Annotated in this window: 59 protein-coding genes and 1 pseudogene; 25 read left to right on the top strand and 35 right to left on the bottom strand. The window is 71.3% G+C overall.

All coding sequences use genetic code 11. The features are described from left to right. Positions 1–112 precede the first annotated feature (112 nt). The 4 genes from ACFWP3_RS17040 to ACFWP3_RS17025 are packed head-to-tail and all read left to right on the top strand — an operon-like array spanning position 113 to position 2,712. On the top strand, positions 113–598 hold the full coding sequence (locus ACFWP3_RS17040) for a helix-turn-helix domain-containing protein (protein WP_384221367.1): 486 nt from the start codon (positions 113–115) through the stop codon (positions 596–598). Next, a complete protein-coding gene (locus ACFWP3_RS17035) occupies positions 595–885 on the top strand; it encodes a hypothetical protein (RefSeq protein ID WP_384221365.1) in 291 nt (96 codons plus the stop codon). Before ACFWP3_RS17040 ends, ACFWP3_RS17035 begins: the two co-directional genes overlap by 4 nt. Then, the gene (locus tag ACFWP3_RS17030) at positions 885–1,418 is read left to right on the top strand and encodes a hypothetical protein (protein WP_384221362.1); all 534 of its coding nucleotides are present in this window, start codon (positions 885–887) and stop codon (positions 1,416–1,418) included. Before ACFWP3_RS17035 ends, ACFWP3_RS17030 begins: the two co-directional genes overlap by 1 nt. Before the next feature lie 34 nt (positions 1,419–1,452). Continuing rightward, the gene (locus ACFWP3_RS17025) at positions 1,453–2,712 is read left to right on the top strand and encodes a fibronectin type III domain-containing protein (protein WP_384221359.1); all 1,260 of its coding nucleotides are present in this window, start codon (positions 1,453–1,455) and stop codon (positions 2,710–2,712) included. 59 nt (positions 2,713–2,771) lie between these two features. Here ACFWP3_RS17025 and ACFWP3_RS17020 read toward each other — a convergent pair whose 3' ends face one another. From ACFWP3_RS17020 to ACFWP3_RS16985, 8 genes are all read right to left on the bottom strand, one after another. Continuing rightward, the gene (locus ACFWP3_RS17020) at positions 2,772–3,998 is read right to left on the bottom strand and encodes a tetratricopeptide repeat protein (protein WP_384221357.1); all 1,227 of its coding nucleotides are present in this window, start codon (positions 3,996–3,998) and stop codon (positions 2,772–2,774) included. Positions 3,999–4,032: 34 nt separating this feature from the next. Next, positions 4,033–4,959: a hypothetical protein gene (locus ACFWP3_RS17015; RefSeq protein ID WP_384221355.1), complete on the bottom strand. Its 927-nt coding sequence runs from the start codon at positions 4,957–4,959 to the stop codon at positions 4,033–4,035. Positions 4,960–5,077: 118 nt separating this feature from the next. Next, positions 5,078–5,239 carry a hypothetical protein gene (locus tag ACFWP3_RS17010; protein ID WP_384221352.1) on the bottom strand — a complete coding sequence of 54 codons (162 nt, stop codon included), beginning with the start codon at positions 5,237–5,239 and terminating at the stop codon, positions 5,078–5,080. A gap of 99 nt (positions 5,240–5,338) precedes the next feature. Further along, positions 5,339–5,545, bottom strand: a complete 207-nt coding sequence (locus ACFWP3_RS17005) for a hypothetical protein (RefSeq protein ID WP_384221350.1) — start codon at positions 5,543–5,545, stop codon at positions 5,339–5,341. Next, positions 5,542–5,712, bottom strand: a complete 171-nt coding sequence (locus ACFWP3_RS17000) for a hypothetical protein (RefSeq protein ID WP_384221347.1) — start codon at positions 5,710–5,712, stop codon at positions 5,542–5,544. The genes ACFWP3_RS17005 and ACFWP3_RS17000 overlap by 4 nt, the downstream gene beginning before the upstream one ends. A 147-nt stretch (positions 5,713–5,859) precedes the next feature. After that, positions 5,860–6,708 (bottom strand): helix-turn-helix domain-containing protein, encoded by an 849-nt coding sequence (locus tag ACFWP3_RS16995; protein ID WP_384221344.1) that lies wholly within the window; start codon positions 6,706–6,708, stop codon positions 5,860–5,862. A gap of 16 nt (positions 6,709–6,724) precedes the next feature. Beyond that, a complete protein-coding gene (locus tag ACFWP3_RS16990) occupies positions 6,725–7,246 on the bottom strand; it encodes a DUF6879 family protein (RefSeq protein WP_384221342.1) in 522 nt (173 codons plus the stop codon). After that, a complete protein-coding gene (locus ACFWP3_RS16985; protein WP_384221339.1) occupies positions 7,221–7,484 on the bottom strand; it encodes a hypothetical protein in 264 nt (87 codons plus the stop codon). The genes ACFWP3_RS16990 and ACFWP3_RS16985 overlap by 26 nt, the downstream gene beginning before the upstream one ends. A 269-nt stretch (positions 7,485–7,753) precedes the next feature. On the opposite strand from ACFWP3_RS16985, the gene ACFWP3_RS16980 reads away from it, so the two are divergent. Then, positions 7,754–8,710 (top strand): Fic family protein, encoded by a 957-nt coding sequence (locus ACFWP3_RS16980; protein WP_384221337.1) that lies wholly within the window; start codon positions 7,754–7,756, stop codon positions 8,708–8,710. A gap of 122 nt (positions 8,711–8,832) precedes the next feature. On the opposite strand, the gene ACFWP3_RS16975 is transcribed toward ACFWP3_RS16980, so the two are convergent. The 12 genes from ACFWP3_RS16975 to ACFWP3_RS16920 form a co-directional block, all read right to left on the bottom strand. Next, positions 8,833–9,087, bottom strand: coding sequence for a hypothetical protein (locus ACFWP3_RS16975; protein WP_384221334.1), 255 nt, complete (start codon positions 9,085–9,087; stop codon positions 8,833–8,835). A gap of 71 nt (positions 9,088–9,158) precedes the next feature. Next, positions 9,159–9,416, bottom strand: a complete 258-nt coding sequence (locus ACFWP3_RS16970; RefSeq protein WP_384221331.1) for a type II toxin-antitoxin system RelE/ParE family toxin — start codon at positions 9,414–9,416, stop codon at positions 9,159–9,161. A gap of 87 nt (positions 9,417–9,503) precedes the next feature. Further along, positions 9,504–9,665, bottom strand: a complete 162-nt coding sequence (locus ACFWP3_RS16965; protein WP_384221328.1) for a hypothetical protein — start codon at positions 9,663–9,665, stop codon at positions 9,504–9,506. Positions 9,666–9,776: 111 nt separating this feature from the next. Next, a complete protein-coding gene (locus ACFWP3_RS16960) occupies positions 9,777–10,016 on the bottom strand; it encodes a hypothetical protein (RefSeq protein WP_384221326.1) in 240 nt (79 codons plus the stop codon). 132 nt (positions 10,017–10,148) lie between these two features. Further along, on the bottom strand, positions 10,149–11,120 hold the full coding sequence (locus ACFWP3_RS16955; RefSeq protein ID WP_384221323.1) for a hypothetical protein: 972 nt from the start codon (positions 11,118–11,120) through the stop codon (positions 10,149–10,151). Beyond that, positions 11,120–11,644 (bottom strand): hypothetical protein, encoded by a 525-nt coding sequence (locus ACFWP3_RS16950; RefSeq protein ID WP_384221321.1) that lies wholly within the window; start codon positions 11,642–11,644, stop codon positions 11,120–11,122. The genes ACFWP3_RS16955 and ACFWP3_RS16950 overlap by 1 nt, the downstream gene beginning before the upstream one ends. 2 nt (positions 11,645–11,646) lie before the next feature. Then, positions 11,647–12,063, bottom strand: a complete 417-nt coding sequence (locus ACFWP3_RS16945) for a hypothetical protein (RefSeq protein WP_384221318.1) — start codon at positions 12,061–12,063, stop codon at positions 11,647–11,649. Then, positions 12,060–12,251, bottom strand: a complete 192-nt coding sequence (locus ACFWP3_RS16940; RefSeq protein ID WP_384221316.1) for a hypothetical protein — start codon at positions 12,249–12,251, stop codon at positions 12,060–12,062. The genes ACFWP3_RS16945 and ACFWP3_RS16940 overlap by 4 nt, the downstream gene beginning before the upstream one ends. Positions 12,252–12,423: 172 nt before the next feature. Then, positions 12,424–13,632 (bottom strand): DUF2637 domain-containing protein, encoded by a 1,209-nt coding sequence (locus ACFWP3_RS16935; RefSeq protein WP_384221314.1) that lies wholly within the window; start codon positions 13,630–13,632, stop codon positions 12,424–12,426. Then, on the bottom strand, positions 13,629–13,766 hold the full coding sequence (locus tag ACFWP3_RS16930; protein ID WP_384221311.1) for a hypothetical protein: 138 nt from the start codon (positions 13,764–13,766) through the stop codon (positions 13,629–13,631). The genes ACFWP3_RS16935 and ACFWP3_RS16930 overlap by 4 nt, the downstream gene beginning before the upstream one ends. Positions 13,767–13,860: 94 nt before the next feature. Next, the gene (locus ACFWP3_RS16925; protein ID WP_384221308.1) at positions 13,861–14,055 is read right to left on the bottom strand and encodes a hypothetical protein; all 195 of its coding nucleotides are present in this window, start codon (positions 14,053–14,055) and stop codon (positions 13,861–13,863) included. Then, a complete protein-coding gene (locus ACFWP3_RS16920; RefSeq protein ID WP_384221306.1) occupies positions 14,052–14,222 on the bottom strand; it encodes a hypothetical protein in 171 nt (56 codons plus the stop codon). Before ACFWP3_RS16920 ends, ACFWP3_RS16925 begins: the two co-directional genes overlap by 4 nt. Before the next feature lie 494 nt (positions 14,223–14,716). Between ACFWP3_RS16920 and ACFWP3_RS16915 the strand changes: the two genes are divergently transcribed. Next, positions 14,717–15,049 (top strand): type II toxin-antitoxin system prevent-host-death family antitoxin, encoded by a 333-nt coding sequence (locus tag ACFWP3_RS16915; RefSeq protein WP_384221303.1) that lies wholly within the window; start codon positions 14,717–14,719, stop codon positions 15,047–15,049. 189 nt (positions 15,050–15,238) lie between these two features. On the opposite strand, the gene ACFWP3_RS16910 is transcribed toward ACFWP3_RS16915, so the two are convergent. Further along, on the bottom strand, positions 15,239–16,453 hold the full coding sequence (locus tag ACFWP3_RS16910) for a hypothetical protein (protein WP_384221301.1): 1,215 nt from the start codon (positions 16,451–16,453) through the stop codon (positions 15,239–15,241). Positions 16,454–17,023: 570 nt separating this feature from the next. Here ACFWP3_RS16910 and ACFWP3_RS16905 point away from each other — a divergent pair. Beyond that, positions 17,024–18,289 (top strand): ATP-binding protein, encoded by a 1,266-nt coding sequence (locus ACFWP3_RS16905; RefSeq protein ID WP_384221299.1) that lies wholly within the window; start codon positions 17,024–17,026, stop codon positions 18,287–18,289. Positions 18,290–18,389: 100 nt separating this feature from the next. On the opposite strand, the gene ACFWP3_RS16900 is transcribed toward ACFWP3_RS16905, so the two are convergent. Next, complete coding sequence (locus tag ACFWP3_RS16900; RefSeq protein WP_384221297.1) at positions 18,390–18,932, bottom strand: GtrA family protein; 543 nt, start codon at positions 18,930–18,932, stop codon at positions 18,390–18,392. 190 nt (positions 18,933–19,122) lie between these two features. On the opposite strand from ACFWP3_RS16900, the gene ACFWP3_RS16895 reads away from it, so the two are divergent. From ACFWP3_RS16895 to ACFWP3_RS16880, 4 genes are all read left to right on the top strand, one after another. Beyond that, positions 19,123–20,262: a 5-(carboxyamino)imidazole ribonucleotide synthase gene (locus tag ACFWP3_RS16895; RefSeq protein WP_384221295.1), complete on the top strand. Its 1,140-nt coding sequence runs from the start codon at positions 19,123–19,125 to the stop codon at positions 20,260–20,262. After that, complete coding sequence (gene purE, locus ACFWP3_RS16890) at positions 20,259–20,795, top strand: 5-(carboxyamino)imidazole ribonucleotide mutase (RefSeq protein ID WP_384221292.1); 537 nt, start codon at positions 20,259–20,261, stop codon at positions 20,793–20,795. Before ACFWP3_RS16895 ends, purE begins: the two co-directional genes overlap by 4 nt. Next, positions 20,792–21,973: a dipeptidase gene (locus ACFWP3_RS16885; protein ID WP_384221290.1), complete on the top strand. Its 1,182-nt coding sequence runs from the start codon at positions 20,792–20,794 to the stop codon at positions 21,971–21,973. The genes purE and ACFWP3_RS16885 overlap by 4 nt, the downstream gene beginning before the upstream one ends. A 142-nt stretch (positions 21,974–22,115) precedes the next feature. Then, positions 22,116–23,183 (top strand): membrane dipeptidase, encoded by a 1,068-nt coding sequence (locus ACFWP3_RS16880; protein ID WP_384221288.1) that lies wholly within the window; start codon positions 22,116–22,118, stop codon positions 23,181–23,183. A gap of 151 nt (positions 23,184–23,334) precedes the next feature. Here the strand turns inward: ACFWP3_RS16880 and ACFWP3_RS16875 are convergent, their stop codons facing one another. Next, positions 23,335–24,678, bottom strand: coding sequence for a UDP-glucose dehydrogenase family protein (locus ACFWP3_RS16875; protein WP_384221285.1), 1,344 nt, complete (start codon positions 24,676–24,678; stop codon positions 23,335–23,337). A 208-nt stretch (positions 24,679–24,886) separates the two neighbouring features. Between ACFWP3_RS16875 and ACFWP3_RS16870 the strand changes: the two genes are divergently transcribed. Beyond that, entirely contained in the window at positions 24,887–26,059 is a 1,173-nt protein-coding gene (locus ACFWP3_RS16870) for an acyl-CoA dehydrogenase family protein (RefSeq protein ID WP_384221282.1), read from the top strand. Positions 26,060–26,312: 253 nt separating this feature from the next. After that, positions 26,313–27,395 (top strand): sugar phosphate nucleotidyltransferase, encoded by a 1,083-nt coding sequence (locus tag ACFWP3_RS16865; protein WP_384221279.1) that lies wholly within the window; start codon positions 26,313–26,315, stop codon positions 27,393–27,395. Positions 27,396–27,470: 75 nt separating this feature from the next. Here the strand turns inward: ACFWP3_RS16865 and ACFWP3_RS16860 are convergent, their stop codons facing one another. After that, positions 27,471–28,772, bottom strand: a complete 1,302-nt coding sequence (locus tag ACFWP3_RS16860; protein ID WP_384221276.1) for an LCP family protein — start codon at positions 28,770–28,772, stop codon at positions 27,471–27,473. A gap of 106 nt (positions 28,773–28,878) precedes the next feature. Between ACFWP3_RS16860 and ACFWP3_RS16855 the strand changes: the two genes are divergently transcribed. Continuing rightward, entirely contained in the window at positions 28,879–29,415 is a 537-nt protein-coding gene (locus ACFWP3_RS16855) for an acyl-CoA thioesterase (protein WP_361752045.1), read from the top strand. Between the two features lie 31 nt (positions 29,416–29,446). On the opposite strand, the gene ACFWP3_RS16850 is transcribed toward ACFWP3_RS16855, so the two are convergent. Continuing rightward, a complete protein-coding gene (locus ACFWP3_RS16850) occupies positions 29,447–30,829 on the bottom strand; it encodes an LCP family protein (protein ID WP_384221430.1) in 1,383 nt (460 codons plus the stop codon). Between the two features lie 282 nt (positions 30,830–31,111). Between ACFWP3_RS16850 and ACFWP3_RS16845 the strand changes: the two genes are divergently transcribed. After that, a complete protein-coding gene (locus tag ACFWP3_RS16845; RefSeq protein WP_384221273.1) occupies positions 31,112–32,137 on the top strand; it encodes a glycosyltransferase family 2 protein in 1,026 nt (341 codons plus the stop codon). Positions 32,138–32,240: 103 nt separating this feature from the next. On the opposite strand, the gene ACFWP3_RS16840 is transcribed toward ACFWP3_RS16845, so the two are convergent. The 4 genes from ACFWP3_RS16840 to ACFWP3_RS16825 form a co-directional block, all read right to left on the bottom strand. Continuing rightward, entirely contained in the window at positions 32,241–33,941 is a 1,701-nt protein-coding gene (locus ACFWP3_RS16840; protein WP_384221270.1) for an LCP family protein, read from the bottom strand. 62 nt (positions 33,942–34,003) lie between these two features. After that, entirely contained in the window at positions 34,004–35,740 is a 1,737-nt protein-coding gene (locus tag ACFWP3_RS16835; protein WP_384221267.1) for an LCP family protein, read from the bottom strand. Between the two features lie 223 nt (positions 35,741–35,963). Continuing rightward, positions 35,964–37,217, bottom strand: a complete 1,254-nt coding sequence (locus ACFWP3_RS16830) for an LCP family protein (protein WP_384221265.1) — start codon at positions 37,215–37,217, stop codon at positions 35,964–35,966. Between the two features lie 175 nt (positions 37,218–37,392). Next, positions 37,393–38,142 carry a TIGR03089 family protein gene (locus ACFWP3_RS16825; protein ID WP_384221262.1) on the bottom strand — a complete coding sequence of 250 codons (750 nt, stop codon included), beginning with the start codon at positions 38,140–38,142 and terminating at the stop codon, positions 37,393–37,395. A 140-nt stretch (positions 38,143–38,282) separates the two neighbouring features. Here ACFWP3_RS16825 and ACFWP3_RS16820 point away from each other — a divergent pair, with 140 nt between their 5' ends. Then, complete coding sequence (locus tag ACFWP3_RS16820) at positions 38,283–39,674, top strand: peptidoglycan recognition protein (RefSeq protein ID WP_384221259.1); 1,392 nt, start codon at positions 38,283–38,285, stop codon at positions 39,672–39,674. A gap of 58 nt (positions 39,675–39,732) precedes the next feature. Here ACFWP3_RS16820 and ACFWP3_RS16815 read toward each other — a convergent pair whose 3' ends face one another. Continuing rightward, a complete protein-coding gene (locus tag ACFWP3_RS16815; protein WP_384221257.1) occupies positions 39,733–40,203 on the bottom strand; it encodes an NUDIX domain-containing protein in 471 nt (156 codons plus the stop codon). After that, complete coding sequence (locus ACFWP3_RS16810) at positions 40,200–40,946, bottom strand: XRE family transcriptional regulator (RefSeq protein WP_384221255.1); 747 nt, start codon at positions 40,944–40,946, stop codon at positions 40,200–40,202. The genes ACFWP3_RS16815 and ACFWP3_RS16810 overlap by 4 nt, the downstream gene beginning before the upstream one ends. Before the next feature lie 205 nt (positions 40,947–41,151). On the opposite strand from ACFWP3_RS16810, the gene ACFWP3_RS16805 reads away from it, so the two are divergent. The 4 genes from ACFWP3_RS16805 to ACFWP3_RS16790 all read left to right on the top strand — a co-directional run bounded on the left by ACFWP3_RS16805 (position 41,152) and on the right by ACFWP3_RS16790 (position 43,106). Next, the gene (locus tag ACFWP3_RS16805; protein ID WP_384221253.1) at positions 41,152–41,433 is read left to right on the top strand and encodes a hypothetical protein; all 282 of its coding nucleotides are present in this window, start codon (positions 41,152–41,154) and stop codon (positions 41,431–41,433) included. Next, positions 41,430–41,681 (top strand): hypothetical protein, encoded by a 252-nt coding sequence (locus ACFWP3_RS16800; RefSeq protein WP_384221251.1) that lies wholly within the window; start codon positions 41,430–41,432, stop codon positions 41,679–41,681. Before ACFWP3_RS16805 ends, ACFWP3_RS16800 begins: the two co-directional genes overlap by 4 nt. Then, positions 41,674–41,877 (top strand): hypothetical protein, encoded by a 204-nt coding sequence (locus ACFWP3_RS16795; RefSeq protein WP_384221248.1) that lies wholly within the window; start codon positions 41,674–41,676, stop codon positions 41,875–41,877. Before ACFWP3_RS16800 ends, ACFWP3_RS16795 begins: the two co-directional genes overlap by 8 nt. A gap of 227 nt (positions 41,878–42,104) precedes the next feature. Continuing rightward, on the top strand, positions 42,105–43,106 hold the full coding sequence (locus ACFWP3_RS16790) for a DNA-3-methyladenine glycosylase family protein (protein ID WP_384221246.1): 1,002 nt from the start codon (positions 42,105–42,107) through the stop codon (positions 43,104–43,106). A 40-nt stretch (positions 43,107–43,146) separates the two neighbouring features. On the opposite strand, the gene ACFWP3_RS16785 is transcribed toward ACFWP3_RS16790, so the two are convergent. Genes ACFWP3_RS16785 through ACFWP3_RS16775 form a run of 3 tightly spaced genes read right to left on the bottom strand, consistent with a single transcriptional unit; the run spans position 43,147 to position 46,012 of the window. Beyond that, on the bottom strand, positions 43,147–44,466 hold the full coding sequence (locus ACFWP3_RS16785) for a coenzyme F420-0:L-glutamate ligase (RefSeq protein ID WP_384221244.1): 1,320 nt from the start codon (positions 44,464–44,466) through the stop codon (positions 43,147–43,149). Next, on the bottom strand, positions 44,463–45,422 hold the full coding sequence (gene cofD, locus ACFWP3_RS16780) for a 2-phospho-L-lactate transferase (protein WP_384221241.1): 960 nt from the start codon (positions 45,420–45,422) through the stop codon (positions 44,463–44,465). Before cofD ends, ACFWP3_RS16785 begins: the two co-directional genes overlap by 4 nt. 56 nt (positions 45,423–45,478) lie before the next feature. Continuing rightward, positions 45,479–46,012, bottom strand: a complete 534-nt coding sequence (locus ACFWP3_RS16775; protein ID WP_384221428.1) for a cysteine dioxygenase — start codon at positions 46,010–46,012, stop codon at positions 45,479–45,481. A gap of 642 nt (positions 46,013–46,654) precedes the next feature. On the opposite strand from ACFWP3_RS16775, the gene ACFWP3_RS16770 reads away from it, so the two are divergent. The 3 genes from ACFWP3_RS16770 (at position 46,655) to ACFWP3_RS16760 (ending at position 52,305) form a co-directional block, all read left to right on the top strand. Beyond that, on the top strand, positions 46,655–46,918 hold the full coding sequence (locus ACFWP3_RS16770) for a WhiB family transcriptional regulator (protein WP_003983763.1): 264 nt from the start codon (positions 46,655–46,657) through the stop codon (positions 46,916–46,918). Between the two features lie 291 nt (positions 46,919–47,209). Then, positions 47,210–50,821, top strand: a complete 3,612-nt coding sequence (locus ACFWP3_RS16765; protein WP_384221238.1) for a glycosyltransferase family 2 protein — start codon at positions 47,210–47,212, stop codon at positions 50,819–50,821. After that, on the top strand, positions 50,818–52,305 hold the full coding sequence (locus tag ACFWP3_RS16760; RefSeq protein WP_384221235.1) for a DUF5719 family protein: 1,488 nt from the start codon (positions 50,818–50,820) through the stop codon (positions 52,303–52,305). The genes ACFWP3_RS16765 and ACFWP3_RS16760 overlap by 4 nt, the downstream gene beginning before the upstream one ends. Positions 52,306–52,367: 62 nt before the next feature. On the opposite strand, the gene ACFWP3_RS16755 is transcribed toward ACFWP3_RS16760, so the two are convergent. After that, on the bottom strand, positions 52,368–52,847 hold the full coding sequence (locus ACFWP3_RS16755) for a metallopeptidase family protein (RefSeq protein ID WP_079154186.1): 480 nt from the start codon (positions 52,845–52,847) through the stop codon (positions 52,368–52,370). A 90-nt stretch (positions 52,848–52,937) separates the two neighbouring features. Between ACFWP3_RS16755 and ACFWP3_RS16750 the strand changes: the two genes are divergently transcribed. Both ACFWP3_RS16750 and manB read left to right on the top strand, forming a co-directional pair. Then, positions 52,938–53,312 carry a DUF3499 domain-containing protein gene (locus ACFWP3_RS16750; protein ID WP_384221232.1) on the top strand — a complete coding sequence of 125 codons (375 nt, stop codon included), beginning with the start codon at positions 52,938–52,940 and terminating at the stop codon, positions 53,310–53,312. A 78-nt stretch (positions 53,313–53,390) separates the two neighbouring features. After that, positions 53,391–53,842, top strand: a pseudogene (gene manB / locus ACFWP3_RS16745) (phosphomannomutase/phosphoglucomutase); the annotation flags it as partial.

Raw genomic sequence — 53,842 nt, 5'->3', positions numbered from 1 at the left:
GTGATAACAGTTCGCAACCCCCGTTAACGCGCGTTGCTCCCTGTGAACAAATCCGCAAACTGAGTTTGTTATCAGTTATCACTCTGAATCTCGGGGCGCGCAGAATTACCCTATGGCTAAACGGCAAATCAACCTTGAACGGGCGCGGCGACTTCGGGACGCCCGAGAGACTCGCGGAATGACTCGCGCCGAGGTGTGCGAGGCGACAGGCATTCCCGCGGCGACACTGCGGGCCGCCGAGAACGGCGTGCGCGTGCCGACCGCGATCAAGCGGCTGGTGGAGTTCTACGGCGCGGAGTCATTCACCGACCCTGCCGAGTACATCCCGCTGGAGCGCATGCCGCGGACAACGTCCTACTACCGCGCCGGTCCACCACACCCGGGCGGCCGTCCGCGTATGCCCCTCCCCGAGGGTATGGACCCCGCCAAGGCGGCCGAGTTCGCCGCGCAGCCGGGCGACCCCCGCCCCGTCGCCTACTCCCAGCACCACTACCCGGGAGCCGCCGCTGCGGCAGCACGCAACTGGGAGATCCACCGCACGTACGAACGCCGTATCGGTGCACTCTGCGGCTATCCCGAAACGGGGCCCCTCGCATGAACATCAAGTTCCCTGGGTCTCTCGCACGCTTCCGCCGGCAGCAGCCCGAGCCGGTCATCGACCTGTCCACGCCCGAGGCCCGCAACGAATACCAGGGGGCCCTCGCCGCCAAGGAGCGGGCCTACCAGAAGGCCCTGCCCACGGTTGACTTCAGCCGCCCGCCGACCCCGCCCGTCGTCCGCCGCCGCGGAGACGGTGACCCGCCCCCGACGTTCGCCCTGACCCGCAAGACAACGCCGCCCCGACCGAAGCCGAGCCAGGCCGTGCCTGATGTGTGGGGGCCCTGATGATGACCCGCAGCCGACGGCGACGCGAGAAGCTACGGGCCGCGGCCGAAGCCGCCCAACTGCCCCAGCGCCAGGAGCGCCTGGAGGGCGATCCGAGCCCGGTCCGGGCCCTGGCGGACCAGATGCTGGCCGAGCCCCCGCCGAGCTGCCCCAGTGCCCCGTACGACCCGCAGGGACCGCCTGAGTGGATGGTGTCCCCGGTCCCCGTATTCAACGGGCAAGGTGTCCCAGTCTCCTGGACTGACGAGCAGCCGCTCCGGTTGTGGGAGGGCCGCCGCGGCCAGGCTGCCTACGAGTTGCAGCGCGAGGACCAGCGCGACCGGCTACGGCAGGCAGGCCAGGGCTACCCCGAGCAGCCGTGGGCCGGGTACCGCCAGGACGACCCGACGATGCGAACGAACGCGGTTCTCAACTCCCTACGCAACAGGCTGACCGTGCAGCAGCGGGAGAACCGCACCGCGCCGCCGAAGCGGCCGGACGAGGAGCTACCCGAGGCGCAGTGCTCCTTCACCCCTATCGGCTGGTGGGAGTAACCCGTCAGCCTCGGATTCCCCATACCTACCGAAAGTGAGCTCCACCATGGTCCGAGCAACATTCGGCGATCCCGTCGTCAAGGATGAGACCGCGCAAACCCCCGTGCCGATCCCCACTCCCACGTGGTACACCGCCAGCGCTGACGGCGCCGCGGTCTCGCCTCCGCACCGTCAGGTCCGCAAGGGCGATCCGATCCCAGGCGGGTACGCCGCCGAACGTGAGTTCCACCTGTCATGGAGCATGCTGACCGGCGCCATCGCTCCGACTCCCTCACCGGGCGGCATGGGCTCCAAGGGCGTCGATGTGGTCCAGGTCCGCGGCTACCACGTGTACGTGGGTTCGTTGCCGATGCCTGCTGAGGGTCAGCCGGTACCGGTTCCCACAGTGCCGACCGTGCCGAGCGTGACCCTGACCACGCCGGACAAGGACACCGCTCTGGACGGCTATTACGTCCCAGCTCCTCCGCCGACTCCGCCGGCCCCGCAGGCACTGCCGATCTGGACCCGCATCGCACCTTCGACCGCCTACGCGATTCAGATCCAGGCGATCGGCCTGGACGGGACCCTTGGCCCCAAGTCGGCCGTGCTCAACATCCAGACCCCGAGCCCGTTGCCGCCGGTCGCCTACGGGCAGGCAGCGCCGCTGGCGACCCCTGGCATGCTGGAGTTCCAGCAGGGCACCGCCGCACCGAGCCCCGCTTCAAACCTTGGGATCTGGCATCTCCAGTTCAACGCCGTCCACGGTGCCGCCTCATATCAGATTTTCGGGAATGCCAACCCGCGTCCGGCGATGTCGCCGACCATCGGTTTGCTTGAAGGTGACCAGCTGCTTGGCACCGTGGCGCAACCGCCGGTCGTGGATTCGCAGGCCCCGGTGAAGTTCTCCGCCGACAACCCGTTCAAGGCCGGTGCCCGCGTCGAGTTGAAGGTGCGCGCGGTGCGGCCGGAGCAGCTGGGCGGAAATTCGTTCTCGGCGTTCGCCGGCTCGTTGATGACCGTGCTGCCGCGGACGGCGAAGCCCGCGCAGCCGACAAGCTTGCGCCTCGCCTCCTCGGCGACCGCGACCACGGTTCCCGTGACGTGGAACATGGACACGCCGGTGACGCCACGGGTCGCCGAGTACCGGCTGTACGAGTCGGGCGTGTTCCGCATGAAGGTCGCCGCTCCGGCCACCGCGGCGACCGTGGGCGGGTACCAGCCCAGCAGTACCTACAAGCTCACCGTGACGGCGGTGAGTACAGAGGGAGAGAGCTATCCGTCCAGCGTGCTCGAAGGAACGACCGCCCCCGCCTAGACACATGTGTGCCCCGCTCCCCGATCGTGCTGGGGGCGGGGCACACATGTGTGTGGAGGTCAGGTAGGGGACGCCGGGAGGAAGCCGACCGTACGTGAAGCCTGATCACATGCGCGGAAACCGAAGCTGACCAGGATGACGCGCTCACCGGCACCGAGGGGCGTACGGCCGTGCGGCGTGAGCGCTCCATCGAATACGACGCAGTCTCCTTGTGCGAGATCGCATTCGCGGTATCCGTCGGCGTTGATGAAGACGGTGCAGCTCATGGTAGGGGCCGCGGGGAGGCGCTCGTGCTTGAGGCACAGGATGAGGTTGGCCTCACCGAAGCCGAATTCGTCCACGTGGAAGTCGAGGAACTGGCCTTCCTCCAGGTAGGCGATGTAGACGCCGGTGTGCGGCTGCTCGACCTCCAGTCCCGTCGACCGGGCCACGACACCGGCGAGGTCGACTTGTCCCGCGAAGAGGTTTGCGGCGTCGCCGACGGCCGCGTTCCACTTGCCGTTGTGGAGGTACCCGTCGGCTGCCAGGGCTTTCTCCGCCTCCTCCGCCATGCCGGCGAGCAGCTCGGCGGGAAACGACTGGTCACGCAGGTGGCAAGGCCGCACCCGCTCGTGCGCGGTGAGGTCGCGGACGGCGTCCCGGAGAGCGGGAAACCCCTCCTCCCACCCGGCCGGGGTGCGGGCCGTGGTGCGGGACTGGAGCCAGGAAGTCCAGCGCCTGCTCCACCGCACCGCTTCTGTGCTTGCCCGGCCGATCAGCAGTTCCACGCGGTCCATCACGGACTGTGTTGCCTCGATCAGCGCGGTGTCGCCCTTGGCCTGCCGCAGTTGCAGCGCCTCTTGGAGGTGCGCGCGGGCCGCCGCGAACTCACCTCGCTCCATCAGGTGCTTGCCGTAGTGCTGGAGGGCGAAGTCCGCGAGTTCTGGGTGTTGGCTCCGGGAAATGGCCAGGGCCCGGCGATAGAATGCGTCGGCGGTCTCCGCGTCCCCACCGTAGCGGTAGGCGTCACCGAGGTTGATTTCGGTGGCGATTACGGCGTGGCTGTTTCCGCTGGCAGTGGCCAGGTCGAGCGCCTGCCGCAGAAACGTGCGGGCCTCTTTGTAGTCGCCCAGGACGACCGAGCCGACGCCGATCCACCGGGACAGCACGCGCCGCCGGTCGCCGTCCCCCTTCCCGGACAGGCCCCGCAGTTCCGCACGCAGTTCTTCGACAGCACCGGTCAGCTGGTCCCGGTCAGCGGGGACCATGCGCAGACCCTCGTCATGTGCGATGTGGTGATGGAGCACGCGCCTTCTCCTCCCTTCGGGTTCTTCACGCTAACTACAGCTCGTCGGTCTGGTGACGCAGGTCGGTCAGCAGTTCCTGGCCGTGCGCGGTGAAGTGCTCGCCCAGGAGTTCGAGCTGGCCCATGAGGTAGCGGACGGCCGGCATGCCTTCGTCGTAGGCGGCCTGGATGCTCGCCCGCTCGTTGGCGTTCAGGTCGTCGCGGTCGAGTTCGGTCCGGCGGAACCGCAGGAGCTGGTTGTATACGCAGGTCGCGTGGAAGGCCCGGTCCACCTCCCAGAACTGGTTTCGGGCCACCCCCTGCGTAGCGCGCCACGCGATCTCGATCTTGGGGGAGGTCTTGGAGGAGTACCCGGCGGCGAAGACCTGGTGCTGGAGGACGTGGAAGCTGACCGACTGGTGGACCGCCTCGTGCAGGATGTTCTCCGCCAGGAAGAGGTGGGACGGCTCGGGGCTGACGGTGTTAGGCGGGATGTGGTGCCGGGCCTTCTCGGAGAACGCGATGACGTACGGGAGCGCGGGGTCACTGGAGCTGGTCAGGGATGTGGTGCGGGCGCCGGGCTTCAGCCCCACCCACAACAGTCCCCGGACGAACTCCTCCACGCGGGCGAAGCCCTCGGGGTGGACTAGGGCGAGGCGCTCCAGTGCCTGGGTCAGCGCGGCGCGGCGGTCGTCGGTGTGCTCGGCGATCTCGTAGTCCGCCAGGTTGATCTCGTTGGCGATCTGTTCGGGAAGCTCGGCGCCGAACCAGTCGAAGCGGGCCCCGGAGATGTGCACGCTGTCGCTGCTCAGGGCGCGGGCGTGCTCGGCGTAGGGGATGCCGGACTTCACGAGGCGCTCCATCAGGGCGAACGGAAGGGCCCGCTCGGCGTTGTCCTCGAGCAGACGGATCAGCTCCGGATCCTGTCGGCCGAGGTCGAAGAAGGAGCCGGGCTCTACGCGGGTGGCGATGGCGGTGTGCACTGTGGGCCTCCTGGACTGGAATACGGGTCTTCCGGATGAGAAGGCGGGCCGGCCCGGACGCTTGTCCCGAGCCGACCCGCCATGCCGTCAACTACTCGGCGTCAGTGCAGCGCCGGGGTCAGACCGCGGGCGTCTTCGACTCGAAGACACCGTCGGGGACGGAGTGGTCCAGCCGCCGGGTCAGGGACTCGACGGCGGGCGTCTCCGGGGTGAAGTCGCCGTCCGGGACGGAGTGGTCCAGGCGCCGGGTCAGGTTGTTGACCTGGATCGTGTCGGACATGGTGGTGCTCCCTTCGGTGTACGCGGATGGTGCAGGGGGGTGGTGCATCCCGTCCCGGGCCGTGGTGCTGTAAGAAGCGCGGGGCGGGGGGCTGTGGGGTCACGCGGGCTCGATGTTGTCCGCGTGGGTGGTCCAGGTGATGCCGGAGGCGGGGCGGACGTGGGCCACGCGCACTACCCGGCCGTCGCTGTGGGTCTCGTGGGTGACGGCGTCCAAGGTGCCGACGCACTTCGAGGCGATGTCCTGGACCTGCTGTTGGAGGAGCGGGTGCTGTTCGTGGCCGGTGTGGTCTACGGAGTAGGTCACGTCTCCGGTTCCTCGGGGGTGGGCATGTCGGCGCGGCGCATGAACTTCTCCCAACCGCCGGCCGCTCGCAGGCGCAGGGCCCGGCTCGGTGCTCCGGGCTGCGTCTCCCGTATGGCGATCTTGCGTCCACTCGTGCCGGGCGTGCGGCGAGGGAGGGTGCTGTCCATGGCTTCGCTCCTGCCGTCGGAGGGATGCAGCGGGCCGCAGGCGCGACACGGGGGAGGTGGCGGTGCGGCCCGCTGCGAAGGGGGCGAACACCACGGTAGGGAGCGGCGCCAGGCGCCAACAACGCGTTTGCACGCGATTGCAGAATTTCAGCTCAGGGAGTCGATTGCCCTGGAGATCAGGGCCCGCGCCCGTGTTCCGTGCACCGCCAGATCCTTGAACCTGTCGAATGCCTGCACGTACAGGGCGAGTTCACTGGGCGAGGTGACGGTCACCTGCGCAGACAGGAGTTCCACGTTTGCCTGCACGTCATCGAAGACGTTGAACGTCTCGGTCGGCCACATGCTGCGCTCGGCGGTGAACGGGATGACGCCGAGGGAGACGGCGGGTAGCGACATGGCCGAGAGAAGGTGTGTCAGCTGCTCGGCCATCGTCTCGGCGCTGCCGAGGCGGTAGTACAGGACCCCCTCCTCCACCAGGATCGCGAAGCGATGGTTCCCGGTGCGGATGATGCGGGAGCGGGCCAGGCGGGCCGTCACGGCTTCGGCGACGTCGTCGGGCGTGCGGCGGAAGTCGGCGACGGTGGCGAGCAGGGCGGTTGCGTATGCCTCGGTCTGTAGGACGCCCGGCACGACGCGAGAGGAGTAAGCCCTGAAATGGCGGGTGCGCTCGTAGAGGGGGACCACGGACTCTTGCAGTCGGCGCAGGCCCGTACGGGTGAGCCTGCGCCACTCGACGTACATGGAGTCGACCGCGCGGCTTGCGGCGATCAGATCCTCGGCCTGGCCGTCCGCGCCGCACGCGGTGCACCACGCCCGGATGTCCTTGTCGGACGGCGCGGTCTTGGCGTTGATGATGCGAGAGGTCTTGGCGCCGTTCCACCCGCACAAGGCCGCCAGCTCCTGCCCTTGGAGGCCGGCGTCCAGCATGATTTCGCGCAGGCGTGCGGCGACCGCGAGACGGGCCGTCTGGGCGCTGGAGGACGGGGAGACGGACATCGGTGTGCTGCGGGGGTCAGACGGTGTACTGCTCGTGCGGGATGCCGCGCTCCCAGACAGCTTCGAACGCGCCTGCGCATAGCTTGGCCACGGCGGGCTCCTGGCACATCTCCGGCCCGGCGGACGCACCGTCACCGGTGAAGTGGTTGAAGCGGACGATCTTGCCGTCGAACAGCCAGAAGTCGTTTCCGGGGAGCGCGATGTCCGACGCTTGACGGCGGGGCAGCCAGCGGACCTGTTCGCCTGCCGCGATGTTGGTGAACGTGCCCGAGTGCTCGAAGCGGATGTACTCGGTGACCGGTTCGGAGACGATGCGCGCGCGACGGATCACCACACCCCGGGCGACGGCTTGAGAGATGAGGTCGAGCCAGGGCCGCCACCACGTCGCACGGTCGTCGGGGTCGAGCCGGACACCGTCCCGCCACGCCGCGAAAGGGCCTTTCTCCTTGTCGACCCCGTAGGAGTCGCGCATCTCCAGGTGTACCGCGGAGTGCTGAGCACCGGCCAGCAGTTCAGAGAAGCCCGGCACGTTCTGCATCGTCTAGCGCCTTCCTGATGATTCCCGCCATCCGGAGCGGGATACGGGTCACGTTCTCGTGGTCGGGGATGCCGACGGCGTGGCCGGGGACCCACTCGGTGCTGCCGATCTTCGTCAGCAGCGCCTCGCCGGGCTTCCAGCCCTGGACCACCAGCTCCTTCTCTTCGTCGTCCACCCACACCATCGGGCTCTCGTCATCGCCGGTGCTGGGGTCTATCCCGACGAACCGTAGGGGCATGGCGATCTCCCTTGTCCAGTGGATTGCGCGTATTTGCGTGTGAGGTTGGTCGAGGGGCATCGGAGCGTCAAGAGTCCGAACCGGCCAGCGACAAAGAGGCCCCCGCTGGCCGGCCGACCCGAAAGTGTGTTGTGTCATTTAATTTCGCCCACACGACACACTTTCTCGTAGAGTGCCCCGTCCAGGGCGATCACTGCCGCAACAGCGCACTCAGGGGGTACATCGTGGCAACCCGGGGCAGGCCGACACGGGCCAGCATCTACCAGGGCATGGAAGACGCGATCCGCGATCTCCGCGAACGCTTCGGCGGTCTGCCCACCCCCGCCGAGGCCGAAGATATCTGGGCCGACCTGTGGCACGAGGAAGCCCACAACAGCACCGCCCTGGAGGGCAACACCCTCGTACTACACGAGGTGGAGAAGCTGCTGGAGGAGGGCAAGGCCGTCGGGGCGAAGCCGCTGCGCGACTACATGGAGGTCCGCGGCTACGCCGACGCGGCGACCTGGGTCTACGGGCAGGCCCTGGAGCCAGGCGACTGGACCGACGGGTCTCTCATCACGGTGACCGAGGTCCGGCGCATCCACGAGACCCTGATGCTGCCGGTCTGGACCGTGGAGCCGACCCCGGGCGCCACGGACTACGAGGGCCCGGGAAGTTTCCGCCGTCACGAGATCAAAGAGTTCAGCGCGGGCATGAAACCGCCGTCGTGGACTGAGGTGGATCACCGGATGCGGGACTGGGTGGACTCCGCAGAGGTGCTCCGGGAGGAGAACGGCACCCCGCTGCCGGAGAGGCTGGCCGCGGTGCACAACAACTTCGAGCAGATCCACCCGTTCCTCGACGGCAACGGCAGGGCCGGGCGGCTCTCCCTGAACCTGCTCCTGGCACGGCTCGGATATCCCCCGGCGATCATCCACAAGAGAGACCGGGACAAGTACCTCCGGGCCATGCAGCGCGCCGACCAGGGGGAGGTGGGCCCCCTCGGGGAGCTGATCGCGCGGGCCGTCACCAACAATCTGAACCGGTTTGTGCTGCCCGCCGTGGCGGGGCCCGTAAAGCTGGTCCCGCTGGCCGCGCTGGAGACCGAGAACGTGAAGGAGCGCGCCCTGCGTGCCGCTGCGGCACGGGGACGTCTCAAGGCCGTCAAGGGCGCTGACGGGAGCTGGCGCAGCAGCAAGGCGTGGGTAGCCCAGTACGAGGCAACCAGGTACCAGCGCAGGGGCTGACGCTGGGAACGACGAAGCCCCTGCCAGGTCCCGGAGTACGGGGGCGGGGGCTTCGTCGTACAGCGGTCAGTTCACGTACTCCAGGATCTCCAGCACGGTCCGGGTCGTACGAGTCGTGGCGCTCACCATCCCGTCTGGCCGTACGCCAGCCCGTACGGGCTGCACTCCATGCAGCCCTCGCACTCGTCGTCGCCGCAGTCGCCGGGCTCGTCGTCCTCGTCCTGCCGGTACTCGCTGTGGCGCCATCCCGTGCAACCGGTGGAGCAGCCGCAGCCGGGACCGCACTCCGAGCACAGCATGCGCAAGGTCCAGCCGCAGGTCTCGCACAGCAGGTCGTCAAGGTCGGGTGTCGCCGGGGCCGGCGTGGTGTCGGTCATGCATTTTTCCTTCCTAATGTGATCACCGGGTCGGCTGCTGCCGCCGGGGGCTTGTGGTTAATCCGTTCGGGCTAGTTGGAGTGGCAGCGGCCGTACACGTCGCGGCGCCAGCCGACGGCTACGACGGTGCGGGGCTCGGGGAGATAGACCACCCGGAGGTCTCCGGCGGCGAGGCGGCAGGCGCGGGACCCCCCTCCCATCCGTTTGGCACCTCGGGGGTGGGGGTCTTCGGCGAGGGTGTTGATCATGCGGTGGAGGGTCTGGGCGGCGGGCGGGTCGCGACGTCGGATCTTGTCCAGGGCCCGCTGGGCGGCGGGAGCTATGAGCACGGGAATGGGCGTCTCCGGTCGGGTCGGGAATGTGGAAGGGCCCCGTCCTCCGGAATGGAAGACGGGGCCCTGCTGGACAGCTGTGGGTCAGCTCTCCTTCTCCTCGATCACCTCGGCGAGGTGGAGGAGGGCGTACGCGATACCGGCGAGCCCGTTCGCTACCGCCCGGGTCTCGTCGTTGACCTCCGGGTCGGCGTAGGCGGCCCCGGCCGCGTCCTGGGCGAGCTGCTTGTATCGGTTGCTGATCATGTGTGTCCCTTCGTGGAGGAGGCCGGTCGGCCGCAGCGGTCTCCAGGAGGGCCTGGAGGCCACTGTCAGGGGCCGGTCAGGTGGTTGGGGAAGGCGGTTGCGTCCATCCGTTCACGCGATGGGGGCGCCGTGCCCGAGGACCGCGGCGGCGGCTGCGGCAGCAGAGATGAGGAAGAGGATCAAGGAGCAGCCGTCGCCGCTGGCTTCGACCTCGGTTATCGCGTCGGACTTTGGGGCGTAGCCGTCGTGGTTCTCCGCGCGGTGCTTCGTGCGGGCCGCCTTGGCGTCGTCGCGTTCGTCGACCGGCTCGGTGGTGGTTCCGCAGTCGAGGCAGGTGTAGGCGTAGGGCACGAAACAGCCTTTCGGGTGCGCTGGCGGGCGAGGGGCAGGGGGCCGTGACCACCCTGCCAGCCTCTGCCGTCAGCCACGGGCGGAACCGGTAAACGAGTAACCGGTAAGCGGTTGACCTGCGGATTTACCCGCTTACTCGGGGCTGGCCGCACTCTCGGGGGAGAGGGGGTCCGGGTACACGGTCAGGTCTGGCACCAGGTGGGCGGGCAGCCGCGGCATGCGCTGGAGCGCCTTCGTCAGCTCGTCGTACGAAACGCCGATGGCCTTGTCCCCGGCGACGCTGACGACCTTCGTGGGGATCCCGGCATCCCGCAGTTTGCTCGGGAAGGTGGCCGTGGTGAGGCCGACGAAGTCGCCCTGCTTGTGGAGGCCGTGGAGAAGTTCGACGGCGTGGACACCGCCCTTCCCCTCGTGCTTGGCGATGGCCACTGCATGCTCTACGTGGTCCACCAGCTCCCGTTTCCACTTCCCTACGTCCACGACCGGTAGCGCCCCCTCCCCGCTCTCCTCGGCGGGCTCCAGGGCGAGCCGGGCCGTGTCGGCAAGGAGTTCGGCCGGGACTGGCCGCGTGGTCAGTTCGAAGGCCCGGTTCCCCCTGGCCCAACACGCGGTGACCGCGCCCAGGGTGGAGACCACCAGCACCACACCGTCCAGGAGCCACGACCCCACCGCCACCCCCGCGACGGGGAGGGCCAGCAGGGTGCAGCGGGCTGCGGCGATCCGCTTCCGTCGGTGGCCCACCTGCCCCGGGTCGATGTCGGTGATCTCCCAATCCCCCAGCGCTTCCAGGGCGACCTGGTGGCGGCGGACCTCCCGGTCGGCCTGGTCCAGATCACTCTGGGCCGCGGGGACCAGGCCCCCGTCTTCGGCGGCGATCCGGCGCAGCTTGGTCGCCTTCTTGTGCGCCCGCTTCGCCTCCCGCTGGTGCTCCTCAACCTTCTCGGCGTGCGCCTCACCGCGGGCCTTGACGATGCGCCGCAGCAACTCCTCCTCCGAAACGGTGTGGCCGCCGGCCCAGTGCGCCAGAAAGACCGCGATGTGCCCGCCCCCCGCGGTCGTGCGGGCGATCAGGGGCGCGGGCCTGCTCAGGGTCTCGTCGCTCATCAGCCGATCAGCCCCTGGCCTACCCAGGTCATCAGGGGGACGCCGATCATCGACGCGAGGCCGCCGAGGGAGGAGGCGATGCCCCACGTCGAGCCGGTCAAGGCGCCGGAGATGGCCAGCACGCGCTCCCCCCAGCCCTTCGCGAACCAGATGAACAAGCCGAGCAGGATGATCAAGGTCAGGGCGATCCAGGACCCGGAGTATCCGAGGACCTCGCCGGTGGACAGTTCCACCGCCCCGGCGCCGGACTGGCCGACGGCCGCGTTCCCGATCTCCTGGCCGAGCTTGTTTCCGCTGCCGGTGAAGGCGCCGGAGATGTTGCCGACGATGCCGCCGACGACCGCGGAGGCCAGCACCATGACGAGGAAGGATGCGACCCAAGGGAGCCAGAACCTGCGCTTTTTCAACGCCTTGAAGGTGCGGCCGTTGCTGTAGAAGATCACGGCCCCAGTGACGACCATCAGGCAGAAGCCGAAGGCCGCGCCCGCGCGGGTGACGACGTGGGTGGTCTCGATCAGATCCATGATCAAGCCCCCACAATCCACGCGGCGATCAGGTGCCGGGTCGGCTCGGCGATCAGCGTTCCGCCGACCGCGGCGACCAGCAGGACGGCACTGGCCCACCTGCGGATCCGGCCGCCCGTAGCGCAGCCGACCGCGGACACCACGGCGGTCAAGCAGCCGACCGCGAATGCGGTGTCGACGCCGACCGCGGCGGTCATCCGGTAAGTGACGTGGTTCGACCACTGCACCGCCGGGAACAGGCCCACGCCCAGTACGGCGAGGGCGCGGAGGGGGCGCAGGCGGCGGACCGTGGCCCGGACGCGGTCCCAGTCGACGGAGTGGTGCGCGTCGGGGGCGAGGACGGTGATGTGGTCGGTGTGCCCGTACCGCTCGGCGGTGTCGGGCGCGGTGGGGATGCTGTGCCACTGAACGCCGGTCACAGGGCCACCCCCAGCCGCAGCAGGGCGGAACGCACAGCAAGTTCTTCGTGGTCGGGGACGGTGGTGTGGACCGGAACAGCGACCGGTTCCGGGGCCTGCGGCGCGTCAGCGAAGCACGCGGGCAGTAGGGCTAGCAGGTAGCCCGTTGCGGTGATGCGTACGCCGCGGCGCCGTATATCGGACATCATGGTCGTGTCTCCCTCGGGAGGTACTGCGGCCGGACTCGGATGCCTGCGAAGCGATTTACCGAGTCCGGCCGATCTTTTTTGGTTCCGGGCCGGCGGCCCGTGGCTCCCGCTCGATTCGGTGCGCTTCCCGGTGGGTGGCGTTGCCGTATCGAGCGGGACCATGAAGCGCCGGTCAGGTGGTCGTGGTGGACGGGGCGGGGAACTCCTTTGCGGCTTTTCGCACCTTCGCCACGGTTGAGCCGTGTTGCGCCGCGAACGCCGTTTCCGTCACCTTCGGCAGCACCGCCCGGGACTGCCGCCAGGCCGAAGCCAGTTCGCGGCGCCCGTGTTCGGCGTAGGCGGACCGCCGGTCGTTGCCGAAGGTCAGCGGGGTCGTGGTGCGGTTGTCCTCGCGGGGCTGCTGTGCGGGGCCGGGAGGGGCCGAAGCGACCTGTGGGTTTTCCTCGGGAATTCGCGATTCATCGGCAGACTCACCCGATTGGGCACCGGCCCCGTCGTGCAGGTTCTCGCGCAGGTTTCCCGGCTCGTCCTCGCACTCCTCCAATCCCTCCTCGGGCAGCTGCGGGACTCGCAGGGTGACTTCGACCGGCTTCGGCGGGGCTTCCTTCGCCGCGAAAGCGGTAAGGGGTACGGGCCGAGGGGCGCTCTTACTCGCTACCGACGGCGCATGGACCGGCCGCCACTCGATTTCGATTCCCGCAGCGGCGAGGCCGGCGACAGCAGCCTCCGGGGTCAGCGCGACACCGAGCTTGGCCAGCCGCAGGGGCAGCAGAGCTTCCACCGGGGCCTTACGCCGCCAGGAACGCCCGTAACGGGCCTGTAGGCGGGCCTGGTAGATCAAGCGGTCCTGCTCCATGCCGACGGCCTGTTCGTAGCTGCGCAGCTCCCACAGCCGCATCCGGCGCCACAGCTTGAACGTGGGGACCGGGGAGAGCAGCCAGCGTGTAATGCGCACGCTGTCGATGCCCTTGCCCTCGGTGACGTCCGCGATCCGGCCTATGGCGTGGCGGGCCGCTTCGACGGTGACGACGAAAAGGACCGGGATCACTGCGTGCATGCCGACACCGAGTGGGTCAGGCCAGGCCGCGGCCCCGTTGAACGCGATCGTGGCCGCGGTCAGCATCCACGCCGTCTGACGGAGCAGGGGGAAGGGGATGCGGATCCACGTCAGCAACAGGTCGAGGGCCAGGAGGACGATGATCCCGGCATCGATGCCGATCGGGAACACCAGCGCGAATGTCCCGAACCCCTTCTTCACGGCGAGGGCGCGGACTGCGCTGTAGGACCCGGCGAAGCCGATCCCGGCGATCACGACGGCTCCGGCGACGATGACGCCGATCAGGATTCTGTGCGTGCGGGTCAGCTCGGGAACCCCCTTCAACGGACCCTCCTTTCGGTGGTGCCGACCCCCAGTCGCAGGGCGCCGCGGATCTGGTGCTGCTGGCGGAGCTGGGCGATACGACGGCGGATGATCGTTAATCGGATCGCGTCGAGGAGGCGCTGTTGCTCGGTCACCGGCCACTGCCTACGTGCAAGGCGAGGTAGATGATGAACAGCACGGCGCCGATGTTCGCCAAGACCGCGCCGCAGCCTGGCTTGCCCTGGGCCCTCACGACGCCCCCTCGAAGAACTTGGTGACCACGTCGTGGTGCAGCCGACCCGCGGCGCGCTGACGCTCTCTGGCCGCCTTCATGTTCTCGGCGTGCTGCCGCTGGGCGGGAGTGAGGACGTGCCCCACGGCCTGGGCCACGCCGTCGAGTTCAAGCTGACCGATCACGTCACTGATGCGGGTCCGCCGGGTCATGACCGGGCCTCCCGCTTCGCCGTCTTTTTCGCGGTGGCCGGCTGACGCCAGTTCGAGATGACTCGCGCCTGAAGACCGACCTGGCTGGCCTGCTGCTCCGGCGTGAAGCCGGTGGCGCTCGTGGTGGAGGTGCTGGTGGTCTCGGTTTTCCTGCTGAAAATGCCCATCAGGCCCAGACCCCCGCCCACTTCGCGGCGGCCTTCTTGGCGGTGCCCTTGTCCACGGGCGGGACCGAGGGCGATACATTTCGGATCACGACGTGCTCCTGTGTGGCAGGTGTATCTGTCGGAGCCCCCGATCCCGCTGTTGGAGCAGCGGACGGGGGCGTTTTCGTTGTGGTGCGCGGGCGGTAGAGGTGTCGCACCTCCGCCTGTTGAAGCACCCCGCTGGGGCCGCCCGTGGCAAGTTCTCCGCCGCGGAAGCTGTCCTCCCGGTCGTTTCGGGAGGCTCTGGCGGTGCCTGTTCAGTTCTCAAGGAGCAGTCGCGGCCTTTGTACTCACCCCCGCGGGCTTTCCTTCGGGCTATCTGTGCAGGTCAAGCGGGGTTCTGTGCACCAACTCCGGCCCAGCGGGCTGTTGTTGGTGCGGGTCGAGTCTGACATTGAACCTTACGGATTCGCAAGGATTCTCACGGAACCCTACGGGGGCTTACGATTCCTGCCATGGAGTCGCTCGCACTGGAGGCCGCCCGCAGGGGCCTCGCCGGGGTCCTGGACTGGACCCAGTTGGAGAACACCCCCGTCACGGTCACCCGCCGGGGGAAAGCGGCCGTGGTGTGGCTGCCGCCCGGCCAGTACGCCGCTGCCGCGGTGGGCGAGGAGACCGAGCCGGAGGACGGACCTCACACCGTGGACGACCTCCGGGTCGAACTCGCTACGATCCTGCGCCGGGTCCAGTTCGAGGGCGCCCATGTTCGGATGCACCGCCACGGAGCCCCCGCGGCCGTCGTGGTGCCCGTCGCATGGTTCGAGAAGACCCAGCCGGCCGCCGAGTAGCGAAGTTCTTCCCGGGCCCCGGCTACTGCCCTGGCGGTGGCCGGGGCTTCGGCATGTCCCCGCTGACTGCCTCGCGGGTGAACAGCGGCTGCTGTGTCTTGGAGGCGTGGCCCCAGCCGCCGCACCGGCAGACGCACGGGCTCAGCGGGTCGGCCTCGGCGCACGCCTCACTCGGGCACGGCTCCGGGGTCACCCCGGCCACCCGGCGCCCAGGTCCACCAGGCGCTCGGTATCGGTGGGCTCACCGAAGATCACCTGAACGCCCGGGGCGCCGTGGAGTGCCGTTTCGGCTTCCTGCCACGCCTGGACGCACGGGTCACAGGCCCCGGCGTTAGACGTCCAGCGGCTGCATCCGGAGACGGGGCAGGGGCGTTCGCCGGAGTGCTCACGGCAAAGGCCCGTCACGGGATCGCAGGGCTTGCCGCAGGGGATGCCTCGGTCGTCGCCCGTGCACTCGTAGAAGCGCGGCGCAGCGATGTGCTCCCCGAACACCGGGGCGGTGTACGTCTCCTCGTCCGGCGCCTGGTCTTGGTCGTGCCAGCCCTGGGCCTGCCGGGGCAGCAGCGGGGCGACGACGGGGGCGGGCGAGCCCGCAGCGTCACGGATGCGGCCGGAGATGATGGCGGCCACGCTGGTGGTGATCTTCTCGGGCAGAGGGCGGCCGGCGACCACATCGCGAATCTGGTCGGGGCTCCACCCAGAGGCCAGCAGGCCATCGACCATCAGCCCCTGGTCCCGGAGCGTCTTGCCCGTCAGCCGGAGGGCGGGCAGCTCGTTGCCGATCGCGGTGAGCAGCAGTACGCCCTCGGTCGGGGCCACTGCCACGACAGGCGGAGCCTGCGGGGGCTTCACTTCGGCGGACTCTTCCGTCCGTCCGTCCGTCTTCGGCTCGTTCGCGGGGACCTTTGTGGTACGGACGGACGGACGGGTCTTGGTCTTCTGCTTGTTGGTCTTCTTGAGGTTGGTGTTCTTAGTGGTCCGATTACCCGTCGCCGGATCATCCGTCGGCGGAAAATCGCGCAACGGTTGCGACCTGCGGTTTTGTACGCGATCGAGCATGTCGGTGGCGTCGTCGCCGAGGAGGTCGAAGAGGTGGGCGGGAACGTCCGTGATGCGGTACCACGCCTCACCGAACGTGCCGTCGTCGTTGTGCTCCTGGCCCCGCTCCAGGTAGCCGAACTTCTCCAGCTCCTGGAGGCCGGTGGTCACCGCGGCCTTCCCGTCGGTGCTCGACCGCACGAGAGCGGCCACGGTGACCGTGAAGCCGGTGCGGTGCGTGGAGATCAGCCCGAAGATGCCCTTGGCCTTGAAGCTGATGCGGCGGTCACGGAAGAGGGCGTTCGCGATCTGGGTGAAGTTGTCGGCCGCCATGGGGCCGCGTTGGATGCCTGCGCCGTAGCTCATCGCGTCACCGCCAGAGCGGACGCGGGTCGGCCACAGGCCGGCCGAAAATCGCTCCCCGCGTCGGCGGAGGCGGCATACACGGCCCCATGGGGCTGTGGCATTCTTGGGGTCATCGCACCGAGTGCGATAGCCCGAATCTTCAAAGACATCGGGTGAGCCCTGGTTCTTCTGACGTGAACCTGCGGCCGGGCGGAGTTGGTAGCTCCAAGCGGCCCTGACGTAGTCAGTGGCGAACTCGGTGAAGAAGTCCTCACGCCGTCGGAAGCGTGGGGACTTCGCCGTTTCCGGGGTCCGCCGAGGCCGCGCTAGGGCGGCTTGATGAGGAGGCCGACGCGGGTCGCGGGGGTATCTGCGGGCGCGGTATCACTCACAGGCGCCAGTACCCTGGCGTTCAGTCCATCCGGCCGTGAGAGCGAGGGCACACATGCGGGCACATCAGCTCGGGACACAGCGGGTCGCCCCAGGATGCTGCGCTGTCTGTTCTGCACCGTCTCGCCCCCTTTCGGGTCGGTTGGTGCAGGTCAGCGCGCCCTCCCCTCACTTCGAGAAGAGCTGAGCTGCTCCCACGCCATGCGCCGCCGCCTGATCAACTCCACGCTCGCCGTCGTACTCGTCGTGATCGCCGTCTTCGGCGTGTCCCTGGTCATCGTGGAGACCAGGACCATCACCAGCAGCGCCCAGGACCGCATCGAGTACGAGGCGCAGCGCCTGGTCGGCATCGTCGAGGCGAACGTCCTCGAACGCGAGCGGGTCGACCCGACGGCCCTGTCCGATCAGCTGGACGTCGGACACCACGCCACGATCACCATCCCCGGGCAGGCCACCGTCGAGGTCGGCCACCGGATCGACGAGGACGTCATCCGCGGCACCGCACACGGTGAGCAGGGCGAGCTCGTGGTCGTCGAGGAAGCCCGCTCCACCGTCACCAAGGAGGTCGGGCGGACGCTCGCGGTCGTCGGCGCCGTCGCGCTGCTGGCCGTCGTGGCGGCCGTACTGCTCGCCGTACGGCAGGCGAACCGGCTGGCCTCCCCGCTCACCGACCTCGCTGAGACCGCCGAGCGCCTCGGATCGGGAGACCCGCGGCCCCGGCACAAGCGGTACGGGGTGCCCGAGCTGGACCGGGTCGCGGACGTACTGGACTCCAGTGCCGAGCGGATCGGGCGGATGCTGACCGCCGAGCGGCGGCTGGCCGCGGACGCCTCGCACCAGCTGCGCACGCCGCTGACCGCGCTGTCGATGCGGCTGGAGGAGATCACGGTCACCGAGGACCTGGAGACCGTGCGGGAGGAGGCGACCATCGCCCTCGCCCAGGTGGAGCGGCTCACGGACGTGGTCCAGCGGCTGCTCACGAACTCGCGGGACCCGCGGACCGGCTCGGCCGTCCCCTTCGACCTCGACGAGGTCGTCAAACAGCAGGTGGAGGAGTGGCGGCCCGCCTACCGCAGCGCCGGCCGCGCCATCGTGCGCTCCGGCAAGCAGGGCGTACGGGCCGTCGGCACCCCGGGCGCGGTCGCCCAGGTCCTGGCCACGCTGGTGGAGAACGCGCTGATGCACGGCGGCGGCACCGTCGCCCTGCGCACCCGGGTGATCGGGAACCAGGCGGTGCTGGAGGTCACGGACGAGGGGCCGGGGGTCCCGCCGGACCTCGGCAACCGGATCTTCGAGCGGGCCATCAGCGGCCGCAACTCCACCGGCATCGGCCTGGCCGTCGCCCGGGACCTGGCCGAGGCGGACGGCGGGCGGCTCGAGCTGCTCCAGGCGCAGCCGCCGGTCTTCGCCCTGTTCCTGAGCCGGACGGCCCGGGAGCGCTCAGAGCCGGAGAAGACGGTCCGCTAGGGGCCGGCCCCGGCTCGCGGCCCCGGCTCACGGCCCCGGCTCACGGCTTCGGCTCGCGGCTACGGCTCGCTGTGTCGCCCCGTGGCTTCGGCTCGCTGTTTCAGCTCGCCGCGGGTTCGGGTTCCGGCTCGGGCTGCGGTTCGGGCCTGCGGTCCGGCTTGGGCAGCGGGGCCGGCTCGGGTATCGGCTCGGCCTCGGCGGCCTGCGGCAGGGCCTTGAAGACCCAGGTCCGGTACGACCAGAAGCGGAAGACCGTCGCGGTCCCGATGCCGATGAACTTGAAGACGTTGGTGGCCACCGGCCCGTCCCAGCCGAAGCCGTACGTGGCCGTGTACAGCACGCCGTTCTCGATGACCAGGCCGATCGCGCTGAACCCGGCGAACAGGACCAGCTCCCGGGTCCGGCCGCTCTTGGCGCGGTCCCGGTAGGCGAAGTAGCGGAAGCCGAGGTAGTTCGTGGCGATGGCGACCACGGTCGCTATCACGCTCGCGCGCACCACCTGGAGGTCGGTCGTGTGGCGGATCAGGTTGAAGACACCCAGGTTGACCAGCACGCCCAGACCGCCGACGGCGCCGAACTTGGCGACCTCACGAACGAGACCGCGTACGCGTTCGAGGACGGGTCCGTTCCCCGGCGTGCTCATCTGAATGGTCAGTCCCTGTCGGTCACCGCCCCGCACGGGGGCGTCCGCTGTTCTCCGTCAACCCCCACATGGTAAGTGTCGCCCCTCCGGTCCGTCTGTGCCTTCGCACACCGTGCGACACACGGCACACCGATGGCTCCGCGCCAGGGGCACGTCCCGATGGCGGAATACCGCCGGATACCCTGGAGGAGTGACGTTCCCGGTAGTCGGCATGGTCGGCGGCGGACAGCTCGCCCGCATGACCCACGAGGCGGGTATCCCCCTCGGCATCAGATTCAAGATCCTCAGTGACACCCCACAGGACTCGGCGGCCCAGGTCGTGAGCGATGTCGTCATCGGCGACTATCGCGATCTGCAGACGCTGCGCGCCTTCGCGCGCGGCTGCGACGTGATCACCTTCGATCACGAGCACGTGCCCACCGAGCACCTCAGGGCCCTGGAAGCGGACGGCATCCCCGTCCGCCCGGGGCCCGACGCGTTGGTGCACGCCCAAGACAAGGGGGTGATGCGCGCCCGGCTCGACGCGATCGGCGCGCCGAGCCCCCGCCACCGGATCGTGAGCGATCCGGCGGACGTGGCGGCCTTTGCGGACGAGGTGGGCGGCTTCCCCGTCATCCTCAAGACGGTGCGCGGCGGGTACGACGGCAAGGGCGTGTGGTTCGTCCGCACGCCCGAGGACGCGGAGGCCCCCTTCAAGGCGGGCGTCCCGGTCCTCGCGGAGGAGAAGGTCGAGTACGTCCGCGAGCTCGCGGCCAACATCGTCCGCTCCCCGCACGGCCAGGCCGTGGCCTACCCCGTCGTCGAGTCCCGCCAGGTGGACGGCGTCTGCGACACGGTGATCGCCCCGGCCCCGGACCTCTCGGAGGCCCTGGGCGGCGAGGCACAGGCCCTGGCCCTGCGCATCGCCAAGGAGCTCGGCGTGACCGGCCACCTGGCCGTGGAGCTGTTCGAGACCACCGACGGCCGCATCCTCGTCAACGAACTGGCCATGCGCCCGCACAACAGCGGCCACTGGACCCAGGACGGGGCCATCACCTCGCAGTTCGCCAACCACGTACGGGCGGTCCTGGACCTTCCGCTGGGCGACCCGCGCCCCCGCGCCACGTGGACGGTCATGGTCAACGTACTGGGCGGGGACTACCCCGACATGTACGCGGCCTACCTGCACTGCATGGCCCACGACCCGCAGCTGAAGATCCACATGTACGGCAAGGACGTGAAACACGGCCGCAAGGTCGGCCACGTCAACACCTACGGCGACGACCTGGGCGATGTGCTGGAGCGCGCACGCCATGCTGCCGACTACCTCAGAGGAACGGTCACCCAATGAGCACCTCCGCCGCAGCCCCCGTCATCGGCATCGTCATGGGGTCCGACTCGGACTGGCCGGTGATGGAGGCCGCAGCCCAGGCACTGGACGAGTTCGAGATCCCCTACGAGGTCGACGTCGTCTCCGCGCACCGGATGCCGCGCGAGATGGTCGCGTACGGGGAGCAGGCCGCCGACCGCGGACTCAAGGCGATCATCGCGGGCGCGGGCGGGGCCGCCCACCTGCCCGGCATGCTCGCCTCGGTCACCCCGCTGCCGGTCATCGGCGTCCCGGTCCCGCTGAAGTACCTCGACGGCATGGACTCGCTGCTGTCGATCGTCCAGATGCCCGCCGGGGTTCCCGTCGCCACCGTCTCGGTCGCCGGGGCGCGCAACGCGGGCCTGCTGGCCGTACGGATGCTGGCGGCGCACGACCAGGAGCTGCTGGCCCGGATGCGCGACTTCCAGCAGGAGCTGAACGACCAGGCCACCGAGAAGGGCAAGCGGCTGCGGACGAAGGTCGCGGGCGCGGAGTCCTTCGGATTCGGCAAGTGAGCGCGGCGCGGCGCCTGGACGAGGCGCGCGAGCTGCTGGCCGAGCACCCCGTCGTGGACGGTCACAACGACCTGCCCTGGGCGCTGCGCAAGCAGGTCCGCTACGACCTGGACCGGCGGGACATCGCCGGCGACCAGTCGGCGTACCTGCACACCGACATCCCGCGGCTGCGGGCCGGCGGGGTCGGCGCACAGTTCTGGTCCGTGTACGTGGCCACCGAGCTGACCGGCGACGAGGCGGTCAGCGCCACGCTGGAACAGGTGGACGCGGTCGACCAGCTGATCAGCCGTTACCCCGCCGACCTGGTGCGGGCGCTGTCCGCGGACGACATGGAGGCGGCCCGCGCCGACGGCCGGATCGCCTCGCTGATGGGCGCCGAGGGCGGCCACTCCATCAACAACTCGCTCGCCACCCTGCGCGCCCTGCACCAGCTGGGCGTGCGGTACATGACGCTCACGCACAACGACACCATCGACTGGGCGGACTCGGCGACCGACGAGCCCCGGCACGGCGGCCTGAGCGACTTCGGCCGCGAGGTCGTCCGCGAGATGAACCGCGTCGGCATGCTCGTCGACCTCTCGCACGTGGCCGCGACGACGATGCGCGACGCGCTGGACGTCACGGCCGCGCCGGTGGTCTTCTCGCACTCCTCGGCGCGCGCGGTGTGCGACCACCCGCGCAACATCCCCGACGACGTGCTGGAGCGGCTCCCGGCCAACGGCGGCGTGGCGATGGCCACCTTCGTACCGAAGTTCATCCTCCCCGCCGCCGTCGAGTGGACGCTGGCCGCGGACGAGAACCTGCGGGCACACGGCTTCCACCACCTGGACACCACGCCCGAGGCGATGGCCCTGCACCGGGCCTTCGAGGCGGAGCGCCCGCGCCCGGTGGCCACGGCCGCCACCGTCGCCGACCACCTCGACCACATGCGCGAGGCGGCCGGGATCGACCACATCGGCATCGGCGGGGACTACGACGGCACGGCCTTCACCCCGTCCGGGCTGGACGACGTGGCGGGCTACCCGAACCTGATCGCGGAACTGCTCACCCGCGGCTGGTCGAAGCCCGACCTGGCGAAGCTGACCTGGTCCAACGCGGTACGGGTGCTGCGCGACGCGGAGTCGGTGGCGCGGGACCTGTCGGCGTCCCGGGGTCCTTCCAATGCGGTGATCGGCTAGGACGGCCTGCGCCCGGAGGTGCGGCAACCGGGTGTGACCTGCGGGTTACACCCGAATGCCACACCTGCCGGGCGACCCGGGCGTCCGGCGTGTCACGGTGGCAGCATCTCTCCCTGCTGCCGCCGAGACCGGAGCGAACGCCATGGCCGACCTGCAGGATGAACCCCACTCCGTGGGCATCGGGGCGGAAGACCTTCCCGCCCCCACAGCGGTGACCAGCGCCCTCGACCGGGCCGCCGCGCTGCTGTCCGTGCATCCCGTCGCGGACGGGTGCAACACGCTCGTCTGGACCCTGCGCCAGAGCCCGTACCACGACATCGACACGCCCGACGCCGGCGTCGACACCGACATCCCGCGGCTGCGCGTCGGGGGAGTGGGCGCCCAGTTCTGGTCGCTGCTCACCCCGGGCGAGGCCGCCGCCGACGACCAGGTGGTCTCCGACACCCTGGAACAGATCGACGTGGCGCTGGCCCTGGTGCGCCGCTACCCCGACAGCCTGACCCTCGCGCTGACCGCCGACGACATGTCGGACGCCCGCAACCGCGGCCGCATCGCCTGCTTCCTCGGGCCCGTGCCCGGCCGTACGCTGACCGACTCGCTGAGCGCGCTGCACGCGTTCCACGCGCTGGGCGTACGGATCTTCGCGCCGGCGGGAGCGCCCTGGGCCGGGCAGGACCTGGCGGCCTTCGGCCACGAGGTGGTCCAGGAGGCGAACAGGCTGGGCATGCTGCTGGACCTGACCGGGTGCCCGTCGCTGACGGCCCGCCGGATCGCGGCGGCCTCGAAGGCCCCGGTGATCGTCTCGAACACGGCGGCCGCGGCCCTGAACCCGCATCCGGGGAACGTGACCGACGAGGTCCTGCTGGCCCTGCGCGAGGCGAACGGCCTGGCGATGATCACCTTCGACTCCGCCCGGACCGGGGACTCCCTGCACGCGGTCGCGGACCACGTCGACCACGTCCGCGCCGTCGCCGGCCCGCAGTGCGTCGGCCTGGGCGCCGCCTTCGGCGCCGAACCGGGCAACTCCCGCCCCACGGGCCTGACCGACCCCTCGGGCTACCCCCGCCTGATCGCGGAACTCCTGGACCGAGGCTGGCCGGAAGCCGACCTGGCCCTCCTGACCTGGGGCAACACCCAACGCGTACTCCGCGACACGGAATTCACCTCCCGAGCCGCCCAACACCGCCGAGCCGCCCCCACGCCTTTCTGACAGGCCCCTCGGGGCATGTTCAGCCCCGCCGGCGTTTGAGGCGCGGGGGTCCGGGGGCAGAGCCCCCGGCAACGGCGCCGCACGGTTGAACGCACGGCTCGCCCCCGCGCAGCGGCAAGGCCCCGGCCCTGTCCCCCCGCCCGGCCAAGGGCTAGGCGTGCGGCCGGCCCATCGCCCGGTAGGTCCACCCGGCTGCCCGCCACACGGCAGGGGCAAGCGCATTGCGCCCGTCCAGAATCAGCCGGTCGGTCACGACCCGGCCCAGCTCCGCCGGGTCGAGCTCGCGGAACTCGCGCCACTCGGTGAGGTGGAGGACGACCTCCGCGCCACGGGCCGCCTCCAGCGCGGAGTCCGCGTACCCCAGCGTCGGGAAGACGCGCCGCGCGTTGTCCATGCCCTTGGGGTCGTAGACGGTGACCTGCCCGCCCTGGAGGTGGATCTGCCCGGCCACGTTCAGCGCGGGCGAGTCGCGGACGTCGTCGGAGTCCGGCTTGAAGGTGGCGCCGAGCACCGCGACCCGCTTGCCGAGGAAGGACCCGCCGACGGCGTCCCGTGCCAGCTCGACCATGTGCCCGCGCCGCCGCATGTTGATCGAGTCGACCTCCCGGAGGAAGGTCAGGGCCTGGTCGGCTCCCAGCTCGCCGGCCCGCGCCATGAAGGCCCGGATGTCCTTCGGCAGGCAGCCGCCGCCGAAGCCGATCCCGGCGCGCAGGAACTTCGCGCCGATGCGGTCGTCGTAGCCGATGGCCTCCGCCAGCTTGACCACGTCGCCGCCCGCGGCCTCGCACACCTCAGCCATCGCGTTGATGAAGGAGATCTTCGTGGCCAGGAAGGAGTTCGCCGCGGTCTTCACCAGCTCGGCCGTCGGGAAGTCGGTGACCACCAGCGGAGTCCCCTCCGCCATCGGCGTCTCGTACACCTCCCGCAGCAGCTTCTCGCCGCGCTCGCCCTGTACGCCGATCACGATCCGGTCGGGGTGCAGGGTGTCCTGCACCGCGAAGCCCTCCCGCAGGAACTCCGGGTTCCACGCCAGCTCCACGTCCGCACCCGCCGGCGCCAGCTCCGCGAGCTTCGCGGCCAGCCGCTGCGCCGAGCCCACCGGCACGGTGGACTTGCCGACCACCAGGACCGGCCGCGTCAGGTGCGGGGCCAGCGAGGCCATCGCGGAGTCGACGTACGACATGTCACACGCGTACTCGCCGTGCTTCTGCGGAGTGTTCACGCACACGAAGTGCACGTCGCCGAACTCGCCGACCTCCTCCCAGGAGGTCGTGAACCGCAGCCGCCCCGTCGACCCCGGCAGCCCGGCCACGTGGGCGGACAGCAGCTCCTCCAGCCCGGGCTCGTACATCGGCACCCGGCCCGACGCCAGCAGCTCGATCTTCTCGGGCACCACGTCCAGCCCCAGCACCTCGAAGCCCAGCTCCGCCATCGCCGCGGCGTGTGTCGCGCCGAGGTAACCGGTGCCGATCACAGTGATCCTGAGGGGGGCCATGGGTGCTCCGTACAGTTGCGGGGGTGCGGCGGGCCGTTTGCGGCCACTGAGCATAGTCGGGCCGGTCGCGGGGGACGTTCTCCAGTAGCTGACCCCTCTGTCACGCAGCTCACGTGGGCCGTCCATACCGCCATCCGTGCAGCGGCCACTAAGCTTGGGTTACTTAACGGTAGTTAGCATCACGCATCACCCTGGGGAGTGAGAGATCTTGGCGGGTTCTGCCGACTTCGACCTGTACCGCCCGGCCGAGGAGCACGAGATGCTCCGCGAGTCGGTCCGCTCGCTCGCCGAGGCGAAGATCCTGCCGTTCGCCGCCGCGGTCGACGAGGAGTCCCGCTTCCCGCAGGAGGCCCTCGACGCCCTGGTCGCCAGCGACCTGCACGCCGTCCACGTGCCCGAGACCTACGGCGGTGCGGGCGCCGACGCGCTCGCCACCGTGATCGTGATCGAGGAAGTGGCCCGCGTCTGCGCCTCCTCCTCCCTCATCCCCGCCGTCAACAAGCTCGGCTCGCTCCCCGTGATCCTTTCGGGTTCCGAGGAGCTCAAGGCCAAGTACCTCGGCCCGCTCGCCAAGGGCGACGCGATGTTCTCGTACGCGCTCTCCGAGCCGGACGCGGGCTCCGACGCCGCCGGCATGAAGACCCGCGCGGTCCGTGACGGCGACTTCTGGGTCCTCAACGGCGTCAAGCGCTGGATCACCAACGCGGGCGTCTCCGAGTACTACACGGTCATGGCCGTCACCGACCCGGAGAAGCGCTCCAAGGGCATCTCGGCCTTCGTGGTCGAGAAGTCCGACGAGGGCGTCTCCTTCGGCGCCCCGGAGAAGAAGCTCGGCATCAAGGGCTCCCCGACGCGCGAGGTCTACCTCGACAACGTCCGCATCCCGGCCGACCGCATGATCGGCGCCGAGGGCACCGGATTCGCCACGGCGATGAAGACCCTCGACCACACCCGCATCACGATCGCCGCCCAGGCGCTCGGCATCGCGCAGGGCGCCCTGGACTACGCCAAGGGCTACGTCCAGGAGCGCAAGCAGTTCGGCAAGCCGATCGGCGACTTCCAGGGCGTGCAGTTCATGCTCGCGGACATGGCCATGAAGATCGAGGCCGCCCGCCAGCTCACGTACTCGGCCGCGGCCAAGTCCGAGCGCGTCTCCGCCGGAGGCGACAAGGAGGACCTGACCTTCTTCGGCGCCGCGGCCAAGTGCTTCGCCTCCGACGTGGCCATGGAGGTCACCACGGACGCCGTCCAGCTCCTCGGCGGCTACGGCTACACCCGTGACTACCCGGTCGAGCGCATGATGCGCGACGCCAAGATCACCCAGATTTATGAAGGAACGAACCAGGTCCAGCGGATCGTCATGGCCCGCAACCTGCCGTAACACGCCCGGCCCGCACGCACGCGGACGACCCTCGGCAGGCCGCCGGGGGTCGTCCGCGTCGCGTCGGGCGGACCCGCGCGGTGCGGCGCGGGAGCCGGGGCCGGCCCGGCGCCAGGGCATTTGGGGACACGCCCGGCACTACGGCCCCACGGGCCGCGCGCCATCGCGCCGCGCGCCGCCTACGGCCCTTCGGGGCCACTCGGATGGGCTAAATTTGGACCTTCGTACGCCGGAGTCGGTTGGGGAGAACGCAATGACGGAAGCGATCCTGCTGGTCGGCGGACAGGGGACGCGACTGCGTCCCGTGACGGTGAACACACCGAAGCCGATGGTCCCGACCGCAGGCGTGCCCTTCCTCGCCCACCAGATAGCCCGCGCCGCCGCCGCCGGCGTCACGCACATCGTGATGGCCACCTGCTACCTCGCCGAGGTCTTCGAGCCCTACTTCGGCGACGGATCCGAGTTCGGCGTGCACCTCGAGTACGTCGTCGAGGACGAGCCGCTCGGCACCGGCGGCGCCATCCGCAACGCCGCCCGGCTGCTCACCGGAGGCCCGGACTCCGCGGTCCTCGTCTTCAACGGGGACATCCTCACCGGCCTGGACATCGCCGGCCTCGTCGAGTCCCACAAGACGGCCGACGCCGACGTCTCCCTGCACCTGGTCCGCGTCGAGGACCCGCGCGCCTTCGGCCTGGTCCCCACCGACTCCGAGGGGCGGGTGCTGGCCTTCACCGAGAAGCCGCAGACCCCCGAGGAGATCATCACCGACCAGATCAACGCCGGCTGCTACGTCTTCCGCCGCAGCGTGATCGACTCCATCCCGGCGGGCCGCCCGGTCTCCGTCGAGCGCGAGACCTTCCCCGGCCTGCTGGCCTCCGGCGCCATGCTGCACGGCGTCACCGAGAACACCTACTGGATGGACCTGGGCCGGCCCGAGGCCATCGTCCAGGCCTCCGCCGACCTGGTCCGCGGCGTGGTCTCCTCCCCGGCCGTGCCCGGCCGGCGCGGCGAGTCCCTCGTCCTGCCCGGCGCCCAGGTGGCGGCCGGGGCCAAGCTCTCCGGCGGCACCGTGGTCGGTGCGGGGGCCCGGATCGAGGCCGGAGCGGTCGTCCAGGGCTCCATCGTCCTGGAGGGCGCCGTCATCGGCGCCGACGCGCAGGTGAGCGCCGCGCTGATCGGCGCGCGCGCCTCGGTGGGCGAGCGCACGGTGCTCGACGGCGCGGTCATCGGCGACGACGCCCGCGTGGGAGCCGACAACGAGCTCCGCTCGGGCGCCCGGGTGTGGTGCGGGGCGGAGCTGCCCGCCGCCGCGATCCGCTTCTCCCCGGACGCCTGACCCCCGCAGGGGCCCACCGCCCGCCGCGGGACCCCCGCAGGGGCCCGCGGGGCCGCCGCCGGGGTCACTGCCGGGTCACTCCCCCCGGACGGTGACCTTCTCGTCGTTCTGGATCTGCTTCACCAGCTGCTGGACCTTCGCCTTGTCCCAGACGAGGTTGCCGCCGCGCTGCCCGGAGATCGGCATGTTCATCGACACGCCGTCGCCGCCGTTGACGCCCTTCATGGCGAAGAACATCTGGCCCATGTCGTACAGGCCCATGTCCTTGTCGACGATGAGTGTGTCCAGGCCGGCGCCCAGCAGCGGGTACAGGTCGAACGGGTTGAGGACCGTGGACGGGGTCGCCGCCTGGCTCGCCAGCGCCGACAGGAACTTCTGCTGGTTCTTCGTGCGCTGGAGGTCGGACTCGGCGAAGGCGTAGCGGGTCCGTACGAAGGCCAGCGACTGCTCGCCGTTCAGGGTCTGCTTGCCCGCCTTGAAGTCGGCGCCCGACTTCTCGTCCTTGAAGCCCTCCTCGATGTCCAGCTCCACCCCGCCCAGCGCGTCCACGATGTTCGCGAAGCCGGCGAAGCCGATCTCCGCGTAGTGGTCGATCCGCAGGCCGGTGTTGTGCTCCACCGTCCGCACCAGCAGCTCGGGGCCGTCCTCCGCGTACGCGGCGTTGAGCTTGACCCGGCGGCCCTGCGCGGGGAACTTCTTGCCCGACTGGGAGCCGACGAACGACGGGATCTCCACGTCCGAGTCACGCGGCAGCGAGATCATCGTGTTCCCGCTGGAGCACTTCGCCAGGATCATCATCGAGTCGGTCCGCTTGCCCTCGGCCGAGCCGGTGTGGAGCTTCTTCTTCTCCTCGTCGGACATGCCCTCGCGGCTGTCGGAGCCCACGATCAGGTACGTCGTGCAGTCGCCCTCCTTCGGGCGCTCGATGACCTTGGACAGGTCGACCTCGCGGCGCACCTTGGAGTCCGCCCAGAAGTACGTGGAGACCGTGGTCACCACCAGCGCGGACACCAGCACGATCGAGCCGACCTTGATCCGCTTGCGCCAGTCCGGGGCCGCGCCGGCCCCGCGCCCGGGACCGCCGGGACCCGAGGGGGGCTGCGAAGGGCCGCCGGGCCCGCCGGGGCCCGCGGGCGTCCCGTAGACCTGGCCGGTGTTGTAGCCGCTGTCGTAGCCGCCGTACGTGTCGTGGCGCTGCCCGTGCTGCGGGGGCACCGAGGGCGCGGGCGGCGGGCCGGGCCGCCGGGCGGGCGGCGGTACCGCCGGGCGCGGGGGCTGCTGCCGCTGGACGTGCCGCATCCGCCGCGCGCCCTCGGGCTGCGATCCCGCGCTGCCGCGCCCGTACCCGTCCTCGCGCCCTTCAGGCCAGTCATTCATGCGCCCAAGGATGCCTGCCCGGGCGTGTCGCCCGACAGCCCGGGGTGACTTCCGTACCGGTCCTGTTGCAGAGCTGATGCCTCCACTACGCATCTAAGGTGTGCGTATGACAGAGATACCGGGCGAGCTGCCCGGGAAGCCGACCGCGGCCTCCCGTACGACCCTCAGCCACATCATGACGGCCAACGACACCAACCTCCTCGGCACGGTGCACGGCGGCGTGATCATGAAGCTGGTCGACGACGCGGCCGGGGCCGTGGCCGGGCGGCACTCCGGTGGCCCCGCGGTCACCGCGTCCATGGACGAGATGGCCTTCCTCGCCCCCGTACGGGTCGGCGACCTCGTGCACGTGAAGGCCCAGTGCAACTGGACGGGCCGCTCCTCCATGGAGATCGGCGTACGGGTCCTCGCGGAGCGGTGGAACGAGTCCACCCCCGCCACCCAGGTCGGCAGCGCCTACCTCGTCTTCGCGGCCGTGGACGCCGAGGGCAAGCCCCGCCGGGTGCCGCCCGTGCTCCCGGAGACCGAGCGGGACGAGCGGCGATACCAGGAGGCCCAGATCCGCCGCACGCACCGGCTCGCGCGCCGCCAGGCGATCATGGCCCTGCGCGAGGAGCGGGCCGCCCAGGGCTTCGACGACTGACCGCGGCCCCGCCGCGGCCCGCGCCGGCCGCTCACTGCCCGGCGCAGGTCACCTCGTCGCCCGTCAGCACCCCGGCGGTGCCCTGGTGCGGGTCCTCCGCCCGCACCGGCACCACCTTGCGGTGGTCCGAGCCCGCGATCACCACCACGGTCCGGCCCTGGCGCGCCACCGCCCGCAGCTCGCTGCCGGGCAGCGCGGCCGCCACCGAACGGGCGGAGCGGTCCCAGCGCGGGTCGTACGTGATCACCGTGCGCCGCACGTCGCGGCCGGCACTGTTGCCCGGGGCCCCGGTGGTGTCGAAGCCGGTGGCGCGCAGGGCCGCGTCCACCCGGCCGCCCAGCCCGTCGATCCGGGTGCCGTTCTCCACCTGCACCCGGACCTGCTTCGGGGGCACGTCCACCGGCAGGGCCGGGGCCCGGCCGCCGGTGTTCCCGGGCCGGGGCGCGGCCAGCGGCCGGTCCTGCCGCAGCGCCTCGAAGAGCTTGGCGGCCTTCGGCTCGTCCCACTTCACGGTGGAGCCGATGCTCTTCACCCGGAAGGAGGGGTCGCCGACGGGCACGGAGGCGAACTCCGAGGAGGAGGGCGTGAAGTCCCGCATGGCCTGGCCGAGCGCGAGCATCTGCTCGGAGCCGAAGCCCCTGTCGGCCCGGACCGAGCCCAGCAGCGTGGAGCTGACCTGCTTGAACTTGACCGGGTTGAGCAGCACCCCGCCGCTGGTCGCCTGCTTGATCAGGGCGGCGAGGAACCGCTGCTGGCGCTGCATCCGGCCGAGGTCGGAGGCCCCGTCGACATGGCGCGAGCGCACGTACTGCAGGGCCTGTCCGCCGGTCAGCCGGTGGGTGCCGGGCAGCAGGTCGAGGCCGGTGTTCGGGTCGCGCATGGTCTTGGCGGTGCAGATGTCCACGCCGCCGATCGCGTCGACCGTCTTCATGAAGCTGGTGAAGTCGACCTCCAGGTAGTGGTCGATCTTCACCCGGGTCATGTTCTCGACCGTGCGCACGGTCAGGTTGGGGCCGCCCTCCGCGTAGGCGGCGTTCAGCTTCACCGGGTGCGCCTTGTGCGCCTTCCCGGTGACGAGGTCGTGGTGCGCGGGCACCTCCGCGTAGCTGTCGCGGGGCAGGCTGATCACGCTCGCCCGCTCCCGGTCCGCAGACAGGTGCACGAGCATGATGGTGTCGGTGCAGCGGCAGGGCGCCCCGCCCAGGCGGTACTCGCGCTTCTCCTCCGGAGTGATCTTCGCGCGGCCGTCGGTGCCCACCAGCAGCAGGTTCAGGCCGTGCCCGGCCTGCGGGCGGTTCTTCATGTCCTTGAACGGGTCCACCCGCTCGATCCCGGTGTCCAGGCCGGTCATCACGGCGTGTCCGACGGCCCCGCAGCCCAGCACCACCACCGACAGCCCGGCCGCGATCCGCACCCCCCACCGGGGTCTGTCGCCCCCGCGCCGGGCCGGACCGCCGCCCGCACCGCCGCGCCGTGCGCGCTGCGGCTGGGGCGGCCTGGCGGGACGGGTGGGACGGTGCGGCTGGGGCACGGTGGACACCTCCGCGGGGACAGCAGGGGAAACGATCGGCATGGATCTGATTCGTCAGAACAGTAGGCCCATACGATCAGCCTCTGTCCTTACCGCTCACTCGGCGCGCACCCGGTTCCCCCGTACGCGGTAACGTGACACCGATACCCGACCTTGAAGGACCACATGCCCGCCCAGCAGCCCGCAGTCTCGGTGATCATGCCGGTGCTCAACGAGGAGCACTACCTCCGCGACTCCGTCCGCCACATCCTGGAACAGGAGTACGCGGGCGAGATGGAGGTGGTGATCGCGCTGGGGCCGTCCACGGACCGCACCGACGAGATCGCCGCAGAGCTCGTCGCCGAGGATTCCCGAGTCCACACCGTTCCGAACCCCACGGGCCGGACCCCGGCCGCACTCAACGCCGCCATCAAGGCCTCGCGTCAACCGATCGTGGTACGCGTCGACGGCCACGGCATGCTCTCGCCGAACTACATCGCCACCGCCGTGCGCCTCCTGGAGGAGACCGGTGCGCAGAACGTCGGCGGCATCATGCACGCCGAGGGCGAGAACGCCTGGGAAGAGGCCGTCGCCGCCGCGATGACCTCGAGGATCGGCGTCGGCAACGCGCCGTTCCACACCGGAGGCCAGGCGGGACCGGCCGAGACCGTGTACCTGGGCGTCTTCCGCCGCGAGGCGCTGGAGCAGCAGGGCGGCTACAACGAGGAGTTCATCCGCGCCCAGGACTGGGAGCTGAACTTCCGCATCCGCGAGGCCGGCGGCCTGATCTGGTTCTCCCCGGAGCTGAAGGTCCAGTACCGGCCGCGGCGTTCGGTGCGGGCCCTGGCCAAGCAGTACAAGGACTACGGGCGGTGGCGCCACGTGGTGGCCCGCTACCACTCCGGCTCCATCAACCTGCGCTACCTGGCCCCGCCGACCCTGGTCTGCGCGCTCGCGGCCGGCGTGGTCGTGGGTGCGGCCGTCACCCCGTTCGGCTTCGCCGTCCCGGCCGGCTACCTCGCGGCGATCGCCGTGGGCTCCGTCCCGGCGGGCAAGGGCCGCTCCCTCAAGGCCCGGGCGCAGATCCCCCTGGCCCTGGCCACCATGCACCTGTGCTGGGGCTACGGCTTCCTGACGAGCCCGCGCTCGCTCGCGAACAAGCTCATCGCGACCCGCCGCCCGGCCGTGCACCGGGACCCGTCGCAGGTCTGAGCAGCGGTACGAAGGACCCGTACGGCCCGTACGAAGGGGCCCGGTGGGGCGGCTGTGAACCGAACAGCCGCCCCACCGGGCCCCTTGGCCGTACGCGCACCCGCTACCAGGTGAAGCCCTCCTGGACCGGCATGCAGGCCTTGTCGTTGTCGCCGTTGAGGGCGTGGGCGGAGGTCGGGGCCACGGTCGGCGCGGGCGGCGGCGGGGTCGGCGCGCTGCCGGTCCGCCAGTCCTTGCCGACGAACAGCACGATCCCGGGGACCTCGGCGGACTTCTGCACCGCGGTGGCGGGCAGGCCGAGCGCGGTCGCCACGGAGGCGGCGTCGGCCGCCTGGGCGTCGGTGGCGAAGCGGACCACCGTGGTGTCCTCGGCGCCCGTCTGGGTGTCGGCGGTGGCCTTGGTGAAGCCCTTGCCCTTCAGCAGCGCGGCGACGTCGTTCGCGCGGAGCTTGACCTTGGCCTCGGCGCCGTCCTTGCCGCCGGTGGCGTTGCGGACGGTGACCGCGACCTTCGCGGGCGCCGAGGCCGCGGCGGTGGACGGGGCCGTGGTCGGCTGGGCCGGGGCGGAGGGGGCCGCCGAGGTGCCCGGCGAGGGGGAGGCCCCGCCCTCCGGGGTCCCCGAGCCCTTCCCGTCCAGCGCGATGTCCTCGCGGATCATGCGGAACAGGGCCTCGGCCTCGTTCGGCATCGGCTCGACCCGCCCGTCCAGGCCGGGCCGCGTGCTGTAGACCCAGGGCATGGTGGTCATGGTGATCCGCCCGGGCGAGACCTTCTTGAGCTCCATGCTGAGGTCGTACAGCTTGTCGATCTTGTTCAGGCCGGTGTCCACGACCATGGCGTCGATCGCGGCCTGCGCCAGGCTGTTCATCTTCACCGGGTTGGTGAGCTTGGCGTTCTTGCGGAACTCGCGGGCCATCGAGTTCATGTACTGGTGCTGGGCGTGGGTGCGGGCGATGTCGGTGCCGTCCTCGAACCCGTAGCGGGTGCGCAGCCACTGGAGGGCGGTCTCGCCCTGGATGACGCTCTCGCCCTTCGGCAGCTTCAGGCCGGAGCCCTTGCCGTCGCGGGTGCGGGAGTGGACGTTCTGCTCGACGCAGACCGGGACGCCGCCGATGGCGTCCGCCATCGAGACCACGCCCTTGAAGTCGATCATCATGAAGTGATCGATGGGGATCTTGGTGAGCTCGGTCCAGGCGGCCACCGTGCAGCCCGGTCCGCCGCGCTGGAGCGACTCGTTGGTCTGGACGAGCCCCTTGCTGGCGGGGTGCACCTTGCCGCCCGGCTCGGTGCACTTGGGCATCGTCAGCATCGTGTCGCGCGGCATCGACACCACCGACATGTTGCTGCGGTCCGCGGACAGGTGCAGCAGCATCTGCACGTCCGCGAGCGGCGGGCCGTCGAAGGTGTCCGTGGCCCCGCCGAGGGCCTGGTTCGCCGCGTCGTCGCGCGCGTCGGAGCCGATGAGCAGGATGTTGAGCGGGGTCTGCCCGAAGGAATTGGGCTTGGAGCCGCCGAGTTTGGTCTCGCCGAGGTTCAGCGCGTCCGTCTTGATGCTGCCGTTCAGGTGGCGGTAGTAGAGGTAACCGCCCGCCGCCGTCGCGAGTATGAGCAGGGACAGGACGGAGGCCACCCAGCGCAGCACGCGCCGCCGGCCCCGCCTGGTGGACCGGTCGGCCGCCCGCCGGGCGGCCCGGGAGCCGCCCCGCGGTGAGGGTATCGAGCCGGGCTCGTCCGCTCCGCCGCCGGATATGTCCCCGGTGGCCGGGGCGTCCGTCCCCTCCCCTCGCACGCTGCTGTGCCTCACATGTCCCCCCTCGAGATACTGCTGTGGTCGATACCCGTGCCGGTGTCGCCGGCGATGCCCCGTTACTTGGCGCAGACGGCCTTGTCCGCCTGGGCCTGCTGCACGTCCTTGGGCAGCTCCTGCGGAACCGGAGCCCCCAGCGGGGCGCCCGGCTGCTGGAAGTCGGGGCCCAGCGTCAGCTTCATCGGCGTCTTCGCCGCGGCGTCCGCCGTCCCCATCTTCAGAGCCGTGGCCGGCAGCCCCAGGGCGTCGGCCAGCGCCCGGGCCTGGTCGGCCTGGTTGGGCGCGTACTCCAGCTGCGTGGCGCCGACCTTCGCCGGCGCGTTGCCCTGGTTGCTGGCCTTGGACATGCCCTTGGTGTTCTGAAGCCAGTTCAGCGTGGTGGAGGCGGCTCCCTTGGGCCCGCCGCCGTTGTACACGCCGACCCGCACGTCCGCCGCCGGTGCCCGGTTGCCCTGGAGCAGGGCGTCCTGCTTGGCCTTGGCGTCCGCGTCGGCCGCCTCCTGCGCGGCCTGCTCCTTCTTCTCGACCTCCGTGAGCGAGACGTCCCCCCGGATCATCTGCAGCAGCGGATCGGCCAGATTCCTGTCCACCACGACGGTGGCCTTGACCTTCTCGGCCGGATTGTCGAGTACCGGCATGGTCGTGAAGGTGATGTTCTTGAGGTCGATGTCCTTCAACTCACCCGCGAGATCGGTGAGTTTGTCGATGGACCCCAGCCCTTGGTCCACGGTCAGCGACTTGGTGGCCGCCTCCGCGAGCGAGAAGAACTTCTTCGGGCTGGTCAGCGTCTCCTTCGACTTCATCTCGCGCATCATCGAGCCGAGGAACTGCTGCTGGGTCTTGATCCGGTCCAGGTCGCTCTCGTTGCCGAAGGCGTGCCGGGTCCGTACGAAGGCCAGCGCGTCCTCGCCCGCCAGCCGGTGCTCGCCCGCCGGCAGCTTGAGCTTGGAGTCCTCGTCGTCGACGGCCTTCTCCAGGCAGACGGGCACCCCGCCGACGGCCGTGCTCAGGGTCTTCACCGCGTTGAAGTCGACCATCATGAAGTTGTCGATCTCTATCCCGGTGAGCTCCTTGACGGTGCGCATCGTGCAGCCCGCGTCGCGGCCCTCCTGGCCCAGGCTGTTGTTGAAGCGGGTGCCCTTCGTGCCCGTGATCTCCTTCGTCGTCCCGTCGGGCTGCTTCGTCGGGCAGGACGGGATGTCGGTGATCAGGTCGCGCGGGATGGACAGCGCGGTGGCGTTGGAGCGGTCCTTGGCCACGTGGAAGAGGATCGTGGTGTCGGCGTGGCCGACGCTGTCCTTGTCCCCGTAGCCCTCGTTGCCGGAACCGCTGCGCTTGTCGGTGCCGATGACCAGGATGTTGATGGCCTGGTCCTTCTTGAAGCCGCCGGTGCCCGCGCCCGCGATGTCGGTGACGCTGAGGTTGCCGTTCAGGTGGTCGTAGTAGAAGTACGCGGCCGCGGCTCCGCCGACCAGCAGGAACGCCAGCGTCCCGCTGGTGACGAGCAGCGCCTTCTTGCGGCGCCCGCCCCCTCCGCCGCCCTTGCGGGAACGGCCGCCGCGCCGGCCGCCGGGCGGGGCGTCACCGCGCCGCGGCCTCGGTACGGCCGGGGACGGTGCGTCGGGCTTGCCGGGTGCGGAGGGCGCCGGCGCTCTGCGCGGAGCGCCCACCCCCGACCCCTGCTGGTGCGCTGCGGAGTCGCCCAGTCGCAGTTCGTAGTTGCCGGTGCGGGGATTGAGCACCCACTGGTCTGCGGGGTCGATCTCGTCGGCCCGCCCACGGCTTTGCGCATCCACGGTTGCTCGAATCCTCCGTCGGGTGCCTCGCGACGCGCCTCCCCCAGGCGCACGGTCAACGATCCGGCTGCTGGTGCCCGGCCTCTGGTCCGGCGGGGCACCGGATCGCTCACCTTATCCGCCAGCTTCGGCTGCAAACCATGCTGGTGACAAATTCCACTCCCCTTATAACGGGGCGAACCTCTCAACCCGTTCGGTTCGGTCACCGGCTTTTGGGATTGCTTTACCGGCAGTCGGCCATACCCGCCGTCGTCCCGGTAAAGGTGGGGACGGGTACGGGGGTGCCGGTGGTTCCCTCGCCGTCCCGGCCCGTTCCGTCCCGCGGCGCCCCGGACTCCGTGGCGCTCACCGGCTCGTTCCCGGCCCCGTTCCCGGTGCCGTTCCCGGGCCGGGTCCCGGGTTCGGGCTTCGGCGGGGCGACCGTCACCGGCTGGTCGGTCCGCAACTGCTGGAACAGCCGGGAGGCATCGGGTTCGACCAGTTCATCCCGATTGGGGTCAGCCCAATACGGTTTACGGGGAACCGTCAGGAACTTTACTTGATCAGTCGGTATGTCCCGTACGCCCCGCACGAGTTCGTACAGGCCGCGCAGCGACGCCAGCCCCGGGTCCGTGGTCACCGACGAGGTCGCCGCGTCCAGCAGCGGATACAGCCGGGCCGGGTTCAGTAGCACCCCGTTGCTCTGCACCTTCTTGACCAGCGAGCCGAGGAACTGCTGCTGGCGCTCCATCCGTTCCGTGTCGCTGCCGTTGCCCAGGCTGTAGCGGGCGCGGACGAAGCCCAGCGCCTGCTCGCCCCGGAGCGTCTGGCGCCCCGCGGGCAGCCGCAGCTTGGCCTCGGAGTCGTCGACCGGCTGCTTGAGGCAGACCTCCACCCCGCCGATGGCGTCGACCATCTTCTTGAACCCGCCGAAGTCGATCACCATGTGGTGGTCGACCCGGATCCCGGTGAGCCGCTCGACCGTACGGATCGTGCAGCCGGCCCCGCCCCACTGGAACGCCCAGTTGAACTGCGCGCGCCGCTCGCGGGTGCGGCTCCCGTCCGCCATCAGGCACTCGGGGATGTCCGCCATCAGGTCGCGGGGTATCGACACCGCCGTCGCGCTGCGCCGGTCCGCGGGCAGGTGCAGCAGGATCGTGGTGTCCGAGCGCTCGGTGCCCCGGTCCTGCCCGTAGCGGGCGTTGTCCTTGCCCGAGCGGGAGTCCGAACCGATCAGCAGGATGTTCTGGGCGCCGTTCGCGAAGTGCGCCGGACGGTCGCGGTCGTAGCGCAGCAGCTCGGCCGCCGCCGAGGTGTCCTCGGTGATGTTCCCGTCGAGCTTGTTGTAGATCCACCAGCCGCCGGCCGAGCCCGCCAGGACCAGGAAGGCCGCCCCGAGACCGGTCCAGCGCAGCAGTCGGCGCCGACGGCTGCGCGGCGGCTTCGAGCCGCCCGCCGCCGCCCCGGTCCCGCCCGGTATGCCTGCGCTGTCCGTCACTGGCGTCCGTCCCCTCGCCGTTCCGACAACAGCCGTACGGGTGAGTACGGCCACTGCCGATCCTGCATCCGGGCGGCCGGGGCAGCCCGGGGGCAGGGGCGTGTCTAGGGCCATGTGGGTGACAAATCGCCCATTACTGCCTTTGACCAGTCTGGGTGACGGAGCTCCGGGCCGCTCAGAGGGTGTGGGTGACCCGCTCGCTCTCGACCCGCTGCGCCAGCGCCTCCGGCGACAGCCGGTCCAGGTTCCGGCACAGCACCACGGAGCCGCCCGACGCCAGCGCGGCGTACAGCCCCGCCGAAAGCCCGTCCCAGGTGTCGTAGCCGAGCCCGGTCAGCACCCGCGAGCCGCCGCCGAGCCCGAGCTTCGCCGCGTCCTCGCGGGCCCGCGCCGTCAGCTCCGCGTACGAGAGCTCCTCGCCGCCCACGGCCAGCCCGGGCCCCTGCGGATCCACCGGCACGAAGGGAGCGAACCGGTCCCCCTGCCCCGGCACCTCGACCGCGTAGTCCGCGAACCCGGCCGGCGGCTGCGGGAACCGCCCGCCCAGCGGCCGCAGCGCCAGCGCCACCCGCTCCCCGGAACAGGCCCGGGCCTCGTCCAGCGAGTCCGGCCCGCTGACGACGAGATCGGCCCCGGCCGGATCCCCGCCGACCTCGGCGACGACCCCGACCGAAGCGCAGGCGAGCAGCCAGACGGCGCTCTGCCAGTGCGCGGGGAGCATCAGCGCGAGCCGGTCCCCGGGCTCGGCGCCCAGGTCGCCCTGGAGCAGATTGGCGGTCTTGGCCACCCAATTGGCGAAGGTGGCGACGGACAATTCCACGCGCTCGCCCGTGGCGTCGTCGTAGAAGGTGACGAGCGGGCGGCCCGGATCGGCGGCGAGCGCGGATCGCAGCAGGTCGGCAGGGGTGCGGTCAGTGGCGTTCACCCGGCACAGGGTACGCGGGGCCGTCCCCCGTACGGCGGCCCGCTGCTCCGCCGTACGGGGGAGGGGTGTGCGGGGGCGGGCCGGACGGACCGTCAGTTCTCGGATGGCGCCCGCCCGTGCGGGTGCTCACCATCCTTTTCATGCGTGGATTCCTTGCTTCCTCGATCGGCGTTGCGACCGCCGCCGTACTGGCCCTGCCCGTCGCGTTCCCCACCGCGGCCCTGGCGGAGTCCGCCCCCGTAGCCCCCGCCGGTTCCACCCAATCCCTGCCGCTCGTCCCGCTGGGACCCGCGGCGACCCGGACGCCCGGCGTCCCCGCAATGACCGCCTCGCCGGGCGCCCTGCCCGAGACGCAGGGCCTGACCGCCCACGAGGTCAAGACGTTCTCGCTGGTCGGCGTGGTCTGGGACGACGCCACCACCCAGCTGCACGGCAAGGTCCAGGTCCGCACCCGCTCCGCGAAGACCGCGACCTGGTCCGACTGGCAGGACGTCGAGACCCACAACAGCGAGCACGCGGCCGACCCCGACGCGGCGGAACGCGGCTCCGGCCGGGTCCGCGGCGCCACCGCCCCGCTGTGGGTCGGCGAGTCCGACGGCGTGGAGGTCCGGGTCCAGGCGGAGCCCGGCGCCCCCTCCCACCGCGCCCCCTCCCGGCTGCCCGCGGGCATGCGGATCGAGCTCGTCGACCCGGGTACGGAAACCCCCGCCACCGGCTCGGACGGCAAGAACAGCGGCCCCGAAGGCGACGACAAGGGCGAGGTGGTGACGCCCGGCATGACGATGGAGATGGCGGAGTCCTCCGCCGCGAACCTCCCGCACGCCGAACTGGGCGCGAACGAGATCACCGAACTCAACAAGGCCGACTCCACCGCCGACGCGGTCTTCGCGAGCGACGGCGAGCTGAGCGCGGCCGCCGCCCCGTACATCGGCCCGCGCCCGCGGATCGTCACCCGCAAGGGCTGGGGCGCGGACGAGTCCCTGCGCGAGTCGGGCTTCGTCTACACGACCACGGTCAAGGCGGCGTTCGTCCACCACAGCGCCTCCGGCAACAACTACGCCTGCAAGGACGCCCCGGCGGTGCTGCGCAGCCTGTACCGCTACCACGTGGTCAGCAGCGGCTGGCGGGACTTCGGCTACAACTTCGCCGTCGACAAGTGCGGCACGGTCTACGAGGGCCGCGCGGGCGGGGTCTCCAAGGCGGTGCTCGGCGCGCACACCATGGGCTTCAACACCAACAGCATGGGCGTCGCGGTGCTGGGCACGTTCACCTCCACGAACCCGCCGGCGGCGGCCACCGACGCGGTCGCCCGCCTCACGGCCTGGAAACTCGGCCTCTTCAACCGCGACCCGCGCGCGAAGACGACCCTGACCTCGGGCGGCGGCAACCGCTACCCCAAGGGCCAGAACGTCTCGATGAACGTCATCGCGGGCCACCGCGACGGCTTCGCCACCGCCTGCCCGGGCGCCAAGCTCTACGGCAAACTCCCGACGACCCGCACCTCATCAGCCAAACTCCAAGGCCGCCCGTAGCCTCCGGCGGGGCTGGATTCGCCCTCCGGGCAACTCCAGCCCCGCCAGCGGCCGAGGCTCAACTGATCCTGGGGGTCGCAGAGCTGCGGAAGCCTTCCTCCAGCCGCAACCGAGTCGTCGGCGATATGTCGAGGTCTGCTACCTCAGACCGTGGCACCCAGCGCACCTCAAGCGATTCCTCACTGACTCTGATTTCGCCGGTGAGAGGCCGGGCGCGGAAGCAGAGCGAGAACTCCTGCCGCACCTCGCCGTCCGAGAACGCGATGACATGTCCGGGGTCCGTGAAGACGCCCACCAGCCCGACCACCTCGACCTGGATGCCGGTCTCCTCCAGGACCTCCCGGACGACTGTCCCCGTGATGTCCTCGCCGATCTCCTGGACGCCGCCCGGCATTCCCCAGCGTCCGTTGTCGGATCTCCGCTCCAGGAGGACCCGGCCGTCATCGTCGACGACGAAGGCTGTCGCCGCAGGAACGATGCTGTTCGCCCTCGGTGCGGAGGGGTCGTCGAAGTAGTCGGTACGACTCATGCCTGCCCTTCGATGGGAACGGATCCGCTCCAGACCTTCTCGAAGCTCTGCTGATATGTCGAGACGAGCTCCGCGCCGGCCACCCGCCTGAGGTGCAGGACAGGCGCCATCGGGGCGCTCACGCCGTAGACCTGCGTATTGACCAGCCACTCGTCGTCCGACCGGAAGAGCGAGTTGTGCAGGGTCGACCGGTGCAGGCGGAATTCGATACCGGGAACCGAACGGAGCGGGCGGTAGAGCTTCAGTACCTCCCGCACCTTGTAGGCGACTCCCTCGCCGATCTCCTCCTCCTCGCCGCGCCGCAGGACCTCCGGGCTGTCGGGGTCGCCGAGCAGGATGCGTGCCCGGACACCTGAAGCTGCTTTCCGCTTGAGCAGTTGTATCCACCGGGGGTTCTCCGCCAAGAACACGCCGGCGTGTACCAGTACGCCGATCTCGTGCTCAGCCCGGTCGAAGAGCTGTAGCCAGAGTTCCGGCGGCACATAGGAGCGGTGGGGGTAGATCTTCAGCACTTCCGCGTCAGCCGCCTCCTTGCGCTGCCCGTCAGGGAGGCCGTCCGGCCACAGATACGCCTCGTCCGCGCGCAGGAGCGCCGCGACGGCGAGGCGGTGCCTTCGGTACGGCGCGCGGCCTTGTGTGATCCAGCGTTCGACGGTCTTCGGGTCGACTGCGACATGTCCTGCCACGGTGTCGACGGTGACGCCGAGCGTCATCATCACCGACCGCAGCCGTTCGTTCGACATTCAAACCCCCAGGGACGTCCAGGGACGTGTTCGCCCTCCCGAACGCTACAGAGGACGTCCCGAGCCGTCCAGCAGCGTGGTCACCACGTCCCGAGCCGAGGGCGCACTCTGATGGCGCACCAGTCGGTACCTGCCACATGAACAGGCAGGCCCTGAGAACTGCCTGCGCCCACCTACCGACACGACACCCAGGGCGGTGACGATCATGTCGCAGCTACAGGATCACGAGCACCCGTTCCCCCGCGCCGTCGCGCTACCTCGCCACCTCTGGCCCGAGCCGGGCGCGACGGTCCGCGCCATGGAAGCGCCTGAGCACCTGGCCGCAGGCATCCTCGTCAGGTACGGCACCGCCTCCGACGCCTTCCCGGGCTACGGGTACGTACGCCCGCTCGGCGGCGGCCGCGAGTGGATCGCGACCCCCGAGCACCTGCGCCCCGCACACCAGATGGAGATCAGCGCCGTTCGGATCCAGGAGTGGACCCGGTGACCGTCGGTCCGGTCCGAGTTCCGGGGCACGGCCCCGGACGTGGACGCCGCACGGTCGACCATCCGCTGACCGGCGCCCAGGTACGTGACATCGCCTCGGGCCAGTCCGGGGAGCTGATGGAGGTATCCGAGGAGTGGCACGGCAACAGAGCGATCCGCATCGCCCACATCCGTCCGGCCGGCGGGGGCTTCGAGTGGTCCACGGCCATGGACAACATCAGCCCCGTAGGCGGAGGTCCCGGTGAGTAGGGCGCAGATCGGAGACCTGGTCGAGGACGGCCCGGGTGGCGGCCATTGGATCTACACCGACCGGCGTGGCGGCACGATCATCCTGCGCCCTCTGTACGGAGGCACCTGCTCGACCAGACCCGCCGCCAACCCGGAGGCGCTACGGGTGGTCAAGAGCCGACGCCAGTTGAAGACCGAATTCCGCTACTTCGTGTAGCCCCGACTACCCGCCCAACCCCGCCGGGCACATCCAGCCCCGCCGGGGCACATCCAGCCCCTCCGGCGTTTGAGGAGCGGGGTCCGGGGCGGAGCCCCGAATCTTTGACCCGCACTTGTGCGGTGACCCCAGGCAAACCCAGCCCCGCCGGCGTTTGAGGCGCGGGGTACGGGGCGGAGCCCCGGATCTTTGACCGGCCGAGCCCCCGGCAGGACTACGCTCGAACCATGGCCGGCCGCTTCGAACCACTCAACCGCACCACCGTGCGCGGCGGCCACACCCCCGTCCCCGACACGGGCCCGCCCCGCCCGCCAGGGCCCACCGCCAAGGCCCGCCGCTGGGCCCCCGACGGCCCCGTCGACCTCGGCATCACCCTCGGCCCGCTCAGACGCGGCCCCGCCGACCCCACCTTCCGCACCACCCCCGACGGCTCGGTCTGGCGCGCCAGCCAGACCCCGCAGGGCCCCGCCACGCTCCGGGTCTCCCGGACCGGCGCCGAGATCTCCGCCGAGGCCTGGGGCCCCGGCGCCGACTGGTTCCTCGAGCAGCTGCCCGCACTCCTCGGCTCCGGCGACGACCCCGCTGCCTTCGTCCCCCGCCACCGCCTCGTGCACGCCAGCCACCGCCGCCGCCCCGGCCTGCGCCTCACCCGCACCGGGCTGGTCCTGGAGTCCCTGATCCCGGTCATCCTGGAGCAGAAGGTCACCAGCGACGAGGCGTACCGCTCCTGGCGCCGCCTCGTCCGCCAGTACGGCGAGCCCGCGCCGGGCCCGCACGGCCTCGGCCTGTACGTGATGCCCGCCGCCCGCACCTGGGCCCTGATCCCGTCCTGGGACTGGCACAAGGCCGGGGTCGACGCCAAACGCTCCGGCACCATCGTCCGGGCCGCCCGCGTCGCACCCCGCATCGAAGAGGCCGCCGCCATGGAGCCCGCGGCGGCCGCCGCCCGGCTGGAGGCCGTCCCCGGCATCGGCCCATGGACCTCCGCCGAGACCCTCCAGCGCAGCAACGGCGACCCCGACGCCGTGACCACCGGCGACCTGCACCTGCCCGGCATCATCGGCTTCGCCCTCGCCGGGGACCGGGACGCCGACGACGCGGTCATGCTGGAGCTGCTGGCCCCGTACGCCGGGCAGCGCCACCGCGCCGCCCGCCTGATCCTCCTCGCGGGCCACACCCCGCCCCGCCGCGCACCGCGCATGCCGCGCAGCGACATCGGCCGGCTCTGACCGCCCGCGGCGGCCCCGGCCGGCTACCGGCCCCGCCCGGCTACCGGACCCGGATGAAGGCCTCCGCGGACCGCGCGGGCCGCTCCCGGGGCGCCTCGGCCGGGTGACCCACCGCCACCGCGCCCATCGGATCCCAGTCGCCGGGCAGCCCCAGCACCTCGCGCACCACGTCCCGGCAGAACATCGTCGAGGACACCCACGCCGAGCCCAGCCGCTCCCCGGCCAGCGCGACCAGGAAGTTCTGCACGCCCGCGCCCATCGCGACGACGAACATCTCCCGCTCGGCGGCGTCCCGCCGCGCGTCCCCGTAGTCGTGCGCGCCGTCCGTCACCAGGCAGGGCACCACCAGGTACGGGGCGGCCCGCAGCAGGTCGCCCCGCCGCACCCGCTTCGCGATGGACTCCTCCGGCTTGCCGTCGGCCCGCAGGTCCGCGATCCACGCGTCCCGCATCGCGTCCAGCAGCTCCAGCCGGGCGGCCGCCGATTCCAACAGTACGAACCGCCACGGCGTCGTGTGGTGCGGAGCCGGGGCCGTGACGGCCGCGGCCACGGCCCGCCGCACCGCGCCCGGGTCCACCGGCTCGGCCGTGAAGGCCCGTACCGTACGGCGCTGCGTCACGGCCTCCCGTACCGCCTCGGAGGTGCCCAGCCGGAACATGTCGTCGGCCGGGGTGCGCACCAGGTCCCGCGCCGTCGTGCCCTCGCCGAGCACGTGCGCCAGACCGCGTACGACGGCCACCGGCAGCCCGGCCGCCTTGCCCTTGACCAGGTCGCCGGCCGCCGCCAGCTCGTCCGCGGTCGCCACGACGGTCGCGCTCAGCGGATTGCCGTGCGTGTCCGTGCCCCCGCGCAGGTCGTCCAGGACCCGTACGCCGGCCGAGCCGATGGCCACGTCGGTGAGCCCGGTGCGCCACGGCCGCCCGAAGGTGTCCGTGACGACCACGCCCACGTCCACGGAGAGGATGTCGCGCACGCCCTCACGGATGGCGGCGGCCGAGGCGTCGGGGTCCTCGGGCAGCAGCAGGACCGTGCCGGGCGCGGTGTTGGAGGCGTCCACGCCGGCGGCCGCCATCACCAGCCCCTGCCGGTTCTCGACGATCCGCAGGGGACCGCGGCGCGCGACGACCCGTACGGTCTCCGCGTCTATGGCGGCCTCGCGCGAGCCGGCCTCGACGACGCGGCCCTCGGCCTTGGAGACGATCTTCGAGGTGACCAGCAGGACGTCCCCGTCGCGCAGGTCGGGCGCGGCCACCGTGATCAGCTTCGCCAGGTCGTCACCCGGCCTGACCTCGGGGATCCCGTCGACGGCCCGTACCTCGTACGAGGGACCGGGCGCGCCCGGAGCGTCCGGGCCGGTCACCGGGAGGCCTCGGCCAGTTCCAGCGCGGCCCGGGCCATCTCGGCGGTGGCGGCCAGGTCCGTCATCATCAGCGGCACGGCGCGGCAGGTGATCCCGGCGGCCTCGACCTCGGCGACGGCGTCCGCGTCGGCGGTGTCCACCAGCCAGCCGTCGAGCAGCTCGGTGCCGTAGTGCAGGGCGACGGCGGCGGCCGTGGACTCGACGCCCACCGCGGCCAGCACCTTGTCGGCCATCCCGCGCACGGGCGCGCCCCCGACGATGGGGGAGAGTCCGACGACGGGCGCCTGGGCGGCGGCGACGGCGTCGCGGATGCCGGGCACGGCGAGGATGGTCCCGACCGACACCACCGGGTTGGACGGCGGGAAGACGATCACGTCGGCGGCGGCGAGGGCCTCCAGCACGCCGGGCGCCGGCTTGGCCTGCTCGGCCCCGACGGGGACGATCGCCTCGGCGTCCACGGCGGCGCGCAGCCGGACCCAGTACTCCTGGAAGTGGATGACCCGGCGCTCACCGGTGTCCGCCTCGGTGATCGCGACGTGGGTCTCGACCCGGTCGTCGGACATGGGCAGCAGCCGCACCCCGGGCCGCCAGCGGTCGCACAGGGCCTCGGTGACGGCGCTCAGCGGGTAGCCCGCGGCGAGCATCTGGGTACGGACGATGTGGGTGGCGAAGTCGCGGTCGCCGAGGCCGAACCAGGCCGGTCCGACCCCGTAGGCGGCGAGCTCCTCCTTGACGGTGAAGGACTCGTCGGTGCGGCCCCAGCCCTGGTCCTCGTTGATGCCACCGCCGAGGGTGTACATCACCGTGTCCAGATCGGGGCACACCTTGAGCCCGAACAGGTGAATGTCGTCACCGGTGTTGCCGATGACCGTGATGTCCGCGTCGGGCACTGCCGACTTGAGTCCGCGGAGGAACCGGGCGCCGCCTATACCGCCGGCCAGAACAACAATGCGCATGCGGACAGTCTGTCAGCCGCAGGCTGTCGTGGAGGGGTGGTGGCCGGGCGGCCGGGTCACGCGGGTACGGACTCCGCCGTGGCCGGCGAGCAGCTGTGCATCGGCATCCGGGTCAGGCCGGGGAAGTAGACGTGCAGGCTGACCGCGCCTTCGAGGGTGTCGTTGACGACCTCGTGCGCGTAGCCGGAGGAGAAGACCCGCTGGGAGCCGGCGCCGAGGGTGAGGTGCCCGCGCGCGCTGCGTTCGGTGAGCTCGCCCTCGAGGACGGTCAGGACGCCGGAGGAGGGGCCGTGGTCGTGCGGGCCGCTGCCCTGGCCGGGGACCCAGCTGAGCAGCCAGACCTCGTAGCCCATGGGGGCGCCCCCTGCTCGAGCGGAGTCGAGAGCTTGGGGGACGGTGCGCAGCCGGTGGTACCAGCGGGTGGTGGCGTCGTACTGGACGAGGTGCTCCCAGGAGGCGCGGTCCTCGGCGATGGAGCGGGCGAGCCCGACGAACTCGGCGACGGTGGCCGGGTGTTCGCGGGCGGGCTGCAGGAGGTGCTGGACGGCGAGGATGTCGCCGGCGATCTGGAGGTCGCTTTCGACGGTGATCGGGGTGCTGTTCATCGTGGGAGGTCCTCGACGGATGTCAGTGGTGCGGGCGGTTGCTGTGGGGCGCGGCCGGAGCTCGACGGAGCCGAAGCTCCGGAGGCATCAACAGCTGCAACAGCAACAGCGAACCTGGGCAGCGCACAGGAACCCACGAATGGGGGTCCGGGTGGTGGCTGCGGGCGCTGACATGGGAACAAGGAGAACGGGTCAGAGGTCGGACTGTCAACCCAATGTCCGGTTTGAGGGAAAAGTTTCACCTCATCCGGTTACCGTGCGCGGAGAAAGGTTTGTGCACTCCGCGCCGGGGGATGTGCCGCTGTGCCGCACCCAAACCTCGGACGCCATCTCGTGACCGGACTGTGATCTCCGCCGCTTCTTTGGCCGAATCGCAACCCCGCCACCGAGTGACGCGTGAATCGGGGTAAGGGCGTGGGCCGCGGGGCGCCCGTGGCATGTGTCACGATTTTTGGCGATATGAACACTTTCTGCATAGGCTTGGTTCCGCAGAGTGAATAAGGGGCCCAATAGCAGATCTCGGCTTGACTGCTCCGGAGCCACGCACTTGTAATTTCACTCGTGTCGTTACGTAGCGATCAGTAACGGCATCACCACGGGGACGCACAGACAGAGCGAGGGGCGCACATGACCGAGCTGTTTCAGGAACTGCTGGTCGAGGAGGCGGACGAGGAGCTCGGATGGCAGGAGCGCGCTCTGTGCGCCCAGACCGACCCCGAATCCTTCTTTCCCGAGAAGGGCGGCTCCACCCGCGAGGCCAAGAAGGTCTGCCTCGCCTGCGAAGTCCGCTCCGAATGCCTCGAGTACGCCCTCGCCAACGACGAGCGATTCGGCATCTGGGGCGGTCTCTCCGAGCGTGAACGCCGTCGGCTGAAAAAGGCCGCGGTCTGATACGCCCCGGGCCTTCCCACCGGATACCCACCGCACATCGCACGACATATCGAACTGCACGGCCGACAGGGCAAATCACGGCAAACAGCACCACAGGCAGCACGGCAAAGAGCATCGCGAAGAGCACGGCAAACGGTCCGCCTCCTGCACCTTCCCCGCAGGAGGCGGACCGCTGCTTTGCCAGCCGTTAGGGTGGGGCGCTGTCCAGCAGCCTCCGAGGGCACACCACCCCCGGACCCACCCCCGTGACCCGGTCCCGGGGGACCCCCAGGCCGGAGGGCCAGTAGCGCGATGTCCCTGCACAGCCAGTCGGCGGCCTCCCACCAGGCCCCCGCCACACCCGAGTTCCCACGGCACGTCGTCACCGCGGTCCTCGTCGCCCACGACGGCGCCCGCTGGCTGCCCCGGACCCTCGCCGGCCTCCTCGGCCAGGAACGCCCCGCGCAGAACCACATGGCCGCCGACACCGGCAGCGCCGACGAGTCCGCGCGGCTCCTCACCGAGGCCTTCGGCGACGACCGCGTCCTGCACCTTGCCCGCCGCACCGGATTCGGCACCGCCGTCGACGAAGCCGCCCGCACCGCCGGCACCCTGACCCCCGAGGACCTCCCGTACCTCAAGCGCCCCAGCGGCTGGGATCCCGTCAGCCGCACCTGGCGCGACGACACGTACGACCTCCCCGAGCTCCCCCACGGCGAACCCGTCCAGTGGCTCTGGCTCCTCCACGACGACAGCGCGCCCGAACCCGACGCCCTCGCCGAACTGCTCCGCGTCGCCGACGAGAACCCCGACGCCGCCGTCATCGGCCCCAAACTGCGCGGCTGGTACGACAAGAAGCAGCTCCTCGAAGCCGGCGTCACCATCGCCCGCAGCGGCCGCCGCTGGACCGGACTCGACCGCCGCGAACAGGACCAGGGCCAGCACGACCAGATCCGCCCCGTCCTCTCCGTCTCCACCGCCGGCATGCTGATCCGCCGCGACGTCTACGAAGACCTCGGCGGCTTCGACAAGCGGCTGCCCCTCATGCGCGACGACGTCGACCTCTGCTGGCGCGCCCAGAGCGCCGGCCACACCGTCCTCGTCGCCCCCGACGCCGTCCTGCGCCACGCCGAGGCCTCCGCCCGCGAGCGCCGCACCGTCGACTGCGCAGGCCGTACGACCGCCAGCCCGCACCGCGTCGACAAGGCCGGCGCCGTCTACACGATCCTCGCCAACAGCTCCGGCCGCGCCCTGCCCTACGTCCTGCTGCGCGTCCTGCTCGGCACCGTGCTGCGCACCCTCGCCTACCTCGTCGGCAAGGCCCCCGGCCAGGCCGTCGACGAGTTCACCGGCCTGCTGGCCACCCTGCTCCGCCCCGGCCGGATCCTCGCCGCCCGCAAGACCCGCCGCCGCCCCGCCGTCCCCGCCGCCGACCTGCGCCCGCTCTTCCCGCCGCCCGGCGCCTCCCTGCGGGCCAACGCCGAACAGCTCGCCGGATACTTCGGCGACGTCCGCGCCACCGACCCCGCCCCCGCCGGCCGGCACGGCGGCGGCAGCATCCTCACCGCGCCCGGCGAGGAGGGCGACTACCCGGTGGCCGAGGAGCGGTTCGCGCGCCTCAAGCGGATCGCCCGCAACCCCGCCCCCGTCCTCTTCGGCCTCCTCCTGCTCGTCTCCCTCGCCGCCTGCCGCTCCCTGATCGGCGGCGGCACCCTGATGGGCGGAGCCCTGCTCCCAGCCCCCGACGGCGGCCCCGCCCTCTGGCGCGCCTACACCGACGGCTGGCAGGCCGTCTCCACCGGCTCCACCGCCGACGCACCGCCCTACCTCGCCGTCCTCGGCGCCTTCGCCACCCTCCTCCTCGGCTCCACCCACGCCGCCCTGACCCTGCTGCTCGTCGGCTCCGTCCCGCTCGCCGGACTCACCGCGTACTTCGCCTCCCGGCCGCTCGTCGAATCCCGGCTGCTGCGCGCCTGGGCCGCGATCGCCTACGCCTTCCTGCCCGCCGTCACCGGAGCCCTCGCCGGGGGCCGCCTCGGCACCGCCGTCCTCGCCGTCCTGCTGCCCCTCATCGCCCGCTCCGCCGTCGCCGCCTTCGGCCTCGCCGACAGCGAGCGCGGCAGCTGGCGCGCCGTGTGGACCTACACCCTGCTGCTGACCCTGGCCACCGCCTTCACCCCGGTCGTCTGGCCGCTCGCCGCCGCCCTCGGGGCCGGCGCGCTCCTCGTGCACCGCAGCCAGTGGAAGACGTACGGACCGCGGTACCTCGCCACCCTCGCCGTCCCGCTCCTCGTCCTCGCACCCTGGTCCGTGGGCCTGCTCACGCACCCCGGCCGCTTCCTGCGCGAGGCCGGACTGCCCGACGCGACCGGCTCCGCCTCCGCCCTCGACCTGCTCGGCATCAGCCCCGGCGGCCCCGGCGCCGCCGGCGGGCTGCTGCTCCTCGGCATCGTCCTGGCCGCGCTCGCCGCCCTGCTGCGCACCGACCGGCAGTTCGCCGTCCGCACCGCCTGGGCCGCCGCCCTCGCCGCGCTGCTCCTCGCCGTCCTCCTCAACCGCGGCGGGTGGGCCGGACCGGCCACCCTCGTCTACGGCCTCGCCCTGCTGGCGGCCGCCGCGCTCGGCGCCGACGGAGCCAAGGAGCGGGTCGCCGCCCGCAGCTTCGGCTGGCGCCAGCCGCTCGCCGCGCTGATCGCCCTCGCCGCGGCCGCCGGACCGCTGATCGCCGCGGCCGCCTGGCTCGTGGCCGGCGCCGACGGCCCCCTCCAGCGCCGCGACCCCGTGCAGGTGCCCGCCTTCGTCGCCGACGCCGGCGGGGACGACAACCAGACCCGCACCCTGATCCTCGACCTGGACGCGCCGGCCACCGTCTCCTACAGCCTCGTCCGCGGCTCCGGCGGCCGCCTCGGCGACGCCGAGGTCGCCGCCCGCACCGGCAGCGACCCCCGCCTCGACAAGGTGGTCTCCAACCTGGTCGCCGGCTCCGGAGCGGACCAGTCCAGCCAGCTCAGCGCCTACGCCATCCGCTTCGTCATGTTCCGCCCCGGCGGCCCCGAGGAGATCCGCCGCGTCCTCGACGCCACCCCCGGCCTCAGCCGCCGCCACCAGCAGGACGGCACCGCGCTGTGGGGCGTCGAACCCTGGCTGCCGCGCGCCGTCATCGTCTCCGGCAAGCAGGGCGAGGCCCCGATCCCCGTCGCCGCCGGCCCCGTCGAGGCCCACGGCAAGATCCCGGACGGAGAGGCCGGCCGCGTCCTGCGCATCGCCGACCGCGCCGACTCCGCCTGGCAGGCCACCCTCGACGGCAAGCCCCTCAAGCCGAAGACCCTCGACGGCTGGGCGCAGGGCTTCGAACTGCCCGCCGCCGGCGGCCGCCTCGACCTCGTCCACGAGGACTCCCTCCTGCGGACCGGCTGGCTGTGGGCCCAAGGGCTCCTCGCCCTGGTACTGCTCGTGATGGCCCTGCCCGGCCGCCGCGAGCAGCTCGACGACGACCTCCCCGAGGACGAGGCCGCCGTCCCGGCCCAGCCCGGCCCGGGCGAGGCCGGCGAGGGCCGCCGCGCCCGCCGCCTGCGCGCGGAGGCCGAGCAGGCCCCCGCCGCCGCCCCGGTGGAGGCCGCGGTCGCCGCCGACCCGTACGCGGCCATCCCGGCGCAGCCGGTGTACGGGGAGGAGACATACGCCTACCAGGCCTACCCGGACCAGAGCGGCTACGCCTACGAACCGCAGCCGCAGCAGCCCCCGCAGCAGCCCTACGCGCAGCCCGGGGAGTACGAGCAGTACCCGTACCCGCAGCAGCAGGCGCAGGAGCAGTACCCCTACCCGTACGAGCCGTACCCGCCGTACGACCCCCACACCGGCCACACCGGCCACGACAGCCAAGCCCAGTACGACCCGCGTCCGGACGGGAGCCCCCAGCAGTGAAGCAGCGCGCACCCCTCACGCTGGCGGCCGTGGCCGCGGCGCTGGCCGCCCTCACCGGCGTCGCCGCCCTCACCGCCCCCGCCGGCGGCACGGCGTCCGAAGGCAAGGCCCCGGCCGCCGCCCGGATGCCCGTCGAACGGTCCCTCCTGGTCTGCCCGGCGCCCAGCTCCTCGGACATCGCGGACACCACGTACACCGCCTTCACCCCCGGCGCGGCCGCGCCCGCCGAGGGCAAGGGCGCGGCCCGGCTGCTCGGCGCCACCAAGGACGCCAAGCCGGTCCTGGAGCCCAAGGAGGTCGGCAAGCCCTTCGGGGCCACCGCCTCCGGCGCCGACGCCCCGGCCCTCACGGGCAGCGCCGAGGGGATCCTCGCCCCCGGCTGGTCCGCCCAGCTGACCACCAAGGTCTCCGTCGGCCGGGCCCGGGGCGTCCTCGGCGCCTCCTGCACCGCGCCGGGCACCGACTTCTGGTTCCCCGCCGTGAGCACCGCCAAGGGCCGCGAGGACTACCTCCACCTCACCAACCCCGACGACGCGGCCGCCGTCGTCGACATCAAGCTCTTCGGCCCGGACGGCGCGGCCAAGCCCGACGCGGGCACCAGCGAGAACATCCGGATCGACCCCAAGTCCAGCAAGTCGGTCCTGCTCTCCTCCCTGGTCCCCGGCACCCAGCTCGCGGACGCCACCGCCCACGTGACGACCCGGGCGGGCCGGGTCGGCGCCTCGGTCCAGGTCGCCGAGGAGGGGGTCGGCTCCGACTGGCTGCCGGCCGCCGCGGACCCGGCGGGCTCCCTGGTCCTGCCCGGCATCCCGGCCGACGCGGTCTCCGTACGGCTGGTGGCCTTCGTACCCGGCGACGAGGACGCGGACCTGAAGATCCGGCTCGCCGCCCCGAACGGGCCCATCTCCCCGGCGGGCAACGAACAGCTGCACGTCAAGGCCGGTATGACCGCGAGCGTCGACCTCAAGGACGTGACCCGCGGCGAGCCCGGCTCCCTGCTGCTCACCCCGGCCGACCCCAAGAAGGCCGCGCCGGTCGTCGCGGCGGTACGGGTGGTGCGCGGCAGCGGGGCCAAGCAGGAACTGGGCTTCGTCCAGGCCGCCGGGCCGGTCGGCACGCGCGCGACCGTGGCCGACAACCGGCCCGAGGAGAACGCGACCGTACTGTCGCTGACGGTCCCGGGGGACAAGGACGCCAAGGTCAAGGTGACGGCCTCGCCGGGCACCGGCGGCGGGGAGGCGGCCTCCCAGGAGGTGACCGTCAAGGCGGGCACCACGCAGGTGGTGGCCGTCGCTCCGGCAGGCGGCAAGGGCTCCTACGCCCTCACCGTCGAGACCCTCTCCGGCGGCCCGGTCCACGCGGCCCGCACCCTGAACCTGCCGCACGAGGGCACCGCGATGTTCACCGTCCAGAGCCTGTCCGACGACCACTCCACGGTCGCGGTCCCCAGGGCCGTCGAGGACCTCTCGGTCCTGACGAGGTAGCGCGTCCGAGGGGTGGCGCCGGCGCGGAGCTCCCCGCCGGCGCCGTACGCCCTTCGCCCCGCTCAGTCCTGCCCGTAGCGCGGATCCACGGTCTCCGGCGACAGCCCCAGCAGCTCCGCCACCTGCTCCACCACGATCTCGTGCACCAGCAGCGCCTTCTCGTCGCGCGTCTTCGTACGGATCTCCACCGGCCGCCGGAAGACCACGATCCGGGCCGGCCGGCCCTCGCGCGGCTCCGAGACCCCGCCCAGCGGCACCGCCTCGTCGTTCCAGCCGGCGTCCGGTCCGCCCGGCGGTCCCGGTACGTCACCGACCAGGAACTCCACCTCGGCCAGCTGCGGCCAGCGCCGCTCCAGCCGCTCCACGGAGTCCCGTACGAGGTCCCCGAACAGCTCCGACCTGCTCGCCGACAGCGGCACCTGCGGCGGCGCCACCGGCCCGCGCATCCCGCGCCCGTGCCGGTCCCGGCGGCGCGGACGGGGCTCGGCGGGGGCCCCGACCGGGGGCTGGGCAGGACGGGGAGGCAGCGGGCTGTCGGTCACCCCCGCAGGGTAGCCCTCGGCACGACACGGGGGAGTGAGCGGCGGGAGAGTCGTCGCGGCCCGGTCAAGAGTGCGGTACCGTCCAACGTCGTGAGCCTTGTACGTCGTTGTTCGCGCACCGCGTGCGGCCGCCCTGCCGTCGCGACGCTGACGTACGTCTACGCCGATTCGACCGCAGTTCTCGGCCCGCTCGCCACCTACGCCGAGCCCCACTGCTACGACCTGTGCGCCGAGCACTCCGAGCGCCTGACCGCCCCGCGCGGCTGGGACGTCGTCCGCCTGTCCGACGGCTCCGGTCCGTCGCGCCCCAGCGGCGACGACCTCGAAGCCCTCGCCAACGCCGTCCGCGAAGCGGCCCGCCCGCCCGAGCGCGCGGCGGAAGCCGGAGGATCCGCGGCCCGCGGCCCGGCCACCGGCGAGACCCGTCGCGGACACCTGCGCGTTCTGAGATCGCCCGATTCCTGACGCTCCGACCATCTGAAGAGCGGGTACCGGTTCAAGGTAGGTTGGCCGGACCGCACAGAACCTTCAGGAGGGCAGGCAGTGGCCGCAGATCTTTCGAACATCGTCAAGGCGTATGACGTGCGTGGTGTCGTGCCGGACGAGTGGGACGAGTCGTTGGCGGAGCTGTTCGGTGCCGCGTTCGTGGAGGTGACGGGTGCGTCGGCGATCGTGGTCGGTCATGACATGAGGCCGTCGTCGCCTGGTTTGTCGGCGGCGTTCGCGCGGGGTGCGGCGGCGCGTGGTGTGGATGTGACGCTGATCGGGCTGTGTTCGACGGATCAGCTGTATTACGCGTCGGGTTCGCTGGGTCTGCCGGGTGCGATGTTCACGGCCTCGCACAATCCGGCCCGTTACAACGGGATCAAGCTGTGCCGGGCGGGTGCCGCGCCGGTGGGCCAGGACACGGGTCTGTCGCAGATCCGTGGTCTGGTGGAGAAGTGGTCGGATGAGGGCGCTCCGGCGATCGCGGCGGGCACGGTGCCCGGAACGGT

Source organism: Streptomyces sp. NPDC058525, from assembly GCF_042719495.1.
Classification (GTDB): Bacteria; Actinomycetota; Actinomycetes; order Streptomycetales; family Streptomycetaceae; genus Streptomyces.
This window is presented reverse-complemented; position numbering and strand designations above follow the sequence as displayed.

Excerpts from the sequence above, each read along its gene's own strand:
- ACFWP3_RS16880 (WP_384221288.1), top strand. The coding sequence starts at position 22,116 with ATGGCCGACCTGCAGGATGAACCCCACTCCGTGGGCATCGGGGCGGAA.
- ACFWP3_RS16985 (WP_384221339.1), bottom strand. The coding sequence starts at position 7,484 with ATGCCCCTACGGTTCGTCGGGATAGACCCCAGCACCGGCGATGACGAG.
- ACFWP3_RS16770 (WP_003983763.1), top strand. The coding sequence starts at position 46,655 with ATGACCGAGCTGTTTCAGGAACTGCTGGTCGAGGAGGCGGACGAGGAG.
- ACFWP3_RS16940 (WP_384221316.1), bottom strand. The coding sequence starts at position 12,251 with ATGATGTCCGATATACGGCGCCGCGGCGTACGCATCACCGCAACGGGC.
- ACFWP3_RS16820 (WP_384221259.1), top strand. The coding sequence starts at position 38,283 with ATGCGTGGATTCCTTGCTTCCTCGATCGGCGTTGCGACCGCCGCCGTA.
- ACFWP3_RS16990 (WP_384221342.1), bottom strand. The coding sequence starts at position 7,246 with ATGCAGAACGTGCCGGGCTTCTCTGAACTGCTGGCCGGTGCTCAGCAC.
- ACFWP3_RS16900 (WP_384221297.1), bottom strand. The coding sequence starts at position 18,932 with ATGAGCACGCCGGGGAACGGACCCGTCCTCGAACGCGTACGCGGTCTC.
- ACFWP3_RS16860 (WP_384221276.1), bottom strand. The coding sequence starts at position 28,772 with ATGAATGACTGGCCTGAAGGGCGCGAGGACGGGTACGGGCGCGGCAGC.
- ACFWP3_RS16915 (WP_384221303.1), top strand. The coding sequence starts at position 14,717 with ATGGAGTCGCTCGCACTGGAGGCCGCCCGCAGGGGCCTCGCCGGGGTC.
- ACFWP3_RS16920 (WP_384221306.1), bottom strand. The coding sequence starts at position 14,222 with ATGGGCATTTTCAGCAGGAAAACCGAGACCACCAGCACCTCCACCACG.
- ACFWP3_RS16810 (WP_384221255.1), bottom strand. The coding sequence starts at position 40,946 with ATGTCGAACGAACGGCTGCGGTCGGTGATGATGACGCTCGGCGTCACC.
- ACFWP3_RS17000 (WP_384221347.1), bottom strand. The coding sequence starts at position 5,712 with ATGGACAGCACCCTCCCTCGCCGCACGCCCGGCACGAGTGGACGCAAG.
- ACFWP3_RS17030 (WP_384221362.1), top strand. The coding sequence starts at position 885 with ATGATGACCCGCAGCCGACGGCGACGCGAGAAGCTACGGGCCGCGGCC.
- ACFWP3_RS16955 (WP_384221323.1), bottom strand. The coding sequence starts at position 11,120 with ATGAGCGACGAGACCCTGAGCAGGCCCGCGCCCCTGATCGCCCGCACG.
- ACFWP3_RS17040 (WP_384221367.1), top strand. The coding sequence starts at position 113 with ATGGCTAAACGGCAAATCAACCTTGAACGGGCGCGGCGACTTCGGGAC.
- ACFWP3_RS16910 (WP_384221301.1), bottom strand. The coding sequence starts at position 16,453 with ATGAGCTACGGCGCAGGCATCCAACGCGGCCCCATGGCGGCCGACAAC.
- ACFWP3_RS16975 (WP_384221334.1), bottom strand. The coding sequence starts at position 9,087 with ATGACCGACACCACGCCGGCCCCGGCGACACCCGACCTTGACGACCTG.
- ACFWP3_RS17035 (WP_384221365.1), top strand. The coding sequence starts at position 595 with ATGAACATCAAGTTCCCTGGGTCTCTCGCACGCTTCCGCCGGCAGCAG.
- ACFWP3_RS16950 (WP_384221321.1), bottom strand. The coding sequence starts at position 11,644 with ATGGATCTGATCGAGACCACCCACGTCGTCACCCGCGCGGGCGCGGCC.
- ACFWP3_RS16875 (WP_384221285.1), bottom strand. The coding sequence starts at position 24,678 with ATGGCCCCCCTCAGGATCACTGTGATCGGCACCGGTTACCTCGGCGCG.
- ACFWP3_RS16765 (WP_384221238.1), top strand. The coding sequence starts at position 47,210 with ATGTCCCTGCACAGCCAGTCGGCGGCCTCCCACCAGGCCCCCGCCACA.
- ACFWP3_RS16815 (WP_384221257.1), bottom strand. The coding sequence starts at position 40,203 with ATGAGTCGTACCGACTACTTCGACGACCCCTCCGCACCGAGGGCGAAC.
- ACFWP3_RS16805 (WP_384221253.1), top strand. The coding sequence starts at position 41,152 with ATGTCGCAGCTACAGGATCACGAGCACCCGTTCCCCCGCGCCGTCGCG.
- ACFWP3_RS16925 (WP_384221308.1), bottom strand. The coding sequence starts at position 14,055 with ATGACCCGGCGGACCCGCATCAGTGACGTGATCGGTCAGCTTGAACTC.
- ACFWP3_RS16965 (WP_384221328.1), bottom strand. The coding sequence starts at position 9,665 with ATGATCAGCAACCGATACAAGCAGCTCGCCCAGGACGCGGCCGGGGCC.
- cofD (WP_384221241.1), bottom strand. The coding sequence starts at position 45,422 with ATGCGCATTGTTGTTCTGGCCGGCGGTATAGGCGGCGCCCGGTTCCTC.
- ACFWP3_RS17010 (WP_384221352.1), bottom strand. The coding sequence starts at position 5,239 with ATGTCCGACACGATCCAGGTCAACAACCTGACCCGGCGCCTGGACCAC.
- ACFWP3_RS16790 (WP_384221246.1), top strand. The coding sequence starts at position 42,105 with ATGGCCGGCCGCTTCGAACCACTCAACCGCACCACCGTGCGCGGCGGC.
- ACFWP3_RS16865 (WP_384221279.1), top strand. The coding sequence starts at position 26,313 with ATGACGGAAGCGATCCTGCTGGTCGGCGGACAGGGGACGCGACTGCGT.
- ACFWP3_RS16855 (WP_361752045.1), top strand. The coding sequence starts at position 28,879 with ATGACAGAGATACCGGGCGAGCTGCCCGGGAAGCCGACCGCGGCCTCC.
- ACFWP3_RS16905 (WP_384221299.1), top strand. The coding sequence starts at position 17,024 with ATGCGCCGCCGCCTGATCAACTCCACGCTCGCCGTCGTACTCGTCGTG.
- ACFWP3_RS16995 (WP_384221344.1), bottom strand. The coding sequence starts at position 6,708 with ATGTCCGTCTCCCCGTCCTCCAGCGCCCAGACGGCCCGTCTCGCGGTC.
- ACFWP3_RS16845 (WP_384221273.1), top strand. The coding sequence starts at position 31,112 with ATGCCCGCCCAGCAGCCCGCAGTCTCGGTGATCATGCCGGTGCTCAAC.
- ACFWP3_RS16980 (WP_384221337.1), top strand. The coding sequence starts at position 7,754 with ATGGAAGACGCGATCCGCGATCTCCGCGAACGCTTCGGCGGTCTGCCC.
- purE (WP_384221292.1), top strand. The coding sequence starts at position 20,259 with ATGAGCACCTCCGCCGCAGCCCCCGTCATCGGCATCGTCATGGGGTCC.